Source organism: Pantoea sp. Fr-CA_6, assembly GCF_024520895.1.
GTDB classification, from domain to species: domain Bacteria; phylum Pseudomonadota; class Gammaproteobacteria; order Enterobacterales; family Enterobacteriaceae; genus Pantoea; species Pantoea agglomerans.
In genome coordinates, this window is the sequence record NZ_JALNPO010000002.1 from 112,871 (window position 1) to 168,083 (window position 55,213).

Annotated in this window: 56 protein-coding genes, 1 tRNA gene and 2 pseudogenes (1 of these 59 only partly in view); 37 read left to right on the forward strand and 22 right to left on the reverse strand. The window is 55.5% G+C overall.

The annotated features are described in order from the left end of the window. Positions 1-44 precede the first annotated feature (44 nt). On the reverse strand, positions 45-671 hold the full coding sequence (gene tesA, locus NR201_RS03610) for a multifunctional acyl-CoA thioesterase I/protease I/lysophospholipase L1 (protein WP_010671236.1): 627 nt from the start codon (positions 669-671) through the stop codon (positions 45-47). Here tesA and ybbA point away from each other — a divergent pair. Both ybbA and ybbP read left to right on the forward strand, forming a co-directional pair. Further along, positions 639-1,325 carry a putative ABC transporter ATP-binding protein YbbA gene (gene ybbA / locus NR201_RS03615; protein ID WP_033756810.1) on the forward strand — a complete coding sequence of 229 codons (687 nt, stop codon included), beginning with the start codon at positions 639-641 and terminating at the stop codon, positions 1,323-1,325. The two genes, tesA and ybbA, sit on opposite strands and share 33 nt — an antisense overlap. Next, positions 1,322-3,739 (forward strand): putative ABC transporter permease subunit YbbP, encoded by a 2,418-nt coding sequence (gene ybbP, locus NR201_RS03620; RefSeq protein ID WP_256844783.1) that lies wholly within the window; start codon positions 1,322-1,324, stop codon positions 3,737-3,739. The genes ybbA and ybbP overlap by 4 nt, the downstream gene beginning before the upstream one ends. Positions 3,740-4,015: 276 nt before the next feature. Here the strand turns inward: ybbP and purK are convergent, their stop codons facing one another. From purK to ppiB, 4 genes are all read right to left on the reverse strand, one after another. Continuing rightward, positions 4,016-5,080: a 5-(carboxyamino)imidazole ribonucleotide synthase gene (gene purK, locus NR201_RS03625; RefSeq protein ID WP_256849382.1), complete on the reverse strand. Its 1,065-nt coding sequence runs from the start codon at positions 5,078-5,080 to the stop codon at positions 4,016-4,018. Next, positions 5,077-5,583, reverse strand: coding sequence for a 5-(carboxyamino)imidazole ribonucleotide mutase (gene purE / locus NR201_RS03630; protein WP_010259054.1), 507 nt, complete (start codon positions 5,581-5,583; stop codon positions 5,077-5,079). Before purE ends, purK begins: the two co-directional genes overlap by 4 nt. A gap of 131 nt (positions 5,584-5,714) precedes the next feature. Next, complete coding sequence (gene lpxH, locus NR201_RS03635; protein ID WP_033766656.1) at positions 5,715-6,431, reverse strand: UDP-2,3-diacylglucosamine diphosphatase; 717 nt, start codon at positions 6,429-6,431, stop codon at positions 5,715-5,717. Next, positions 6,431-6,925 (reverse strand): peptidylprolyl isomerase B, encoded by a 495-nt coding sequence (ppiB, locus tag NR201_RS03640; protein ID WP_010259052.1) that lies wholly within the window; start codon positions 6,923-6,925, stop codon positions 6,431-6,433. The genes lpxH and ppiB overlap by 1 nt, the downstream gene beginning before the upstream one ends. A 212-nt stretch (positions 6,926-7,137) precedes the next feature. Here ppiB and cysS point away from each other — a divergent pair, with 212 nt between their 5' ends. Both cysS and NR201_RS03650 read left to right on the forward strand, forming a co-directional pair. After that, the gene (gene cysS / locus NR201_RS03645; protein ID WP_010259051.1) at positions 7,138-8,523 is read left to right on the forward strand and encodes a cysteine--tRNA ligase; all 1,386 of its coding nucleotides are present in this window, start codon (positions 7,138-7,140) and stop codon (positions 8,521-8,523) included. A gap of 33 nt (positions 8,524-8,556) precedes the next feature. Beyond that, positions 8,557-9,663, forward strand: a complete 1,107-nt coding sequence (locus NR201_RS03650; RefSeq protein ID WP_033779632.1) for an AAA family ATPase — start codon at positions 8,557-8,559, stop codon at positions 9,661-9,663. A 27-nt stretch (positions 9,664-9,690) separates the two neighbouring features. Here the strand turns inward: NR201_RS03650 and ybcJ are convergent, their stop codons facing one another. Together ybcJ and folD are read right to left on the reverse strand one after the other, a co-directional pair. Further along, positions 9,691-9,903, reverse strand: a complete 213-nt coding sequence (ybcJ, locus tag NR201_RS03655; RefSeq protein ID WP_003849455.1) for a ribosome-associated protein YbcJ — start codon at positions 9,901-9,903, stop codon at positions 9,691-9,693. Next, complete coding sequence (gene folD, locus NR201_RS03660; protein WP_010671240.1) at positions 9,904-10,770, reverse strand: bifunctional methylenetetrahydrofolate dehydrogenase/methenyltetrahydrofolate cyclohydrolase FolD; 867 nt, start codon at positions 10,768-10,770, stop codon at positions 9,904-9,906. A gap of 173 nt (positions 10,771-10,943) precedes the next feature. On the opposite strand from folD, the gene NR201_RS03665 reads away from it, so the two are divergent. Then, the gene (locus NR201_RS03665) at positions 10,944-11,447 is read left to right on the forward strand and encodes a DUF1198 family protein (protein ID WP_187510943.1); all 504 of its coding nucleotides are present in this window, start codon (positions 10,944-10,946) and stop codon (positions 11,445-11,447) included. A 94-nt stretch (positions 11,448-11,541) separates the two neighbouring features. After that, a tRNA-Arg gene (locus tag NR201_RS03670) sits at positions 11,542-11,618 on the forward strand. Between the two features lie 15 nt (positions 11,619-11,633). Here NR201_RS03670 and NR201_RS03675 read toward each other — a convergent pair. Next, positions 11,634-12,337 (reverse strand): annotated as a pseudogene (locus tag NR201_RS03675) (site-specific integrase); the annotation flags it as partial. 143 nt (positions 12,338-12,480) lie between these two features. Between NR201_RS03675 and NR201_RS03680 the strand changes: the two are divergent. Then, the gene (locus NR201_RS03680; RefSeq protein WP_033766659.1) at positions 12,481-12,774 is read left to right on the forward strand and encodes a DUF2542 family protein; all 294 of its coding nucleotides are present in this window, start codon (positions 12,481-12,483) and stop codon (positions 12,772-12,774) included. A 1,370-nt stretch (positions 12,775-14,144) separates the two neighbouring features. Here the strand turns inward: NR201_RS03680 and NR201_RS03685 are convergent. Beyond that, the gene (locus tag NR201_RS03685; RefSeq protein ID WP_071997996.1) at positions 14,145-14,372 is read right to left on the reverse strand and encodes a DUF333 domain-containing protein; all 228 of its coding nucleotides are present in this window, start codon (positions 14,370-14,372) and stop codon (positions 14,145-14,147) included. A gap of 497 nt (positions 14,373-14,869) precedes the next feature. On the opposite strand from NR201_RS03685, the gene NR201_RS03690 reads away from it, so the two are divergent. Then, positions 14,870-15,193 carry a hypothetical protein gene (locus NR201_RS03690; RefSeq protein WP_256849383.1) on the forward strand — a complete coding sequence of 108 codons (324 nt, stop codon included), beginning with the start codon at positions 14,870-14,872 and terminating at the stop codon, positions 15,191-15,193. Positions 15,194-15,510: 317 nt separating this feature from the next. On the opposite strand, the gene NR201_RS03695 is transcribed toward NR201_RS03690, so the two are convergent. Next, positions 15,511-15,837, reverse strand: coding sequence for a SymE family type I addiction module toxin (locus NR201_RS03695; protein ID WP_256849384.1), 327 nt, complete (start codon positions 15,835-15,837; stop codon positions 15,511-15,513). Positions 15,838-16,139: 302 nt separating this feature from the next. Further along, on the reverse strand, positions 16,140-17,039 hold the full coding sequence (locus NR201_RS03700) for a LysR substrate-binding domain-containing protein (protein ID WP_256849385.1): 900 nt from the start codon (positions 17,037-17,039) through the stop codon (positions 16,140-16,142). Positions 17,040-17,180: 141 nt separating this feature from the next. Here NR201_RS03700 and NR201_RS03705 point away from each other — a divergent pair, with 141 nt between their 5' ends. The 4 genes from NR201_RS03705 to NR201_RS03720 all read left to right on the forward strand — a co-directional run bounded on the left by NR201_RS03705 (position 17,181) and on the right by NR201_RS03720 (position 19,922). Continuing rightward, a complete protein-coding gene (locus NR201_RS03705; protein ID WP_245115402.1) occupies positions 17,181-17,504 on the forward strand; it encodes a superoxide dismutase in 324 nt (107 codons plus the stop codon). Positions 17,505-17,720: 216 nt separating this feature from the next. Further along, the gene (locus NR201_RS03710; RefSeq protein ID WP_052272109.1) at positions 17,721-18,284 is read left to right on the forward strand and encodes an NAD(P)H-dependent oxidoreductase; all 564 of its coding nucleotides are present in this window, start codon (positions 17,721-17,723) and stop codon (positions 18,282-18,284) included. An 80-nt stretch (positions 18,285-18,364) separates the two neighbouring features. After that, positions 18,365-19,093 carry an antibiotic biosynthesis monooxygenase gene (locus NR201_RS03715; RefSeq protein ID WP_256849386.1) on the forward strand — a complete coding sequence of 243 codons (729 nt, stop codon included), beginning with the start codon at positions 18,365-18,367 and terminating at the stop codon, positions 19,091-19,093. A gap of 25 nt (positions 19,094-19,118) precedes the next feature. Beyond that, on the forward strand, positions 19,119-19,922 hold the full coding sequence (locus tag NR201_RS03720) for a carboxymuconolactone decarboxylase family protein (RefSeq protein WP_010259029.1): 804 nt from the start codon (positions 19,119-19,121) through the stop codon (positions 19,920-19,922). A 346-nt stretch (positions 19,923-20,268) separates the two neighbouring features. Here the strand turns inward: NR201_RS03720 and NR201_RS03725 are convergent, their stop codons facing one another. After that, positions 20,269-20,505, reverse strand: a complete 237-nt coding sequence (locus NR201_RS03725) for a DUF2171 domain-containing protein (RefSeq protein ID WP_003854080.1) — start codon at positions 20,503-20,505, stop codon at positions 20,269-20,271. A 354-nt stretch (positions 20,506-20,859) separates the two neighbouring features. Between NR201_RS03725 and NR201_RS03730 the strand changes: the two genes are divergently transcribed. The 6 genes from NR201_RS03730 (at position 20,860) to NR201_RS03755 (ending at position 25,242) form a co-directional block, all read left to right on the forward strand. After that, a complete protein-coding gene (locus NR201_RS03730) occupies positions 20,860-21,456 on the forward strand; it encodes a DUF1349 domain-containing protein (protein WP_256849387.1) in 597 nt (198 codons plus the stop codon). Positions 21,457-21,560: 104 nt separating this feature from the next. Continuing rightward, positions 21,561-22,580 (forward strand): DUF481 domain-containing protein, encoded by a 1,020-nt coding sequence (locus tag NR201_RS03735; protein WP_010259026.1) that lies wholly within the window; start codon positions 21,561-21,563, stop codon positions 22,578-22,580. Between the two features lie 103 nt (positions 22,581-22,683). Then, positions 22,684-23,649, forward strand: coding sequence for a magnesium and cobalt transport protein CorA (locus NR201_RS03740; protein ID WP_010259025.1), 966 nt, complete (start codon positions 22,684-22,686; stop codon positions 23,647-23,649). A gap of 131 nt (positions 23,650-23,780) precedes the next feature. After that, on the forward strand, positions 23,781-24,290 hold the full coding sequence (locus NR201_RS03745) for a hypothetical protein (RefSeq protein ID WP_228379703.1): 510 nt from the start codon (positions 23,781-23,783) through the stop codon (positions 24,288-24,290). Between the two features lie 12 nt (positions 24,291-24,302). Next, positions 24,303-24,758: a DUF421 domain-containing protein gene (locus NR201_RS03750; protein WP_010671255.1), complete on the forward strand. Its 456-nt coding sequence runs from the start codon at positions 24,303-24,305 to the stop codon at positions 24,756-24,758. Positions 24,759-25,008: 250 nt separating this feature from the next. Then, positions 25,009-25,242: a hypothetical protein gene (locus NR201_RS03755; protein ID WP_061901683.1), complete on the forward strand. Its 234-nt coding sequence runs from the start codon at positions 25,009-25,011 to the stop codon at positions 25,240-25,242. A gap of 36 nt (positions 25,243-25,278) precedes the next feature. On the opposite strand, the gene NR201_RS03760 is transcribed toward NR201_RS03755, so the two are convergent. Continuing rightward, positions 25,279-26,175 carry a lipid kinase gene (locus NR201_RS03760; RefSeq protein WP_010259020.1) on the reverse strand — a complete coding sequence of 299 codons (897 nt, stop codon included), beginning with the start codon at positions 26,173-26,175 and terminating at the stop codon, positions 25,279-25,281. Between the two features lie 171 nt (positions 26,176-26,346). Between NR201_RS03760 and NR201_RS03765 the strand changes: the two genes are divergently transcribed. From NR201_RS03765 to NR201_RS03775, 3 genes are all read left to right on the forward strand, one after another. After that, positions 26,347-26,619: a cupin domain-containing protein gene (locus NR201_RS03765; RefSeq protein ID WP_010259018.1), complete on the forward strand. Its 273-nt coding sequence runs from the start codon at positions 26,347-26,349 to the stop codon at positions 26,617-26,619. A gap of 12 nt (positions 26,620-26,631) precedes the next feature. After that, positions 26,632-27,057 carry a DUF4186 domain-containing protein gene (locus NR201_RS03770; RefSeq protein WP_061901682.1) on the forward strand — a complete coding sequence of 142 codons (426 nt, stop codon included), beginning with the start codon at positions 26,632-26,634 and terminating at the stop codon, positions 27,055-27,057. A gap of 138 nt (positions 27,058-27,195) precedes the next feature. Continuing rightward, positions 27,196-27,513, forward strand: a complete 318-nt coding sequence (locus NR201_RS03775) for a hypothetical protein (RefSeq protein WP_010259015.1) — start codon at positions 27,196-27,198, stop codon at positions 27,511-27,513. Positions 27,514-27,857: 344 nt separating this feature from the next. Here the strand turns inward: NR201_RS03775 and NR201_RS03780 are convergent, their stop codons facing one another. Continuing rightward, positions 27,858-29,081 carry an AI-2E family transporter gene (locus NR201_RS03780; protein ID WP_033756854.1) on the reverse strand — a complete coding sequence of 408 codons (1,224 nt, stop codon included), beginning with the start codon at positions 29,079-29,081 and terminating at the stop codon, positions 27,858-27,860. A 351-nt stretch (positions 29,082-29,432) separates the two neighbouring features. Between NR201_RS03780 and NR201_RS03785 the strand changes: the two genes are divergently transcribed. Beyond that, a complete protein-coding gene (locus NR201_RS03785; RefSeq protein WP_045140688.1) occupies positions 29,433-29,762 on the forward strand; it encodes a hypothetical protein in 330 nt (109 codons plus the stop codon). 13 nt (positions 29,763-29,775) lie between these two features. Here the strand turns inward: NR201_RS03785 and NR201_RS03790 are convergent. After that, positions 29,776-33,537 (reverse strand): annotated as a pseudogene (locus NR201_RS03790) (NAD(P)-binding protein). A gap of 600 nt (positions 33,538-34,137) precedes the next feature. Here NR201_RS03790 and NR201_RS03795 point away from each other — a divergent pair. Next, on the forward strand, positions 34,138-34,830 hold the full coding sequence (locus NR201_RS03795) for a DUF421 domain-containing protein (RefSeq protein ID WP_010259010.1): 693 nt from the start codon (positions 34,138-34,140) through the stop codon (positions 34,828-34,830). On the opposite strand, the gene NR201_RS03800 is transcribed toward NR201_RS03795, so the two are convergent. Further along, the gene (locus tag NR201_RS03800; protein WP_010671262.1) at positions 34,827-35,579 is read right to left on the reverse strand and encodes a GNAT family N-acetyltransferase; all 753 of its coding nucleotides are present in this window, start codon (positions 35,577-35,579) and stop codon (positions 34,827-34,829) included. The genes NR201_RS03795 and NR201_RS03800 overlap by 4 nt on opposite strands. A gap of 188 nt (positions 35,580-35,767) precedes the next feature. Here NR201_RS03800 and NR201_RS03805 point away from each other — a divergent pair, with 188 nt between their 5' ends. Continuing rightward, complete coding sequence (locus NR201_RS03805; RefSeq protein ID WP_122889111.1) at positions 35,768-35,974, forward strand: hypothetical protein; 207 nt, start codon at positions 35,768-35,770, stop codon at positions 35,972-35,974. Positions 35,975-36,039: 65 nt separating this feature from the next. On the opposite strand, the gene NR201_RS03810 is transcribed toward NR201_RS03805, so the two are convergent. Together NR201_RS03810 and NR201_RS03815 are read right to left on the reverse strand one after the other, a co-directional pair. Continuing rightward, on the reverse strand, positions 36,040-37,233 hold the full coding sequence (locus tag NR201_RS03810) for a zinc-dependent alcohol dehydrogenase (RefSeq protein WP_045140685.1): 1,194 nt from the start codon (positions 37,231-37,233) through the stop codon (positions 36,040-36,042). Positions 37,234-37,382: 149 nt separating this feature from the next. Beyond that, entirely contained in the window at positions 37,383-37,973 is a 591-nt protein-coding gene (locus tag NR201_RS03815; protein ID WP_033771112.1) for a hypothetical protein, read from the reverse strand. A gap of 364 nt (positions 37,974-38,337) precedes the next feature. Between NR201_RS03815 and NR201_RS03820 the strand changes: the two genes are divergently transcribed. From NR201_RS03820 to NR201_RS03835, 4 genes are all read left to right on the forward strand, one after another. Beyond that, positions 38,338-39,624, forward strand: coding sequence for an HAAAP family serine/threonine permease (locus NR201_RS03820; protein WP_256849388.1), 1,287 nt, complete (start codon positions 38,338-38,340; stop codon positions 39,622-39,624). 241 nt (positions 39,625-39,865) lie between these two features. Beyond that, the gene (locus tag NR201_RS03825) at positions 39,866-40,963 is read left to right on the forward strand and encodes an ABC transporter substrate-binding protein (RefSeq protein ID WP_033756865.1); all 1,098 of its coding nucleotides are present in this window, start codon (positions 39,866-39,868) and stop codon (positions 40,961-40,963) included. A gap of 278 nt (positions 40,964-41,241) precedes the next feature. Further along, positions 41,242-41,706, forward strand: coding sequence for an RcnB family protein (locus NR201_RS03830; protein ID WP_010671265.1), 465 nt, complete (start codon positions 41,242-41,244; stop codon positions 41,704-41,706). A gap of 102 nt (positions 41,707-41,808) precedes the next feature. Continuing rightward, entirely contained in the window at positions 41,809-42,645 is an 837-nt protein-coding gene (locus tag NR201_RS03835) for a Cof-type HAD-IIB family hydrolase (RefSeq protein ID WP_256849389.1), read from the forward strand. A gap of 165 nt (positions 42,646-42,810) precedes the next feature. Here the strand turns inward: NR201_RS03835 and NR201_RS03840 are convergent, their stop codons facing one another. Next, positions 42,811-43,959, reverse strand: a complete 1,149-nt coding sequence (locus NR201_RS03840; RefSeq protein ID WP_033756949.1) for an iron-containing alcohol dehydrogenase — start codon at positions 43,957-43,959, stop codon at positions 42,811-42,813. Between the two features lie 291 nt (positions 43,960-44,250). Between NR201_RS03840 and gntT the strand changes: the two genes are divergently transcribed. Further along, positions 44,251-45,567, forward strand: coding sequence for a gluconate transporter (gntT, locus tag NR201_RS03845; RefSeq protein WP_010258995.1), 1,317 nt, complete (start codon positions 44,251-44,253; stop codon positions 45,565-45,567). A gap of 190 nt (positions 45,568-45,757) precedes the next feature. Here the strand turns inward: gntT and NR201_RS03850 are convergent, their stop codons facing one another. Beyond that, positions 45,758-46,003, reverse strand: coding sequence for a hypothetical protein (locus NR201_RS03850; RefSeq protein WP_256849390.1), 246 nt, complete (start codon positions 46,001-46,003; stop codon positions 45,758-45,760). Positions 46,004-47,300: 1,297 nt separating this feature from the next. Between NR201_RS03850 and cspE the strand changes: the two genes are divergently transcribed. Next, positions 47,301-47,510 carry a transcription antiterminator/RNA stability regulator CspE gene (gene cspE, locus NR201_RS03855; protein ID WP_006118399.1) on the forward strand — a complete coding sequence of 70 codons (210 nt, stop codon included), beginning with the start codon at positions 47,301-47,303 and terminating at the stop codon, positions 47,508-47,510. A gap of 226 nt (positions 47,511-47,736) precedes the next feature. Next, entirely contained in the window at positions 47,737-48,168 is a 432-nt protein-coding gene (locus NR201_RS03860; protein WP_010258992.1) for a GNAT family N-acetyltransferase, read from the forward strand. Here NR201_RS03860 and NR201_RS03865 read toward each other — a convergent pair. Next, positions 48,146-49,501 (reverse strand): PLP-dependent aminotransferase family protein, encoded by a 1,356-nt coding sequence (locus NR201_RS03865; RefSeq protein WP_033771120.1) that lies wholly within the window; start codon positions 49,499-49,501, stop codon positions 48,146-48,148. The two genes, NR201_RS03860 and NR201_RS03865, sit on opposite strands and share 23 nt — an antisense overlap. A gap of 120 nt (positions 49,502-49,621) precedes the next feature. On the opposite strand from NR201_RS03865, the gene NR201_RS03870 reads away from it, so the two are divergent. The 6 genes from NR201_RS03870 to tatE all read left to right on the forward strand — a co-directional run bounded on the left by NR201_RS03870 (position 49,622) and on the right by tatE (position 54,292). Then, complete coding sequence (locus NR201_RS03870) at positions 49,622-50,590, forward strand: ABC transporter substrate-binding protein (protein ID WP_010258988.1); 969 nt, start codon at positions 49,622-49,624, stop codon at positions 50,588-50,590. Beyond that, the gene (locus tag NR201_RS03875; protein ID WP_256849491.1) at positions 50,590-51,378 is read left to right on the forward strand and encodes a deaminated glutathione amidase; all 789 of its coding nucleotides are present in this window, start codon (positions 50,590-50,592) and stop codon (positions 51,376-51,378) included. The genes NR201_RS03870 and NR201_RS03875 overlap by 1 nt, the downstream gene beginning before the upstream one ends. Positions 51,379-51,400: 22 nt before the next feature. Then, on the forward strand, positions 51,401-52,288 hold the full coding sequence (locus NR201_RS03880) for an ABC transporter substrate-binding protein (protein WP_010671270.1): 888 nt from the start codon (positions 51,401-51,403) through the stop codon (positions 52,286-52,288). Beyond that, positions 52,285-53,229, forward strand: a complete 945-nt coding sequence (locus NR201_RS03885; RefSeq protein WP_159227176.1) for an amino acid ABC transporter permease — start codon at positions 52,285-52,287, stop codon at positions 53,227-53,229. The genes NR201_RS03880 and NR201_RS03885 overlap by 4 nt, the downstream gene beginning before the upstream one ends. Next, positions 53,226-53,996 carry an amino acid ABC transporter ATP-binding protein gene (locus NR201_RS03890; protein ID WP_010258981.1) on the forward strand — a complete coding sequence of 257 codons (771 nt, stop codon included), beginning with the start codon at positions 53,226-53,228 and terminating at the stop codon, positions 53,994-53,996. The genes NR201_RS03885 and NR201_RS03890 overlap by 4 nt, the downstream gene beginning before the upstream one ends. Positions 53,997-54,088: 92 nt before the next feature. Next, entirely contained in the window at positions 54,089-54,292 is a 204-nt protein-coding gene (gene tatE / locus NR201_RS03895) for a twin-arginine translocase subunit TatE (RefSeq protein ID WP_010671272.1), read from the forward strand. A gap of 113 nt (positions 54,293-54,405) precedes the next feature. Here the strand turns inward: tatE and lipA are convergent, their stop codons facing one another. Continuing rightward, positions 54,406-55,213, reverse strand: the 3' portion of a protein-coding gene (gene lipA / locus NR201_RS03900; RefSeq protein ID WP_010258979.1) for a lipoyl synthase. The gene runs 158 nt beyond the window's last position; the window shows 808 of its 966 coding nt (coding positions 159-966); the start codon falls outside the window, past its right edge; its stop codon occupies positions 54,406-54,408.

Here is a 55,213-nt window from a genome sequence, read left to right on the forward strand (position 1 = left end):
TAGTGCTTTTTCATTTCTTTACCCTTTTTGCGCATCCCGGCGCGCTACGGCTGCTTAACTAAGGGGGCCAGGTCTTTCGCCATTAACTGGGCGATAAAAGGCTGGGCATCAGGATTAGGATGAATGCCATCCTGCTGCATCCACTCGGGTTTCAGATAAACCTGCTCCATGAAAAAGGGCACCAGAGGAATGTTATGCTGCTGCGCTAATCCGGGATAGATGCCGCTGAACGCTTCGGTGTAGCGGCGGCCATAGTTGGCAGGCAGACGAATCTGCATCAGCAGCGGCTTCGCATTGGCGGCTTTAACATCGTCGATAACTTTACTCAGATTCTGCGCGATAGCGTCGGGCGGGAAACCGCGCAAACCATCGTTACCGCCCAATTCGATTAACACCCATTGCGGCTGATGCTGTTTTAATAGTGCGGGCAGGCGCGCCAGCCCCTGTGCAGCCGTATCACCGCTGATACTGGCGTTGATCACTTTAGGTTTTTGCTGCCACTGCTTATCGAGCAGGCTGGGCCAGGCCGCAGTGGCAGACATGCGATAGCCCGCACTCAGGCTGTCGCCCAGCACCATCAGCGTATCTGCAGCAGCAAGACGCGACACCAGCAGAAGAATCAATAACAGGAAGGGATAATGCCAGCGGAAAACATTGTTGAAGTTCATCATCTTACTAAGTCCGTCGGTCAGGGAGAGCATCAGTTAACCATCCTTACCGGAGTTGAGTTGGTTGTCAAACCAGCTGAGACCATTGCGCTGATTGGCGAGTCCGGTTCCGGCAAGTCAACCCTGCTCGGAATTCTGGCCGGGCTGGACGATGGCAGCAGCGGCGAAGTCCATCTGCTGGGGCAGCCGCTGCACCAGATGAACGAAGAGCAGCGTGCGGCCCTGCGTGCCCGGCAGGTCGGCTTTGTATTCCAGTCATTTATGCTGGTGCCAACCCTGAATGCCCAGGAGAACGTGCAGCTTCCTTCGCTGCTGCGCGGCGACAGCGACCGTCAGAGCCGTGAACAGGCGAAAGAGCTTCTGACGCTGCTCGGACTGGGCGAACGTCTGCATCATCTGCCCGCCCAGCTTTCAGGCGGCGAGCAGCAGCGCGTGGCGCTGGCCCGCGCCTTCAGTGGCCGTCCTGGTCTGCTGTTTGCCGATGAGCCTACCGGCAATCTCGATCGTAAAACCGGTGACCGCATCGCCGATCTGCTGTTTTCCCTTAACCGCGATTTTGCCACCACGCTGATTCTGGTGACGCATGACGAGCAACTGGCGGCGCGCTGCGATCGTCGCCTGCGGCTGCGCGACGGTAAATTGTGGGAGGAGCAATGATCTGGCGCTGGTTCTGGCGCGAGTGGCGTTCGCCCTCGCTGCTGATTGTCTGGCTGGCCCTGACGCTGGCGGTCGCCTGCGTGCTGGCGCTGGGGTCGATCAGCGATCGCATGGAAAAAGGGCTGAATCAGCAGAGCCGTGATTTTATGGCCGGCGACCGTACGCTGCGCAGCAGTGATGCAGCGCCAGAAGCCTGGCTGGCAAAAGCGGCTGAAAGCGGTCTGACGGTGAGCCGTCAGCTGACCTTTATGACCATGACCTTTGCCGATCAGTCACCGCAGCTTGCCTCAGTAAAAGCGGTGGACGATCGCTACCCGATGTTTGGCACGTTGCAGACGCAGCCGCCAGGGCTGAGGCCGCAGGCGGGTACCGCGCTGGCGGCACCGCGCCTGATGGCGCTGCTGAACCTGAAAGTGGGCGACACGCTGGAAGTGGGTGACACCCAGCTGCGCATCAGCGGGGAGGTGATCCAGGAGCCGGATGGCGGCTTTAACCCGTTTGAGATGGCGCCGCGTCTGCTGATCAATCTGGCGGATGCCGCCAAAACCGGTGCGATTCAGCCAGGCAGCCGCATCGCCTGGCGCTATAAGTTTTCCGGTAATCCCGATCAGCTGGCCAGCTATGACCGCTGGATTGAACCGCAACTGAAGGCGGACCAGCGCTGGATCAGCGTGGAGAACTCGGAAGATGCACTGGGCCGTTCGATGCAGCGGGCACAGCAGTTCCTGCTGCTCTCGGCCTTGCTGACGCTGATGCTGGCGATTGCGGCCGTGGCGGTCGCCATGAGCCACTATTGCCGCAGCCGCTACGATCTGGTGGCGGTGCTGAAAACCCTGGGTGCGACGCACGGCGCGTTGCAGCGGCTGATCATCGGTCAGTGGCTGGCGGTGCTGCTGCTGGCGGCGATTGCCGGTGGTCTGGTGGGGCAGGGCGTTGAAGCGATCCTGATGGCGATGCTGAAACCCGTGCTGCCTGCCAGCTTACCGGCGGCCAGCGTCTGGCCATGGATCTGGGCGGTGGGATCGTTGTTTGTGATTTCGCTGCTGGTGGGTCTGCGTCCCTATCGTCTGCTGCTGGCGACACAGCCGCTGCGGGTGTTGCGGCGCGATGCGGTGGCGAACCTCTGGCCGCTGAAGATCTATATTCCGGTGATGATCGCGGTGGTGGTGACGCTGTTAGCGCTGCTGGTTGGCGGCAGTAAAATGCTCTGGGCGCTGCTGGCGGGTGTGGTGGTGCTGGCCGGATTGCTGGCACTACTCGGCTGGGGAACCCTGCTGCTGCTGCGTCGGCTGGTAGTGCGCAATCTGGCGTTACGACTGGCGATCAACCGGCTGCTGCGCCAGCCCGGCATGACGCTGAGCCAGCTCGCGGCCTTTTCGCTGTCGTTCATGCTGCTGGCGCTGTTGCTGGTAATGCGTGGCGATCTGCTGGATCGCTGGCAGCAGCAGTTACCGGCGGATAGCCCGAACTTCTTCCTGCTGAATATGACGGCAGATCAGGTGCCGCAGGTGCGTGATTTCCTGCAGTCGCATCAGATCACGCCCGGGACCTTTTACCCGATTGCGCGGGTGCGGCTCAGTGAACTCAACGGCAAACCGGCCGATCCGAAGCTGGATAACGCCCTGAACCGTGAGCTCAACCTGACGGAACTGGCCAATCGCCCGGATCACAATCCGCTGGTGGCAGGCAACTGGCCACCTAAAGCGGGTGAAGTGTCGATGGAAGTGGAACTGGCGGATCGGCTGGGGCTGAAGCTCGGCGATACCCTGACGTTCGATGGCGATACGCAGACCTTCAGCGCGCGCATTACCAGTTTGCGTAAAGTGGACTGGGAAAGCCTGAAGCCGAACTTCTTCTTTATCTTCCCGCCGGGCGCGCTCGACAGCCAGCCGCAGACCTGGCTCACCAGCTTCCGCATGGAGGCGAATCCTGTTCTGCTGGCGCAGCTTAACCGTGCTTTTCCGGCGCTGAGTCTGCTGGATATCGGCAGCATAATGCGGCAGATCGGTCAGGTGCTGGCGCAGGTCAGCCAGGCGCTGGAGATCATGGTGGTGCTGGTGACCGCCTGTGGTGTGTTACTACTATTGGCGCAGATTCAGGTCGGTATGCGCCAGCGGCGTCAGGAGCTGGTGGTCTATCGCACGCTGGGTGCCGGTAAACGCCTGCTGCGTACGACGCTGTGGTGTGAGTTTGCCCTGCTCGGCGTGGTCTCCGGCGTGGCGGCGGCGATGGGGGCAGAAGCGGCGCTGTGGGGATTACAGACTAAGATTTTCGACTTCCCGTGGCAGCCTGACTGGACCCTATGGCTGGCGCTGCCGTTGTGTGGCGCGCTGCTGTTATCGCTGTGCGGTGGCTGGCTGGGGATCCGATTACTCAAAGGGAAAGCGTTGTTCAGGAAGTTTGATGCGACGTGAGTTAGCACCCGTAGCGCTCGACGGTAAGGTGCTGGCTCAGGGAGCATACGCCCTCCGCAAAGACGCAAAAACGCCATCCATGGCAGGCTCAGCGCGGGCGATTACGCTCCTCATCCCTGAGGTGCGCCCGTAGCCGGGCCAACGCTTTGCTTTGTTCAAAAACGCTCCCGGCGTTTTTAGCCGGGCGGCCCGATGCTTTGCTCACCGGCGTATGCTCCCATCGCATTAAGCTTCTGAGCTGCCTGGTAAAGCCATCATCAGACTCAGGTGCGGGGATTACAGTTTTTCAACCGCCCAGGCGATGCCGCTGGCGTACGCTTCCGGTAGCTGCGGCACCAGCGCGTTAAGGGCAGCACTGAGCCGTTCTGTATCGCTGTCGGTCAGATTCAGATGGCCCACTTTACGACCCGGACGCACCTCTTTGTCATACCAGTGCAGATGCACCAGCGGCTGCTGCAGCCAGCTGAGATTCACGTCAGTGCCAATCAGATTGACCATCGCCGACGGCGCAAACACCACCGGCTGCGGTAATGCCAGGCCAAGAATGGCGCGCAGATGCAGCTCAAACTGGCTGATCGACGCACCATTCTGCGTCCAGTGCCCGCTGTTATGGACGCGCGGCGCCAGCTCATTGATCAGCAATCCGTCTGGCGTAACGAAACACTCCATCGCCATTACGCCGACGTAGTTCAGTTCCTGCATGATCGCACTCAGCATCGCTTCGGCCTGCTGCTGCTGTGCCTGATCCGCCTGCGGCAGCGCAACGCTGGTGCGCAGAATGCCATCCTGATGCAGGTTGTGCGTCAGCGGATAGAACACCATCTGGCCATCGTGACCGCGCGCCCCCACCAGTGAGACTTCACCGGAAAAGTTGATGCCCTGCTCAACGATGCATTCGCCATAGCACGCTTCCGGCAGGGTGTGAGTCTCATCGGCACGCAGACGCCACTGACCCCGGCCGTCGTAACCGCCGGTGCGGCTTTTCACAATCGCTAACTCGCCCAGCGAGTCGAACACCGCTGGCCATTCGCTTTTGTCCGCCAGCAACTGCCACGGCGCGGTGGCCAGTCCCAGCTGATCCAGCAGCTGTTTCTGCGTCAGACGATCCGCCAGACGCGGAAAGATATCGCGATTAACAAAGGCTGGATGGCTGGCCAGTTCACGCGTCAGCGCCGTCTCCGGCCAGCGTTCGATTTCGGCGGTGATCACGCTGTCGGCGATAGGGAGCGCGGTGGGATCGGCGTCTAAACCCACCGGATACACCGCGATGCCCAGCGGTTCACCCGCCTGACGCAGCATACGACCTAACTGGCCGTTGCCCAGTACGCAAACCGGCTTCATGCATCCACCCGCGGATCGGGATGGTTCAGCACCTCATCGGTCTGGCTCTGACGCCAGGTGGTCAGGCGTAACGCCAGCGCACTGTCATGCAGCGCCAGAATCTGCGCCGCCAGCAGCGCGGCATTGGCTGCGCCCGCCTTGCCAATCGCCAGCGTACCAACCGGAATACCGCGCGGCATCTGCACAATCGAATAGAGGCTATCGACGCCGCTCAGTGCTGCGCTCTGCACCGGCACACCCAGTACCGGCACCAGCGTTTTTGCCGCCAGCATACCCGGCAGATGTGCCGCGCCACCTGCGCCAGCAATAATCACCTGAAGACCCTTGTCGGCTGCCGTTTCGGCGAAGCTGAACAGTTTATCCGGGGTGCGGTGCGCAGAGACCACTTCAACATCAAAAGGGACGTCCAGGCTGGAGAGGATTTCAGCGGCGAACTGCATGGTGGCCCAGTCACTTCTGGAACCCATAACAATGGCGATGCGGGCCGGGGCGTTGGATGACATGGGGTCAACTCCTGTGAATGAACAAACAGACCTGGCCGGGCGGACAGGTTTTGAAGGGCACCGAGAATAGCATGAGAAGCACGCAAGGAAAACGGTTGCGTCGGGCTTAAGGTCGTGGATTTAACCGCAGATTAAAAGTCGAAATGGATAAGCTGAATGCCACTGGCGTCGAGCTGGATCATGGAACCCCGGCTGTGCCAGGCACCCAGAACCGCGCGTTGCGCCGTTTCACCCTGGAGGCTCAGCGTATGAATCGCCGGGCGATGAGTGTGACCGTGGATTAACAGTGGCACCTGCTGGCGCAGCATAGTGGCGACGACCGCTTCCTGATTCACATCCATGATGGTCTGGGATTTATGCTGGTTGGCCTGTTTACTGTCGGCGCGCATCCGGGCGGCAATGCGTTTACGTATCCACAACGGCAACGCGAGAAACAGCCGCTGGATCCAGGGATTATGCACTTTGGCCCGAAAACGCAGGTAACCCGCATCGTCGGTACAGAGCGTATCGCCGTGCATGATCAGCAACCGATGGCCGTAGAGCGTCAGCACCTGCTCTTCCGGCAGCAGCGTCATGCCGCAGGCCTGCGCAAAGCGTCGGCCAATCAGGAAGTCGCGATTGCCATGGATAAAGTAAACCGGAACCGGCAGGGCGCGCAGGGCGCGGGCAACCTGCTGATGCAGCGGATTGGGATCGTCGTCGCCAATCCAGGCTTCAAACAGATCGCCGAGAATATAGAGCGCGTCGCAGTGGGGTGCTTCGCGCTGTAAAAAATGCAGAAAACCGGCGGTAATCGCCGGTTCTTCCTGACACAGATGGAGATCTGCGATAAACAGCGTGCGCGACATTACTCGCTGACGGTCACTTTCTGGATAACGACGTCGTCTTTTGGCACATCCTGGTGCATGCCGCTGCGGCCGGTAGAGACCGCTTTGATCTTCTCGACCACATCCATACCTTCAACCACTTCAGCGAATACGCAGTAGCCCCAGCCCTGAACGCTTTCGTCACGGAAGTTCAGGAAGTCGTTGTCAGCTACGTTGATGAAAAACTGTGCGGTCGCAGAGTGCGGCGCAGAGGTACGTGCCATTGCCAGCGTACCTTTGGTGTTTTTCAGGCCATTGCTGGCTTCGTTCTGAATTTCGGCTTTGGTTTCTTTCTGCTTCATGCCCGGCTCGAAGCCGCCGCCCTGAATCATAAAGCCGTTGATTACGCGGTGGAAAATGGTGTTGTCGTAAAAACCTTCACGGCAGTAATCCAGGAAGTTCTGTACGGTTGCCGGCGCTTTATCATCGAAAGTTTTGATTACGATATCGCCATGGTTCGTCTGGAAAGTTACCATTTTTGTCGTCCTGTAAAGGTTGTCATCAGTTGCTGAGGTCGCTCTGTCGATGGGCGTCCCCCTTTTTGTCGACCGTTCTTATATCATAATTTCCAATGACGCGTCAGCAGCGCGGCGCAGTTGGCTTGCTTTGCGTCGCGCGAGCGATAAAAATACGGCACAATGTCTGGATACTTAAAAGTGCCAACCACACGCGAAAACGGAACCGTTCAATGCTTAAGATTTATAACACCCTGAGTCGACAGAAAGAGGAATTCAAACCCATTCATGCCGGTAAAATCGGGATGTATGTTTGCGGCATCACGGTGTATGACCTCTGTCACATTGGTCATGGGCGGACGTTCGTGGCGTTTGACGTGGTGGCGCGCTACCTGCGTTACCTCGGTTATCAGCTTAATTATGTACGTAACATCACCGACATTGATGACAAAATCATCAGGCGCGCCAACGAAAACGGCGAGAGCATCGAAACCCTGACTAACCGCATGATTGGCGAGATGCACAACGACTTCGCCGCGCTGGGGATTCTGCCGCCCGATGAGGAGCCGCGCGCTACCCGTCACATCGCTGAGATTATCGAGCTGGTGGAAACACTGATCGCTCGCGGTCACGCTTATGTGGCGGATAACGGCGACGTGATGTTTGATGTCCTCAGCGACACCGATTACGGCGCACTGTCGCGTCAGGATCTGGAGCAGTTGCAGGCGGGCGCGCGTGTTGAAGTCGCCGACGTGAAGCGCAACCCGATGGACTTCGTGCTGTGGAAAATGTCCAAAGCGGATGAGCCAGCCTGGTCATCGCCTTGGGGCAACGGTCGTCCCGGCTGGCACATCGAGTGCTCGGCAATGAACTGCAAACAGCTGGGCACCCATTTCGATATCCACGGGGGCGGCTCAGACCTGATGTTCCCGCACCATGAAAACGAAATCGCCCAGTCGAGCTGCGCCCATGACGGTCCTTACGTCAACTACTGGATGCACTCCGGCATGGTGATGGTTGATCGCGAGAAGATGTCCAAATCGCTCGGTAACTTCTTCACCGTGCGTGACGTGCTGCAACATTATGATGCGGAGACGGTGCGTTACTTCCTGATGTCCGGTCACTATCGCAGCCAGCTTAACTACGGCGAAGATAACCTGAATCAGGCGCGTGCGGCGCTGGAGCGTCTCTATACGGCACTGCGTCACACCGACAGCAGCGTGCCTGCCCACGGCGGCGAAGCGTTTGAAGCGCGGTTCCGCAGCGCAATGGATGATGATTTCAACACCCCGGAAGCCTATTCGGTGCTGTTCGACATGGCGCGTGAAGTGAACCGCCTGAAAAGTGAAGATGGCGCTTCAGCGCACGGGCTGGCGTCGAAGCTGCGCGAGATGGCCAACGTGCTGGGCATCCTGCAGCAGGATCCTGAGCTGTTCCTGCAAAGCGGCGCGCAGGTCAATGACGAAGAGGTTGCCGAGATTGAGCACTGGGTGAAAGCCCGTGCCGATGCGCGTGCCGCCAAAGCCTGGGCGGAAGCGGACATCGCGCGCGACAAGCTTAACGCGCTGGGTGTCATCGTCGAGGATGGGCCGCAGGGCTCCAGCTGGCGTCGAAAATAAACCGGAGAGGGCGAGCAATCGCCCTTTTTTATTATGGCGATTGAACAGATTCAGATCCGCGGCTTCCGCTCGATACGTAACCTGACGCTGTCGCTGCAGCAGCTGAATGTGGTGAGCGGTCCCAACGGCTGCGGTAAATCTAACCTCTACAAAGCGGTGCGGCTGCTGCATGAGGCGGCCAGCGGTCGCCTTGCACTGGCGCTGGCTGAAGAAGGCGGCATTCAGAAAGCGATGTGGGCGGGCGGCTTACGCCGGGGCGATCGCCGACACGATCCAAAGCGGCTGGAGCTGGCCGTGGTGATGGATGACATGGATTACCAGTTGGAGATTGGCTTTCCCGAGCCGCTGGTGACCAGCCTGTTCAATCTCGATCCGCTGGTGAAGCAGGAGCGACTCTGGCTAAGCGGTCAGCAGCGCCGTCCTTCCGCCTGTATTATGCAGCGCGAAAATCAGACTGCCTTTCTGCACAACGTTGAGGGCGAGCGCGTCGCCTATCCGGCGGTGCTGCATCCCGAAGAGTCGCTGTTTGGTCAGCTTGGCGAACCGCATCGCTATCCGGAGCTTTCGCAGCTGCGCGAACGTCTGCAGCAGTGGCGCTTTTACCATGAGTTTGCGGTCTGGCCTGGCTCACCGATACGGGCACCGCAGATTGGCGTGCGTGCGCCGGTGCTGAGCCATGATGGCAGCAATCTGGCGGCGGCCTGGGCGACCATTGTTGAGCGCGGTCATTCCGAACTCCTGTCTGAGGTGATGGAACAGGCGTTTCCCGACAGCCAGTTTGATGTCGATGTGCAGAATGGCCGTTTCCAGATGCTGATGTCGCGCCAGGGCATTCTGCGTCCGCTGGAGAGCGCGGAGTTTTCTGATGGGACGCTGAGGTTTCTCTGTCTGGTTGTCGCACTGCTCAGCCCGCGTCCGCCCGCCTTTATGGCACTGAATGAGCCGGAAAACAGCCTGCATGAAGATCTGTTGCCTGCGCTGGCGCGCTTAATCGCCGAAGCCAGCGAGTTCAGTCAGCTCTGGATCACCAGCCATTCACCCCTGCTCGCGACGTTGATAGCGCAGCATACGGCGGTGAATCATATTGCACTGGAACAGCGGGAAGGGGAGACGTGCGTGAAGGGGGATGAGCGGGTGTAACAGCGTCCCCGCAGGGACGCCCGGAAATCACTCGACCACAGTAATGCGGAAACCCGCGAATTCTACGGTCTGACCGGCTACTATTTTGCAGCGCTTGCGGGTTTCTACCGCACCGTTGACCTTCACTTCACCCTCGGCAATCACGACTTTCGCCTGTGCGCCGCTCTGAACCCATCCTTCCAGTTTCAGCAGGTCACACAGATCGACGTGCGGGAATTTACCCAGTGAAAAACTTGTCATTTAAACCACCTCTTTATCATGAAACTCTTCGCACGCCTGCAGCGTGTTTTGAATCAGTGTTGCTACTGTCATTGGGCCCACACCGCCCGGCACCGGGGTAATGTAGGAGGCGCGCTCGGATGCACTGTCAAAATCAACATCGCCCACCACTTTGCCGCTCTCCAGCCGGTTAATGCCCACGTCGATGACGATGGCGCCCGGTTTGATCCAGTCACCCGGAATAAACCCTGGCTTACCCACTGCAACGACCAGCAGATCGGCATGCTCAACGTGATGGCGCAGATCTTTGGTAAAGCGATGGGTGACGGTCGTGGTGCAGCCCGCCAGCAGCAGTTCCATGCTCATCGGACGACCAACAATGTTGGATGCGCCAACCACCACGGCATTCAGGCCGTAGGTGTCAATGTTGTAGCGCTCCAGCAGCGTCACGATACCGCGTGGCGTGCAGGGACGCAGGGTTGGCGCACGCTGACACAGGCGACCGACGTTATAAGGGTGGAATCCATCGACATCTTTATCAGGCGTGATGCGCTCCAGCACTTTGACATTATCAATGCCGGCTGGCAGTGGCAGCTGCACCAGGATGCCATCGATTTCGTCGTCCTGATTGAGCGCATCAATCAGCTCCAGCAGCTCAGCTTCGCGGGTCGTGGCAGGCAAATCGTAAGAGCGGGAGTGGAAACCGACTTCTTCACAGGCGCGGCGTTTGCTGGCCACGTAGATCTGTGATGCCGGGTTTTCACCAACCAGAACCACTGCCAGACCCGGCGCGCGTTTTCCGGCGGCCAGACGCTGCTTCACTTTTTCCGCAACCTCAACGCGCACCTGCTGCGCAATCGTTTTACCGTCAATAATTTTTGCTGCCATCAGAGAGGAAATCCACTGTGTTGTGTTGAATCGGGGAAGGGGGGTATTTTGTCAGAAGCGCGGCGCGCTGTCAGTTACAGTTTCAGCCGCGTATGTGCTTTCCGGCTTTTTCGTCGCGACGAGTGCCAGCCTGCATGCGTATGATATCTGCAGGACAATCCGGGGACGATGTAATGATTTGGATAATGCTTGCTACTCTGGCGGTGGTGTTTGTCGCTGGATTTCAGCTGCTCACCGCTGGCTCACGCCATGCCGCTCAGCGGCTCAGCAAACGGCTGCAGCTGCCACCGGTACAGGTGGAATCAATGATCTCTATGATGGGGAAAGAGGCGGCGAAAGAGTTTACCGACTATCTCAGCAAGGATAATGAAACGCACCTGCATAATGGCGCAGCGGTACTGCTGATCTGGCAGGTGTTCATTGTTGACGGCAGCGAGGAGAACAGCCAGCGCTGGCATGCGATTCTCAGTCGAGCCGGTTTTCCACCGCTTATTAGCCGCCAGCAGCTGCTGCTCGCGCTGGGCTTTCTGCGCCAGCTGGAACCGGACATCCAGGCGCTGCATGCACTTCGTGAGCAATACAATGCGCGTTTCACATCACAAGGGATTGAGCTGGAAGGAGAATTTACCGACAACGGTAAACTCGTGTCGCTCAGCGAATGGCGCAGGCGTCACTGACGCCAATTGGTCATTACCGCAGCACTTCGCTGCGGAGAAACGGCAAAAACGTTGACGTACCCGCTTCCCGACGTATAATCCGTGCCATCTCCATGCGCCCTTAGCTCAGTTGGATAGAGCACCGGCCTTCTAAGCCGTAGGTCACAGGTTCGAATCCTGTAGGGCGTACCAAATAAAATCATCGGTTTACGCCAGCTTCAATCCTACCTGATTATCTTCTTGTGTCGTATTTGTGTCGCTCTCACCCAAAAGTGAGTCAATTTTGCGCGCATGTTCGGTCAGGTGGTTAGGTGCGAGGTGAGCATACCGACGCACCATTTCAATATTTTCCTATCCACCCATTTCCTGCAGCGCGGAAAGCGGAACACCAGACTGGATTAACCAGCTCGCCCACGTATGCCGTAAGTCATGAAAGCGGAAGTCTTCTATGCCTGGCGCTTTTAGACCGATATTCCACGCCGTGTTATCATCACTGCGCATTTTCCTGCCTGCCGGTGCCAGCGTTCCATCGCTGCGATGCTTCGCCTTGGTTTGTACGAACACCTAACGTGACTGCTTACCTATCTGCCCCTTCAGCACTTTGCATGTCGTATCATTCAGAGCCACGCCAATAGCCTTGCCCGCTTTGGCGTTCTCCGAATTAATCCAGGCGACCTTCCTTTGCATATCAACCTGCGTCCATTCCAGATCCAGAATGTTTGAAAGGCGAAGGCCGGTAGCCAGCGCAAATATGACCACTGGTTTTATGCTTTCCGGCATGCAATCAATCAGCCGGTTCGCTTCCTCTCGCGTTAACAGCGGATGCGCTAGCTGACAGGCTTCTTTGTTTTGATAACCGGCGCTGTCTTTATCCAGCCCCATTCATTTGCTGCTGCACGCAGCAGCGATTGCATAAGGGCTGCATGGATGAGGTTATTCAGGCATTCAATATGCAGACACTTTTGAGTGAGTGGCGAAATATTACGCCACCCTTACTGGAATCTTATATAGCTGTGTAATAATGAACCTAAAAAATTGGCTGGGATGAAAAATAATGGGATTTCAGTATTGGTTCACAGTATGTGCCGCCTTTATAGTTGGTCTAATAACGCTGGCTGAGTCTTTCATTTACATGCATCGGGGAATCTATACCAAAACCTTTAAGGGAACGAGTCGCAAGGAATTCATCTACAAGGATGCCAAACCTATTGAATATTGGATCAGCACTATTCTTCATTTTGGAATTAGCATCATGATGATTGGGATCGGCTTCTGGTTCTTACAGGAAATCCCCGCAGTTAACCATTGGTACAATGAAATCCGCACAATGCCAGCATTTTGGTTTTAGGTCTCGTTCGCAGTTCAACCTTTGCTTAGGAAAAACAACCTCATCGTTTACCCAATCTTAAACCTCTAACTTGCGGTTTTTTATTGCCCGGAGAAAGCTATGGGCATTCAAGTAAAAGGCATTCAACTGGCTCAGTAGAACCTCAACCCTCTGATTGGAGACATTTAGGGCTGAGCAGCGAGAAGTGTTTGAAAGGAATTAAAATTTGAATGGGTAATCCATATTTCGCATGATGGTTATAATCTTCAGGTAGCTATACCATTTTTGCTGCACACCTTTTAGGTGGCGATGATGAGATTCTTGTTAGTCTGGGGGAGCACTCAGGGAGTATTGGGCTCGAAGAGCCAGAATTTATGAAAAGACTAATGAAGTTGTTGCAACAAAGAATCGCTAGTGCCTTTCCATAAATTCATAAAGTGCATAATGGCATAGCCCACTCAGGTGGTTTTTTTGCTATCAGGTCTCAAGCATTGGGCAGATTGGGCCACTTCTTATAAGCGAAGATATAGAGTGTAAAGAAATGCAAGCCGGGGAATGATAGTAACAGAGCCATTTTCCATCCGAATCCCGCCTTTTGAGCCATACGAAAGCATGGAATAAACATAAAAAACCAGATTATGAACGTCATCGCTGCGAGTGGGTTTGGGTGTTCCATTGTGATTTCTCCGTGATTTGCGTTCTCTGGCTTATCGGCAGGCGCGCTATGACTTTTAGCAAAATTGATCATTTTCCACTTTTTTTCGACTACTCCATGCGAGGATTTATCCCGTCTATTATTTTGGGTATAGGGATATGAAGAAGCTGATTTTTGGTGCGGTTATTGCAACATTGCTTTCCGGCCGCGTCTACACAGGCACTAACTTCGACGAATCAAAGCTGAAGAAATGGATAAAGTAATTACCATTTCTCAAAACGGCTTAGCCGCTTTGTCTGACAACTACACCAACCTTGCGCGAATGAATGCTCAGGCTAAGCCCCTGAGGTCCTTCTGTTGGCCGTCGATGAACATCTTCTTGAATGTCGCTTCGTTATCGTTGGTTAGCTTTGCGATATAGCCAGACACCGATAAAGGCCAGCAGAACCGAAAGCACCGCCTTAAGTGCAATCACTGTGAATTCGAAACTATCCATAGCGCCTTCACCGTCACCGCTAATGTGGCCTTCTACCAGGGATCTGATGATCCCTTCAGGTATGAGAAACCAGGTTGCGGAGAAGATTCAAATAAATATCAGTATTTTCATCGCACTACACACTTTGTGAAATCAGGAACATCAATGCGGCCGTATGCTGGTAATCCTCCTTTCATAAAGCCACGTCCCATTCTTACGGCTCCTTGATCGCTGCCCTGATATGCCTTCCGACTAACGAGTCTATTGGTTATCCCTTCTGTACAGTGCCCACTCCTCGATGCGCTCTCCGCCTGGCAGAGTACAGTAACCTGATTCACCATCCGGGCCCTTAACTATGTCCAGCTTGCCGCCCCTCTTTTCACAATGCACAGAGGCTGGGTTAGCCATGCCCACAGCGTGTTGTCTGTCATTATGGGGTACACAGGCTGTGAGTAATAAAGTGGTCGCTGCGATTGTAATTGCTTTCATTTTTAACCTTATCTGAAGAGATTGAGGAGGGTTAATTGTTATATCCACGCTGCTTCATCTCGCGCTGGCTTTTCTGTTTAATTAACCGGCTATTGTGACCTTGGGTAGCCATTGAAATCAGATCATAACCTGGGCTTAATCCCGCCAGTTAGTGTGGATTTATACATACATCGTGTTCATTAGGTGCATCACCTCTATCCCTTACCTTTGGGATCGCATCTCATCAGGGTACAGCCAGAGCTGCGTTGGCCACACCAACCGGCTTTCAGCAGCTGCATTGCTGGCCGCTTATTCGTCAGCTGTAACAGGCGCATTGATAGAGCACTTAAGGAGGGCAGCCATCGCGGGATTAACGGGTTACACCACAGCAATGACAGTAGCCTAGACAATTTCATCGGGCGGTACCGGTGTCGGCTACGTAAAGAGGTGGGTTAGCATGGGCCGGGTTCACTGTGCTATATTTCGCTCGTATCGCAACGTCATTCAGGATGAATCAGATGAACGAATTTGAGAAAGAACTCTTTAATAATGGCTTCTCTGCTAAAGAGATCGGTAAACTCAAAAGTATTATAAAAAAAGACGAGTCAAAAAAAGATACACTTCAGAGCCTCGTGATTGATCTAAGTAAACGCTTCTGGGGCGGAGTTATTGCTCTTATTATTTTGATGCTTATTGGACTGGATGGCATTTTCAATGCAGATGCTTCAAATGCTATTCCATATATTGTTGTTCTGACGTTTGCATTTCTTGTGATCTATTTTGTTACACCTCTCAACCTAGCATGGAAATCATATAAATTTACCAGAGAATGTAAGCGCTAATTTTTATCCAAAGTTAGTTATCTGATTCCTGTTTCTGGCACTTATTTATAGTAGTACGATCCTTACAGGAACATAGTGTGTACATCGATAACCTGTATTTTGCGATAGCAATCTGATAATAAACATTTAATAATTCTTCAGAAATCATTCCAATCTATAGATTATCTGTAATCTCATTATAAAAGGCGATTAAAACGGGGGAGCGCTACGCTAGCGGGGCAAAAGATCCTTTAAATATAGAAACGCGGATAATTATTGCCAGCAATACTGATCTGCCGCTCCCCAACCAGAAGCGGCATCCTTTTACCTCAACGCCACTAACCCGCAACCACACCCGACAAAGCCAGAACCTGCTTCTGTTTTCTTGCAGGCAGCTTATTCAGCTGCGCTAACGCGTTAACCAGCTGCTCATCGACCGGCTCTGATGGTTTCACGGTCAGCACGATACGGCCCGCCGTGACTTTTACTTCTACTTCGGTGCCAGTGGTAAATCCGGCGGCAGCCAGCCACTGGCCTTTCATGATAATCGACGGAATACGCGCGTAACTGGGATACCGGCTGGCGTAACTCACCGTTAATTTGCGCTGGGAAACGGAAGGGGCTTCTGAATTTAAACCAACTGCATTACACTCTGACTCAGTCATGATCTCTATTCTCGCTAAATAGTGGTTGTGATTAGCGATACAGGGGTGCTCCAACACCTCTGTATCGCGCTAAATACCTGTACATATAATCAACTATTGCAGGAAAAGTCCAGCTGAAAATCGATGTAAATCAGTGACTTTAATCATCTGATAAACAGCGAATTTTACGATGACGATCTCAAAAAAATGCAATTAACTGAAAGCATTTTTTGTTCGGAATATAAGAAAAGTCACAGGTGATATCTCGTCATAAATATCTGCCATTAGCCGTATTCAGTAAGCCCGCTATCAGTAACAGGTGCTTAACCCGCAGTGTGCTTAAGCAGAAAGTCGATTAACGTTTTTACTCTTTTCGTTTTACCCGCGCTTTTAGGATAATAGAGATAAACCGGCGGATAAGTTTTCCAGTAACGCTCCATCACCGGAATAAATGCCTCTTTATCCGGCTGTAAATTATGAACCGGTTCAAACAGTCGCCCGATACCCAGCCCGTTGCGAATGCCATCAGCCATCACCTCAATATCATTACTCATCAACTGACCCGGCATCTCAACGGTCAGCTGTTCGCCATGATGATCCAGAATCAGCGGCAGAATACGATTATTGGTGATAAACCGGTAACCGATAAGCCGGTGCTGATGCAGGTCAGACGGAGACGCTGGAATGCCGAACGCTGCCAGGTAGGCAGAAGAGGCATACAAACCTTCGCGAAACGGCTTCATCAGCGGGCGTGCCACCACGCCACCTTCCAGAATATCGCCAAACCGGATCCCCAGATCAAAACGTTCATCAATGATGTTCACGGTGCCATCGTATACCGAAATTTCCAGCTGAATACCGGGATATTGCTGGCAGAAACCGGCCATTGCAGGTTTCAGCACCAGCAGATAGGCAAAGCGCGAGAGAGTGATCCTGACCAGTCCCGACGGTTCCTGATTCTGGTCGCGGATGCTTTCCAGCGATTTTTCCAGCGAGGCTACCGCTGCCGAAGTTTGTTCCAGCAGCTGCTGTCCGGCATCGGTCAGCTCAATCCTGCGCGTGGTTCGCACAAATAGCGGATGACCGATGTGCGCTTCAAGTAGCTTCAGCGCCTTACTGACCGAGGGGGGAGTAATCTCCAGTTTGCGCGCAGCCGATGAAATATTTCCTTCGCGGGCAATGCTCTGGAAGATGCGTATCTGATTATAGATGGCGTTGTTCACGGGATAATCCTGACACAATCGGGCTGCTTATTATTAGCCGCAGGCTAAATATCTTTGAGTCAATAGTGGCCTAATCTTCACTAAATCGCGAGCATATACTCCTTATCAGTTCCCCCTGGCCGTGAATCTCAGGAGATTGATATGCGAATTTTGTGTCTGGATAAACCCGCGCCCGATGCCACGCTGGAAAAGTATCACCCTCATCTGACTGCCGAAGCTTTCCATGCCTGGAGTCTGTATAAATCCGGTGCGCTACGCGATATTTACTACCGACAGGATCGACCCGGCGTTGCGATCTTCCTTGAATGCGACTCGGTGGAACAGGCCCAAAGCCTGCTGGCTGACTTTCCGCTGGCAAAAGCCGGTCTGCTGAGTTTTGACTGCATCCCGTTAGGTGCATTCACCAACTGGGAAAGCCTGTTCGCTGCAGAGTATAAGCCTCAGCAAGAGGGCGCCACCCAATGATCAGTCGCAAACCGCTACCGTGTGTTGTCACCAGTCATCCGACAGGTGTCAGGCAGGCCGCAGTAAAAACGCCGCGTGAAGCGCTGGCTGCAGGAATGGCGGAAGCCGTAGCGAGTGGATTTGATTAAACGGTGCCGGACGGCAAAAAGTACCCAGCGCGTGATGGCATCGCCAACGCCTTGCCATCTGTTAAAAAAAGATGATTAAAAACTGAAAATGAAAAATATATTAATTATTTCCGGTCATCCTGACCTGAGCCATTCGGTCGGTAATGCTACCATTCTTAATGAAGTCGCTTCTGCGCTGCCTGATGCTGAAATCCGTCGTCTGGATGCACTTTATCCGGACAACAACATCAATGTCAGCGCCGAACAGGATGCACTGCTGAAGGCAGATATTATCGTCTGGCAATTTCCCTTCTCATGGTATTCGCTGCCAGGGCTCATGAAGTTATGGCTGGATGACGTATTTGTTCATGGGTTTGCGCACGGATCGACGGCCAGACTCGGCGGTAAAAAACTGATCCTCTCCTTCACCACTGGCGCACCGCAGGCGTTATACGCGGCAGATGGCGTCTTTGGTCATCAGCTGGAGGATTATCTGATTCAGTTTGAAACCACCGCCCGGCTCTGCAATCTGGAGATGCAGAAACCGGTTTATACCTGCGGGATAAGCTATGCCAGTCGTAATGAAACTATTATCACGCAGCAAATTGCTGCAGCAAAGCAACACGCGTCGCGACTCATTGCTCAGCTCAATACGGAACTCACAACGGCTTAATAGCCAGATGAAACAGAAATCGCGCCGGTTAATACACCGAATGAATCGCAAATCACCTCATCCGATAATTAAGGCAGACCGTGAACAATATTACCGCTCTGACTCTGACTCTGACTCTGCTGATGGCCGGCCCGGCATCGGCAGCCGCTTTAACAGAACCCACAAATCGTGTCATTAATCTGCATGAAATGGAAATTAAGGCCGGGAAAAACGGACAGTACGATGAAGTTGCCAGAGATAATATTACCCGTTCGCTGGCAGAGCAACCAGGTACGCTGGCGATGTATTCACTGAAACATAAAGAAAATGCTCATCAGGCTTATATGATTGAAATTTATGCGAGTGAAGAGGCATACCAGCAACATCTCAGTTCAGAGCCGTACCGGTCTTTTATTACACGCGCACCTGATCTTATCGGCCAGAAAAAGAGCACTGTGCTGGAGCCGCAGTTTCTGGGTGATAAACCCTTCGTACAAAATAAAGAAACCATTAATAACCTGGTGATTGTTGACGTGAAACCGGCCGATCAGCAGGCATTCCGCGATATTGTGCTGCCTGAAATGGCGGAATCACTGAAGGTGGAACCGGGCGTACTGGCGATGTATGCCGCGACCGATACGAAAAACAGATATCGCTGGTTCTTCTATGAAATCTACGCGAGTGACGCCGCCTATCAGCAGCACCGCGAAACGCCCCATTTTCGCGACTATATCCGGCTGACAGCTGAGATGACCGACCGCAAAGAGACGATCCCCGTGGTGCCTGCTCTGCTGAAAAACCGCGGCGCTCTTAACTCTTTTGTTAACTGACCTTTACCAGGGAGCTGATCAGAGGATGAAAAAAGTGATTGCCGCCGCCGCGATCTCCATGATGCTGGCCGACCTGGCCGCTGCTGAACCCAAAAGAGGTGAAACTATGTTGAACGTCAATCCATCCAGCCTTTCGGTTGCCGACATTGAGTCCGTCTCTCCCGCACTGGCTCGTTTCGGACGTGAAGCGATAACCGACGATCTCTGGAAACGCGACGCACTTTCGATCCGTGACCGCAGTATCGTCACGCTTGCCATTCTCATCGCCCGCAACCAGCCTGCTGAGTTACAACATTACGCCGGTGTGGCGCTCGACAGTGGCGTGACGCCTGCTGAAGTCTCCGAAATAATCACTCACCTGGCGTTCTATTCCGGCTGGCCCAATGCGATGTCCGCAATTGCGGTGACCAAAAATGTGTTTCAGGCGCGAGGTATTGGTGCCGATCAACTGGCCGAAGCCTCTCCGGCACTGCTGCCACTAAATCAGGCAGCCGAACAGCAGCGTTCTGCAACGGTAGAGAAAAATGTGGGGCCGATCTCGCCCGGGCTGGTCAGATTCACCGCCGATCCGCTGTTTCTCAATCTGTGGCAGCGGCCAGCGCTACAACCTCGTGACAGAAGTCTGGTGACGGTCAGCGCACTGATTGCTTCGGGACAAAGTGCGCAAATTAGCTACCATCTCAACCGGGCGATGGACAACGGATTGACGGCTGAAGAAGCGGGCGAGATTATCACTCAGGCCGCGTTCTATGCTGGCTGGCCAAATGCCTTTTCAGCGGTTCCGGTGGTGGGGGAAGTGCTGCGGGATCGCGCAGCAAAACAGGAATAACCCGCAGCGGGTGAGGATCTCAGGTTTTACTTCACCCGCCGTTTCTTACGCCTGCCGGATACCGACAGAGATCCGGCAAAGTGCTGCGCCATTCTGGTGGTTTTTTCCCTCCCGGCGCAATGCCATGATGACCGCTCCAAACCTTCCACTTACGACCACCCGCCACCGGGCATAAAAACAGGGAGCACCGCGTCATGGAAAGTAAAAATCTGACAGATACTGCTGAAGACGTTTCAGGCGGTGTGAAATATAAAGCAGTAATAAATGAAGGATGGGCAGGGAAGGACGCAAGAGTTATTTAACAGAATAAATGAAATAAGCCGTGGCGGGCGCCACGGCTAATGTTTTATGCAGACTGCCACTCACTTTCAACATCCGCTTTGGCTTTAGAAAGGATGACTTTATTATCATCAACCTCTTTTACCCAGCTGAATGGAATAATGTGGTGTTTGCCGCCCGCTTCAGGATCGCTTTTCGCCAGCTTAATTTTGTCGTCGCCTTCGAAGTGGTCGACAATCCCGACATGTTCGCCATTCACATCAACAACCTGCGCGTGATCTAAAATCTCTGATTTATCTACCATGGTGGCTTAATCCTTATATTTAATGAGTTCAGTTGCCCTCAGACAAAACAAGCCTGGTTGTTAAATGCTGTTTTCGCCAGGGGATTAACAAAATGAAATAGTTCAGTGAACTGGACCTGGTCGCAGTTATTTATTTCCGGCAGGAGAATAAAAACATATAAGCGAAACCGCAAACAGAGCCGGAGTGTCTGCAGCCACGGGTCTGCTGACCTCACTGCCTGCCACATCGACACCATCAGATTTGCCGCAATCGTCTGCCGCCCGTTCACCAATCAACGCTATGATAATCAGGTCAATCGCCACGCCGCAGATCGGCCAGCACGCGGGCGGTTTAACTTACCCAAAGGAGTGCCTATGACAGCAGTCAGTTCAATTACCACTGAAGGTGGCGTCTGGATTAATCAGCCGCCGGTACACAGCCTGGATGGCGATACGCTGAGGTTCGAAACCGCGCTGAACAGCGATTTCTGGCAGCGTACCTGGTACGGCTTCGAACGGCACAGCGGCCACGCTTTCGGCTTCTGGGTGGAAAACGACTTTACCGTTCAGGTGCAGGTAAGGGCGGATTTCAGTCAGCTCTACGATCAGGCCGGGCTGTATATTCAGGATAACGAAACGCACTGGGTTAAGGCGGGCATTGAGTTTAACGATGACCAGCCCGCAATTGGCAGCGTGGTGACGCGCGAGTTTTCCGACTGGTCTACCGGTGTGTTTCCCGGCGATGCGCGCCAGTTCTGGCTGCGCGCCACCCTGGAAAATGCGGCCTTAAGAATTCAGTACTCTACCGACGGCGTGAGCTGGCCGTTGTTACGGCTCTGCCCGTGGCCCGGTCAGGGGCGGCGGTTTGTCGGAGTGATGGGCTGCTCGCCTGAACGTGAAGGGCTGGCGATGAGTTTTACGGACTTCGCTATTACTCCACCGCTCGGCAAAGCACTGCACGATCTCTCCTGAGCCAGGCGGCGCATTGCATATCGTTGCAGAATCGGCTTAATTGTCAGGTCAGAATTTGCGGTGACGCGTCGCCCGTGCAAGACGACGCCTTTACAGGGAAAGCTATGCGTTGCGCCACCTCGTTTATCCCGCTGCTGGTCATCAGTTGCTGCGCCGGATGGGCACAGCAGGCCACTGCCGATACCGTCTGGCTGAATAATGGCGATCGGCTGACCGGCACGATTCGTTATCTCAGCGACGGCAAGCTGGGGATAGAGACACACTACGCCGGTACCGTCACGCTGGACTGGAGTGCGGTCAGTACGCTCGCCAGCGAGAATCCGGTGAATGTCGAAAACAAAAAGACCGGCGAACATTATCAGGTGCGGCTCTCCTCATCCGATCCCGGCTATGTCTGGGTGGAACGCAACGAGCAGGAGCAGCAGGTTTCGCTGCGGCGCATTGATGAGTTTATGAAAGCCAAAGTCCGCAGCGATCAGCTCGCCTGGACCGGCAACATCGATGCGGGCGTGAAGGTCAAAAAAGCCTCGACCAAAACTGACGACTACAGCTTCGCGCTCAACACGAAACTGAATCAGGGAAAATGGCGTCACGATATCGGTGCGACCTACAATCGCGAGCAGGAAAACGAGAACATCAATACCGATAACTACAGCCTGCGCTACGCCTTTGACTATCTGGTCAGGGAGCAGTTCTTCTGGCAGACCCGCGCCACCTACAAGCGCGACTGGGTGGAAAATCTGTCACGTCAGGCGCTAATCGGCACCGGTCCGGGTTATCAGTTGTGGGATACCGAACTCAGCGCGTTCTCACTCTCGGTGCTGGGTGGTGCCTTTGAGTATGGCTACAGCGATGACCGGGAAGAGCGGCACTTTGGCGGCTCGCTGCGCTGGAACTATCAGCGCTATCTGCTGGGCAAGTCGGTCACACTTTACAGCAATGGCGATGTCGGCCATTCGCTGGATGATGACGGCGTATTTATGCTGGATGCCGAAGTCGGGCTGCGCTACAGCCTGACTTCGTGGTCAACGCTGCACGTTGGCTATCACCGTAATCTGGTCAGCGGCATACCCGATACCCTGAACGAAGGCATTTTCTCCACCGGATTAGGGCTGAAGTGGTAAGCCGCTGATCGAACAGCGCCGCAGCAAATCCTTACGGTTTTTATCCGGTTACAGGCGTGGGATTGGCTAAGCTGCATGTATTGTCACAACGGGAAAGCAGAAGATGATCGTAAGCAGCAGGGTGTATCGTCCGGGATGCGCGGGCGAAGAGGTCGAAGTCGATGATATCAGTGAAGTGATCAAAGAGCCGGAGGCGTTTATCTGGCTCGGGTTGTGGCAGCCAGACGCTGAGTTTATGGCGAAGATTAAAGAGGAGTTCGGCCTTCATGAACTGGCGGTTGAGGATGCACTCAATGCCCATCAGCGACCTAAAATCGAACACTATGGCGAATCGCTGTTTATCGTGGTGAAAACGGTGTGCGCTAAGGATGACAGCTGCGAACTGGGCGAAACGCATCTTTTTGTCGGAAAAAACTTCCTGATCAGCATCCGTCACGGCGCCTCTGAAAGCTACACCCCGGTGCGGCAGCGGGCGGCTGAAAACCCGGCGCTGCTGAAGTTTGGTCCCGCTTATCCGCTCTACTGCCTGCTCGATTTTATTGTTGATCGCTATGCCGAGCTCTCTACCTCGCTGAATGAACGGGTCGGACAGATGGAGAACGATCTCTTCACCAGTGAATTTGATCGCAAGTCGGTGCAGTCGGTCTACACCGTGCGGCGTCATCTGCTGAAACTGCGCAATGCGGCGCTGCCCGTGGAGGAGATCTGTAATCAGCTGATCCACCTGCATGAAGATCTGATCCCGCGTCCGCTGCGCGCCTACATCCGCGACGTGCAGGATCACGCCCGGCATGTCGTCACCGACGCGGAAGATATGCGCGAAATGCTGACCAGCGCCATGCAGGTCAATCTGGCGCTGGTGACGGTGCAGCAGAATGAAGTGGTGAAAAAGCTGGCAGGCTGGGGTGCGATCCTGGTGATCCCGACCGTAGTCTTCAGTATGTATGGCATGAACTTTGAGCATATGCCGGAGCTGAAATCGCTGTATGGCTATCCGCTGGCGGTGGGGCTGACCCTGCTGGCCTGCGGCGGGCTGTGGGCCAAACTGCGTCGCTCCGGCTGGCTGTAAACGGCAGGATGCGGTGCCAGATTGTCCCGGTGAAAAGGTCACGACCCGCCAGATAGCGAACCGATACTGTCTGGCTATGCTTAACGCAGCGTGCAGTTTTTGTTCCTGAGCCAACAGTGTGTGAGGTCACGGTGAAAAAAGAGGATAGCAGCGGCCAGGCAGTACCGATTCAGGAAAACCTCCGCTGGATACGTCGTGAATGGCTGATTCAGCGTATAGGTGAATACGTCCTGATTGCGCTGGTGATTCTGGGGGCATGCGGACTCTTTTCCAAAGGCGTGCTGAGTAACGGCAGCGCCCGCTCGCCGGATGGGACCATTCAGGTGGAGTATGAACGGTTTGGCCGGGTTGAGAGCAATATGGATATGCGCATTCGCTACAACGCACCGGTAACCGATCGCTTTACCGTTACGATTGGCGGTGGCGCCCTGGATAACCTGCAAATCCAGACGCTGCAGCCTCAACCGCTGGAGGCGGTGACGATTGGCAGCGATCTGCGGCTGACCTTTTCGGCCCGCAACACCGGACCGGATCACGCGATCTGGCTTGGCCTGCAGCCGCGCAATGCGGGCCGCATTCACGTCACTATTCATGGTGACGGCCATGCTCCGGCCCGTTTTACCCAATGGATTTATCCCTGACAGAGGCGCTTTATGGAAACGGTATTACGTGCCGCAGCGATCTACCTGGTGCTGATGGTCGTGTTCAAAATTGCCGGCAGACGCACTCTGTTGCAGATGACCTCTTTCGATCTGATTCTGCTATTGATCATCAGTGAAGCAACTCAGCAGGCGCTGCTGGGCGACGATTTTTCTGTTACCGGCGCTGCGCTGACTATTATCACGCTGGTAGCGATTGATATTGTGCTGGGCAAACTGAAAAGTCGCTTTCCGGTGGTGGAGCAGGTGATCGATGGCGGCCCGGTGATCCTGGTCGAGAATGGTAATCTGCTGACTGACCGCATGAAGATGACCGGCATCAGTCCTGATGATGTGCTGGAAGCGGCGCGCTCCGGGCAGGGTCTGGAGCGATTTGATCAGATTAAATATGCGGTGCTGGAGGTTAACGGGCATATCTCGATTATTCCCCGAGCCGATAAAGAGTCCTGAGGGGCGTTCGCCCTGACAGGAGAGCGCCCGTGCCGGAGCCGCGCAGGTTACACACGCCTGAAATATCCTCATCCCCTTGCTGCAGCAGGCCCTGAATGCATTACAGATCCTCATCGCGTCACGCTGCGCTTGTTATGCCGCTTCCCTTGTAATCCTGTCGATTTCGTTCAGACTGAGTATTCCACTCATGCTTTATCATCAGAGCTGGCCTGACTATCAATCAGCGTTATGCTTTTACAGTCAGGATTAAATGAATGAATTTACGCGATTTACCTTCTACCCGGTTACCGGCTGGCATATTGGTCCCCTGAACACTCATCAGGCACTGGTAGTGAAATTCGGTTATATCGATCCCGATGCCCCGCGTGAAAAGGGCCCGCAGGAGACCCTGTTTCTGGGTCTGACCCTCGACATGGCGAAAAAGCTGGTCGCCAATCTTTCCGAACACATCGACTACGCTGAAAAAAAGAGCACCCAGCACTAGTTTCTCACCGCGATCGGTACCGCGCCCACCGTCGGGCTATTTTGCTGCGCTGTCGCCCGGTGCATAAACCCGCAGTGCACTGGCGATCAGGCGAAAATGCGCGGGTGTCTGACCGATAATCTCACCATCTGCATTGATGTAATGGGGACGGCGCGTCTCAATCGTCAGCTCCGTGGCGCTGAATGCCCGCACGTTACGCCAGCGACCGTGAGTGCCGCGCCGCAGAAAGGGCAGCAGCGCAATGAGCTGCCAGCTATGCTGCAGCTCCAGACTATAGACATCCAGTAACCCATCGTCTGGTGCGGCACGCTGTTCCACTGTCATGCCGCCCCCATAAAAGCGTCCATTGCCCACCGACACCTGAACCGTTTTGATCGGCGTCCGATGGCCCTGATGCACCAGCGTAGCGCTGAAGGGACGGCTCTGCCGCAGCACCCGCAAAGCCGCCAGGGCATAACCGCCCACTCCCCAGCGTTTTTTCGATTCCGCCGTGAGGTTGCGCGCCAGTTCCACCGAAAAGCCGATGCTGGAGACGTTCAGAAACAGGTGCTGATTCACTTCACCCAGGTCTACTGCACGCAGCTGCCCGTCAGCGATAATCTTTATCGCGGACTCCAGGCTGGCAGGAATGCCCAGCGTGCGGGCAAAATCGTTGGCGGTGCCCAGCGGTAAAATGCCCAGCGGCAGGCCGGTCTGCATCAGTCCCGGCGCGGCCGCATTAAGCGTGCCGTCGCCACCGCCGACGATCACCGCATCAACGCGATGGGCATACGCCGCGATTAATTCGCTGTAGCTGCGGGTATCATCTCCGGCCGGTTGCAGCAGGGTGAACCCGGCCTGAGCCAGCAGCGACTGTGCGCGGCTGGCCTCGGCGCGTCCTTTGCGTGAGCGCTGATTAATCAGAAGCAGGGCAGTTTTCTCCTGTTGAGACATACTTTTGCGTTATCCCGATGTCAAAATGGCTGTAACGAGACGGCAAGTACAGCACTGGCCTGACCGGTGAACAACCCTGCTTGCGCTACTTTACGTAACCTGTTGAGTGCCATAAGCGGCGATAAAGATCGTCTACACTGCTAAGGGTCAGATCCACACTGAGGAGTTGCGATGACAGAACACGAATTCAGAAAATTGTTAGCCGAACAGGGTTTTGACGAGCCTCTGTTGATTGAGCGTGCAGCCGCCGCCCAGCTTGATAATCATGTACATCCCTTTGAAGCACTGGCACTGATTCTGAGTGGTGACATCACCATCAGTACCGAACAGGGCGATACCACCTATCATCCCGGTGAGACATTTCATCTGCAGCCCAATGAACTCCATCGTGAGGCGTTCGGGTCGCAGGGCGTACGCTATCTGGCGGGACGTAAATATGAGTGACTGGCAATCAGCATGAAGGTTTCTGACGATCTTTTTACCCGGCTGTCACGCTCGCCGTTCCGTCAGCGCTTTCGTCTGGGACGCGCGGAATATGATTATGCGAGCAGCAAAGGCGAGCCGGTATTGCGCCAGCACGCCGCTGAGTTTGTGGCACAGCGGCTGGCGCCTGCGCAGCCTGAAAATGATGGCAAGCAGACGCCGATGCGCGGCCACCCGGTGTTTATCGCTCAGCACGCCACCGCAACCTGCTGTCGTGGCTGTCTGAGTAAGTGGCACAACATCGGACAGCACCAGCCGCTGAGCGCGGAGCAGCAGACCTATATAGTGACGGTGTTGCTGCAGTGGATCACTCATCAGATGCAGCAGCCTGCACCGCCTGCTCGCATCAGCCGAAGCCAGCCGAAACCGGACGACGATCCGCAACTCGCACTTTGGTAATGGACGAAAAAGCTACAACCGGCGGCTTTTTCTGGTGAAAACTGGCCCTTTTTCATTCCTGGTTTATTCTTAAATCTTTCCTGGGAACACTATGCCAGGATTAAAACCTACACGGCAACGATTCATACAGAGGGAATTATGAAGAAATCAATTATTGCACTGTCTGCTATTTTGCTGGCCTCGCCGGTATTTGCTGCTACCACCACAGACAACACCGTTGCGGAAGCGCATAAAGGCGCCGATACCGCGAAGGAAAAACTGCATCAGACCCAGAACGAAGGCAAAGAGCTGAAGCTGAAGTCTGAGCATGCTGCTGAAGGCAAAAGCGATACCACCGGCAGTAAAATCACCGAAGGTACGCAGAAAGGCTGGCACAAAACCAAAGAAGGCACTGAGAAAGGCTGGGATAAAACCAAGCAGGGTGCTGAAGATCTGAAAAACAAAGCGACTAACTAATTCGCGGCTGTTCTCAGGTTAAAAAAAGAACCCACCGAAAGGTGGGTTTTTTTATGGGTGATAAAGCCGACGCGTAATGCCCCTGGCAGCAACGCATAAGCTCAACGCGCAGGGAACACGGTCAGAAGAGGAAAGCGTCCCGCGCCTGGGACAAAAACGCCGGGAGCGTTTTTGAACAACGCAAAGCGTTAGCCCGTTTACGGGCGCACCTCAGGGATGAGGTGCGTAATCGCGCGGGCCGAGCATGCCATGGATGGCGGGTTTTGCGCCTTTCCGATCTGACCGTGTTTCCTGAGCAGGCCTCGCTCTCACTGCGATACTAACCTGGGTTTGCCTGACGCGGATTACGCTTTCTTTTCCGCTGTTTCTTTCTCTGAGGCGGCTAACGCAGAGACTTTCCTTTCCGTCTCTGCAGCCGCATCGGCGGAGGCCGCCGCCGCTTCAGCCGCAGCCTCTGCCGCGGTATCGGACTGTTTCTTACCTTCTTCGATAAACTCTTCGTCGATGGCTTCGATGTTTTCGCGGTTATCGCGTCCGGAGAGCAGGTTCCAGCAGGCGATAAACAGAGCGGCAATCACCGGACCGATTACAAAACCGTTGATGCCGTAAATCTCCATGCCGCCCAGCGTGGCGATCAGAATCAGATAGTCAGGCATTTTGGTGTCTTTGCCGACCAGTAGCGGACGCAGGATGTTATCAACCAGTCCGACAATCACTACGAAGAAGCCCACCAGGAACAGCCCTTTCCACAGTGCACCAGTGGCGAAGAAGAAGATCGCCGCAGGCACCCAGATAATGGCGGAACCGACTGCCGGAATAAGAGAGAGGAAGGCCATCAGTGCGCCCCACAGCAGGCTGCCGTCTATACCGGTAAACCAGAATGCCAGCCCACCGAGAATACCCTGAACAATACCGACCACCACCGTGCCTTTCACCGTCGCGCGCGCCACGGCCGCAAACTTCACCATCAGGTGATGCTTCACGTAGGTTGAGAGCGGCAGCGCTTCCAGGATCAGATGCACCAGATAGGAGCCATCTTTCAGCAGGAAGAACAGCAGATAAAGCATCACGCCAAAGCCGACGGTGAAGCTGAACGTCCCTTTACCGATGATAAAGGCGCTGCCTGCCACATACTGACCGCCCTTAAGGGCAAACGAGGAGAGCTTCTGCTGAATCTGTTCGGCGTTATCCAGGTTATTTTCAGCCAGATAATGTTTTGCCCAGCGCGGCAGATGCTGCAACAGATCGGCGAAGACCGCCGGGAACTGCGCCGAATTGGTCTGCAGTTTGTGATAGACCGCGTTGGTTTCGACCACCAGCGATGAGGCGATAATAGCCAGCGGCGTGAACACAATCAGACAGATACAGAGCAGGGTAATCAACGCGGCCAGGCCATTGCGTTCGCCCATTCGGACCCGCAGATACGTTTTCAGCGGATGGAAAATCACCGCCAGAATCGCCGCCCATAAAATCGGCGAGAAATAGGGCGAAAGCACCTCGAAAAAACCGAGGGTGGCAATAGCCAGAATCAAAATGAAAAACCCGATGTTCAATCCTTTAAAACGCATGGAAAAACCTCATCTCGAACAACTCTGATAAACCCGACGCGCGAATTTTCTGTGTCTGGCTTTGCTTATGCGGCTGCCTCGTCACTGATTATCGGTCAGGCTTTGCTTTTTAAACGCTGCTGATGACAGCATCATGCTGGCTAACTCTTTGAAAGGTCTGGCAGAAGTGATGAACGGGCAATGTGCGTTCGCTGCGTGACTTCCTATAGGTAACACGCTGCAACTGACAGCAGCGCGCTGAATCCTACATTAGCGTAGCGGTTTCGACCATTATTGGTAGGTCAGAGACTCATGATCCCGGGGGATGCTGCCGATAACAGTATTAACTGGATAAAAAACAGGCAATGAAAAATGAGTAAACAGAGCGTCTTAATCGTGCTGCTGACGCTGGTATTAACCGGCTGCGCCACCAAGCAGTATCCGCAGGCATCCGCGGTCACCCCGGAAGAGACGGCGATGCTGAATTGCAGCGCGCTGGATCAGGAGCTGGTGAAAGCGCACAGCGTGCAGAGTGATATTGAGCAGACCGGCCAGTTCGATGCACTGACCGTGCTGGGCTTTGTCGGGGATTTCGGGCTGGGCAATGGCATTGCGAAATACAATGCCAGCCAGAAGGCGGAGCGGCGACTGACGCAGTTACAGTCGCTGAAAGCCGCGAAGTGCAGCCAGCGGCTTTCGTAGCGACTGCGCCGGGTCAGCCGAGCGTCCGTTCGCTGACATGCTGCAGCCGGACATTTTCGGCGGCGCGTTTACCGGCAAGGAAGGCGTGATCCGAGTTGTAATATTCCCACTCGCTGTAGCGGCCTGACAGATGAATGTCCTGGGTCAGCAGCCACTGGCGGATCAGCGCCACGTTATCGCTGCGCGCATGGTCATAGACCACGTAGGCGTAGGGCATATCGACCTCTGAGGCACAGAGCAGCGGATCGTCCGCGGTGATCATGCCAACTCTGATGCAATCCTGACGGCAGCGCTCAATCAGCGCATCCCCCGCCAGCGGCAGCGGATTGGCCGCGTTATAGGTGATTTCGCAGGTTAAGCCGAAACCGCCCGGCGGGTTGCAGTGCGGACTCGCATTGCCCTGCACAAAGATGCGGTGAAACAGCGTATCGCCAGGATAGTAAATCCAGTGCTTTTCGGTCAGGTCAGCGCGGCCAATTCCCAGATTAACGCAACGCACCGAGACAAACTGCAGCTGCTGCGCCGCCCGTTGCACACTCTCCGGCACTTCATCGCCCATCAGTTTAATCAGCTCCGGCAGCGGCATGGTGCTGATTAATTGCTCATAACGGTAGTGGCGACCATCCGCCAGCAGCGCGACGTGCGCCTGCGGGTAGAGGCGGGTCAGGGTGGCGTCCGTTTCCAGCGTACATTTCAGGTGCGGCAAAAAGCCGGACATCAGCGCCTGGAAGCCACCGCGCAGCGGATAGCCGAAACGGGCGTTGGGGCCAACCGGTTTCGCCAGCGGTTGCAGTGCGCCATCAATGATCTGCGCCAGATCGGGCAGCGGTACGCGTCCGCCCAGCCATGAAGTTTCCATGTCGGTCAGCGGCACCTTCCACAGTTCCTGGTTGTAGGGCAGGGCAAAGTGACGCGCGATGCCTTTGCCCCAGGTGCGCATAATGAAGTGCTGGAAATCCTCTTCGCCTTCCACCACGCCTGTGCTGCTGCCCTCATCGGGGATCGCGCCATCTGCGCAGCAGTCCCGCCGTGCCCGCGCCCGATCCAGTGGCACCGCGGCGGCGGCCGTTTCGCCATAACGCGCCTCGATAGCGCCCAGCACGCACTCTTTTACCACCTCGACCGGCAAGCCGTGCAGCGCGGACTGGAAGGGATAGCGGGTATAAACGCCGTCGCTGTAGACCCAGGCTTCACGCGCCTGCCAGTGCAGGTTGTCGCCCAGCAACATCTCATACAGCTGCAAGACGTACGGGTCCTGCGAGAACATAATGTGACCGGCATAGTCGAAGGTAAAACCCTGATCGTCAATCGAGCGGCACCAGCCGCCAGGCGTGGCATTTTTCTCCAGCAACACTGCGCCTTCGCCATAGTGATAACCTGCGCTCAGCCCGGTTGGCCCGGCTCCGATAATCAGGCAGGGCACGGCTTCACTCTCCAGCATCAATGGGGTTAACGGCGTGATATTCGCCTGCGCGCTGCCCTAGCTGACCGAACTTAGTGCGGGCTGACGCTGCATCAGCGCCTGCTGGATCAGTCCATGAATCTGTTCAGCGGTGCGATCCCATGAGGTGGCATCGACCTTTGCCTGCATCCGTCCCGCCAGCGCCAGCCGTTCTGCGGCACCAATCGCCATCGCCTGTTCACAGGCGGCAATAAATTCCGCGTGGCTCTCTGCCACCGCGACTTCCTCTGCGTAATGCCGCGCAACGTCAATAATCGCGGTACTGACAATCGGCAGCTGCGCCGCCATATACTCCAGCACCTTAGTCGGTGAGATGTAGCGCGTCGAGGCATTGATGGCAAACGGCATCAGACAGACATCCCAGCCCGCCAGAAACTGCGGCAGCGCCTGATAGGGCTGCTGGCCGAGCCAGTGAATATTGTCGCGCTGCGGCAGGCTGGCGGGATCAATTTTTACCACCGGCCCGACCATAATGATCTGCCATTCGGGGTGGCTGTCCGCCAGCGCCGCAATCAGCGGCAGGTCTATGCGCTCATCCAGCACGCCGTAATAGCCAAGACGCTGTGCCGGAATTGCATCCTGCATCGGATGTCGATTGCTGCGATCGCGCGCCTGCTCAAAATGAATAGCATCGACGCTGCTGGGAAAGCAGTAAACCTGAGCATGTTTGTCACGCTTCGCTTCATAGAGGCTGGTGCCGCCGGTAAAGACCAGATCGGCGCGGGTCATCAGCGCGGATTCGCGCTGCTGCAGCTGGCGCGGTGCATTCTGAAAAGCGGAAAGCTCATCCATGCAGTCGTAAATCACCAGTGACGGATCAAAAGGGGTCAGCAACGGCAGCGCCATCGGCGTATAGAACCAGATCAGCGGCTGTTCATCTTCCTCCAGCAGCGGCGTCAGCAGCAGCAGCAGCGAGGCGATCTGGCTGTCGTGGAAACCAGGCGCGTCGCTGTCGGTATGCGGCTGGATCACCGTGATGTTAGCGGCAGGCGAGCTCTGATGCAGACCCTGTGGCCCCGCCTGCCAGACCGGCTCTTCGACAAACAGCACGCGATAGTGCTGTGCCAGTCGTGTCAGTAGCTGCTGCGGACGCTGAAAAACAAATCCCCAGCGTAAATGGCTGAAAACAATGAGAACAGGTGGTTTCATAGTGTGCTCCTGACAGGGGTGTTTTGAGGAGTGGATGTGCTGCAAAAAGCGCTGCGCCTGACGTAATGCGTCGGCATAAGGCTGCTGTAGCTGGCGGGCATAGGGATCGGCCCCCAGCAGATCGAGATCCCACAAACCGCTGCGGGTCCAGAAAGTCGTCTCCTCCCATAAGGGACGATCGAGGATCGGATAGAGGCAGATGCCGTGCAGCTCAACGCCTGCCAGTTGCGCCTGCGCAACCTGCGCGGCGATCTCAAGGATCCAGCTTCCGCGTCCGCTGCCGACGTGGCTGGTTTCCGCCAGCAGCAGTGGCCGCTGATAACGCTGCCAGACCTGCTGCAGCATCCGATGCAGCGGCAGGCGTCGGCTGTCGCCCAGATGCCAGTAAAGCCGCCGGTTTGATCCCTGCTCCCACTGATTGTCGTGGTAGTAATTCACGCCAATCAGATCGAGATAGCGTGGGGCGCCGCCCAGTTCCGGGTTAAGCCTGCCGCTCAGCATGTCCCACGCCTGAAACTGGGTGTCACACATCTCACGTGCCAGCACATCGCTGGCCGGATCGGCGGGATCGGGCACGATATGGATCAGTGGATCACAGTGCAGCAGACGGGCTCGCGGATCGGCCAGCCAGATGGCATCACAGGCTGCCAGCGTAGCGCGCACCAGCTGCTGCTTGGCGGCATCCGCCCGATCCGCCTCAGCGATCGCCTCACAGGTGAACAGCCCTACCGAGATACCCCAGCTGACAAAGGAGATCTCATTCATCGGAGAGTAGACTGGCGCCTGCTGATACCAGGGGGCCAGGAAGCGGGCCAGTGCGCCACAGAAGGCGGCGAAACGGCTGACAAAGTCGTGGTCAAACAGGCTGACGCCAGCGGGCCAGCCGTAGTGGCAGATTGTCCAGCTCAGCTGAATGCCCTGCTGCTCTGCGGCCTGCATCCGGGCCGCGACCGTCGAGAAGTCATAGCGGCCATCGTGCTCACATAACCGCCAGCCGACGCTTTCGCGCACTGTGCGAATGGAAAAGGGGGCCAGCGCGGCATAATCTTCTGCTGCACGCGCCTGATGCTGGTTAAGATCGTTCATCGACAGCGCAAGGCCGGCAGGATTGATATGATCGGCACCTTCGTAGCCGGCCTGCCAGAAACTGGAAAAGGGCGTCATGGCATCTCCCGAAAAAAAGCAACACGCTTCCCGCTGACGAGCCGTCGTGAAACGGGTCAGGGCGTCAGGGTATGCATTGCAGACTGATCGATCTGACCACTCTGAACGGACGGGCGATCCATGCCATAAGCCACAGACACTGAGTTGCAGGCATCAGGGCCTGTCGCGGTGTGGACGAGTGAGATAGCAGGTATAGGCCAGTGACGCTATCGGCAGAAAAAGGCTGGCTTCTCTGGATGTTGAAAGGTTTTGCGGAAGCCTTACTGGAAAGTATAGGCAGTAAGGTTTGGTTCGCAATTTATTGAAGTAAAAGAAAAAAGCGCAGCGGTAAAAATTATCCAGCCAGAAACAGGAAGTTTTAGCATGCGGTTTTGCGAACGGCCCGATAAGCGCAGCGTGAATAGTGTCAGCGCCATTTTCAGCTTTGTTAACCTTTTCCTCAACATGCAGAGAGGTCAGACTCGCCCACTTTCGCGTTACAGCTTCGCTTGCCTTTTGGCGGGCTGGCGACAAGATTTACTTATCACTGGCCTGAATCTGCGGGTCATCAACGGGTGATGCGACGATGCGCGCCCCCTAAAACAGGATGTTTTACAGACTATGTTCTCATTCGACTGGCACCGTTTCTTACTTAACGATCAACCGGCCACCTTTTTGTTTGAGGTGGTGGTACGGGTCATGATCGCTTATCTGGTGGTGTTCACCTTTCTGAAAGTCTCAGGACGACGCGGCGTGCGCCAGCTGTCGTTGTTCGAGTTGGTGGTGATCCTGACGCTGGGTTCCGCGTCCGGTGATGTGACATTTTACGATGATGTGCCGGTGCTGCCGGTCATTATGGTGTTTGTAGTCCTGCTGGCGCTCTACCGCTTCACGACCTGGCTGACGGCGCACAGCCCGCGCTTTTCACGGCTTATTCAGGGCGACGTGATTACCCTGATTAAAGAGGGATTGTATGTGCTGGAGAGTCTGGATCGTCTGAATATTTCCGAAGATGAGTTTTATATGGAGTTACGGCAGAGTGGTGTGGAGCATCTGGGGCAGATCCGGCTGGCGCTGGTGGAGGTCGATGGTCAGCTCAGCCTCTATTTCTACGATGACGATGAGATGCGCGCCGGGTTAAGCGTACTGCCTCCTGAGCACCGGCAGGATTACAGCACTGTGCCGGTCAGCGCGCTCTATGCCTGCACCCATTGCGGCCAGACGCAGATCATTGAGGCTGAGCAGCAGGCTGTCTGCCCGCGCTGTCAGCGACAGCGCTGGTCCGCGGCACTGACCGTGCGTCGGCTGCATTAATCGCCAGCATCCGCTCCGCGTTCAGGACTTGTCGCGTTTGCATCAGCCGGGTTAACGTCGGCGAAGCAGGCGCTGAGCGGGCGCTTTTGCTGTCCCCCGGCAGCGAAATTATCCGCACTTAGCCAGGCACTCAGGGCGCGCTGAACATCTGGCCATTCACGGTCAATAATTGATAGCCAGTCGGTATCGCGATTACGCTGTTTACGCGTCATAACCTGACGAAAACGGCCCTCAAAGCGGAACCCCAGCCGTTCTGCTGCGCGTCGTGATGCGATATTGGTTGAATCACAGCGCCACGCCACTCGCCGATAGCCGAGCGAGAAAGCCTGTTGCAGCAGCAGATAAATCGCCTCGCTGCCGATGACACTGCGCTGCATCAGCGGCGACCAGGTGACGTGACCGATTTCAACAGTGCCGTGTCCCGGCTCAATGCTGGCGAAGCAGACCACGCCGCAGGGCTGCTGATTTGGCGAGCAGACCGTGAAGGACACCAGGGCCGCATCCGCCACTTTATCCGCAATCCAGTGCTGCATCTGCGGCAGAGAGGCGGGCCGCTCTGCGCTCAGCCAGGTCCAGTCGCGATCATCCGGTGCCAGCATAAATGCCTGCAATAGCGGTTCTGCATGATCGATGCTTAGCGGCAGGAGAAGGCAGTGCTGACCCGTGAGTGGCATACAGGGTGGTCTGGTGACCGGTTGCCAGTCGGGCAGAGCCTCACCGACCGGCTGATCAAACTGATTGAGGTTCAATAGCATTCTCCTGAAAGAAAACGGACGGTTAGCCGGGAAACTTATGATGCCGGGCTGACGGACTATCCTGAACCGCGGTTAAACCCGTCGCAGCTTGTTCCCGCTTACCACATAACTTTGCCTGTTACTGACAGAAAATGAAAACCCTTCGGGCAGCATAGCGGCACCATTACCAAAGAGGTGTGCGTATGAAAGTGAGGCTGGCCAGTGCATTACTGTTTTTGCTGTTATCGTTTGGCGCGTTTTCACAACAGGTTATCAGCGAAAGTCATCCCCATTCACGCAGTGCGCGATGGCTGGAGCAGAGCAGTCAGGTTGATACGGCGGATTCGCCGGATGAACATCTGCTGGAGAGGCGGGAGTGGCGAAGCAGCCTGCAACGCAAGCCGTTCTGAGATGAGATCCCCGGCGGAAAACAGCCGGGGAGCCAGGGGTTAAGCGTTTCAGACCCGTTGTGAAATTATATTGTGGCCTGTGTCGCTGCCATGCCAGGCACCAGAATCACCTTGCGGCACTCCTCTTCGCGTTTGGCGAAAATATCGTAGCCACGCGCAGCATCTTCCAGCGGCAGATGGTGGGTCACAATCTCTTCTGGCGTCAGATGACCCTGTTCGATCAGCTTCAGCAGGTCGGGCAGATAAGCGTGTACGTGGGTCTGTCCCATCTTAAAGGTCAGCCCTTTGTCAAAGGCGTCACCAAACAGGAAGCCGTGAATGAATCCGGCATAGACGCCCGGCACGCTGACGATACCGCCACGCCTTACTGCGGCAATACACTGACGCAACGCTTTACCGCTGCTGCCTTCCAGTTTGAGATTGGTGAGCACGGTTTCGGTCATGCTGCCTTTTGCCTCGAACCCTACTGCATCAATCACTGCATCCACACCGCGATTGCCGGTGCTGTGTTCGATAATCCAGCCGGCCGGGTCATCGATCTCATCGAAGTTAATCGGGATAACACCGTAGCGCTCACGGGCAAAGTTTAAGCGGTAGTTGTTGTGGTCGATCATGTAGATCTGTTCGGCACCCTGCTGTCGGGCGCAGGCGGCACTGAGCAGGCCAACCGGTCCGGCACCGAAAATCGCCAGGCTGGAGCCAGGTTTCACCTCGGCGTTTTTCACCGCCTGCCACGCGGTGGGCAGAATGTCTGACAGGAACAGCACTTTCTCATCCGACAGTACCGACGGCACTTTAAACGGGCCGGTATTGGCTTTTGGCACCCGGACATATTCCGCCTGTCCACCGGGCACACCGCCATAGAGTTTGCTGAAACCAAACAGGGCTGCGGGCGGCGTGATGTTTTTCCGGTTCAGGATGGCACCCCGTCCGCTGTTGGTATTTTCACAGGCAGCATACTGGCTCATCAGGCAGAAAAAACAGTCGCCACAGGCGATAACAAACGGGATCACCACCCGATCGCCTTTGGCCACGGCGGTCACTGCGCTGCCTGTCTCAACCACTTCGCCCATAAACTCATGACCAAAGATATCTCCGTGCCCGGTACCGGGGATTTTGCCGCGGTAAAGGTGCAGGTCTGAACCGCAAATAGCGGTGGCGGTCACACGCAGAATAATGTCATCTGCGGCTTCCAGACCGGGATCGGGAACGTTATCGACGCTGACTTTATGGGGGCCGTGATAAGTTAATGCTTTCATCTGTTCATCTCCTGATGATTAGGGGACGGCGGCCAGACCAGAAGGCGTGGCCACGCACGGAAAGACTCAGGAAACCTGAAATCGAAACCTGCCTGAAGTGTAGTAATCCTTTAAGGAGTAAGCAGAGCGGTGCAGCCGGCTGGTCAGTTTCAGCCGGGCTGACAGGGCGGCTGCACCTGCGTTGTGGCGACCGTCACGGCTCGGGTGTCGGGTTGCCAGAGAGCGAGGTCGGCAAACGCACGACGATAAACCGTGTCGATTTGTGCCGGAACCTGTTCGATGTAGTGCCAGGCATGCTCACGCGTTTCACCGGTGAGTTGCTGCAGATAGTGCCGCGCGTCGTCCAGCGTCGGGATCTGGCCTTCGACACCCGCCATGCGGGCAGGCAGACCGGTCCAGATCAGACCTTCTATGCCTTTGGTCTTAGCCCACTCTGCCAGTGGCCCTGCGGAGGTCGCTGTCACCGTCATCATCCCGATGCCATCGATGCGGCTGTCCGGAATGGCCTCACGCAGGCGCAATGCGCGGCAGGCGCTCTCAAGTGAGGCGGTATTCAGCCAGGCCCAGTACACCGGCACCGGGCTGGCGTTAAGGCAGATCGCGGTCGACAGCTCGCCGCCGTCAGCGATGCGCACAAACTCAATCGGTAGCTCAGGACCATCATGATGCCACTGACTGGCCACCGGCAGTGCGCCAGCTTTCCAGATTAACGATCCCCATCCGAGGCAGGCAATTTTCATTCTCTTCTCCTGTGCACCTGTCGGCGTGATCGCGACAGAATCTGTTTAAGCGTAGCCCGTTGCGCTGAACCGTTACAGGGATCACCTTTTTAGGGGCGGTAAAACCGCCACAAAGATGGCATGATCGCCGCGCAGTCACTTTGCACAACCTGACGATTTTTTCAGCAATCCATGCGTGTTTTTCTGCACGGCTTGAACTTTTATCGTCAGGTAGTGTAAAAAGTGGCGCACGCAATCGATTACCTATGCACGGACGGGTCAGCATCACGTTGACTGATCCGGTTGCAGCTGAGGCGCAGAGTGGGGCGGACATTTGCCTGCCTGACGGCTCAGGTTACTGGCGGCTTTTAAAACGGAAGATCTGATGAAAACCACGCAAACTGGCACGCTGGGCGCGCTTGAGAGTGACGTCGATACGGGATGGCGTAAAACCGACACCATGTGGATGCTGGGTTTATACGGCACGGCGATTGGGGCGGGTGTGCTGTTCCTGCCTATCAATGCTGGCGTCGGCGGGCTGATCCCGCTGATCATCATGGCGATACTGGCGTTTCCGCTGACTTTTTTTGCGCACCGCGCCCTGACCCGATTCGTTCTCTCCGGTAAAAATCCGGCCGGGGATATCACCGAGGTGGTCGAGGAGCATTTTGGCGTTGGTGCGGGCAAGCTGATTACGCTGCTCTATTTCTTCGCTATCTACCCGATTCTGCTGATGTACAGCGTAGCGATCACCAACACGGTTGAGAGCCTGATGGTGAATCAGCTCGGCCTGGTGCCGCCACCGCGTGTGCTGCTGTCGCTGCTGCTGATTGTCGGACTGATGACCATTGTGCGTTTCGGCGAGAAGATGATTGTCAAAGCGATGAGCGTGCTGGTTTATCCCTTTGTGGCGGTGCTGATGTTGATGGCCTGCTATCTGATCCCGCACTGGCACGGCGCTGTGCTTTCGACCCTGAACGTTCAGCCCGCGGGCAGCAGCCTGTGGATGACGCTGTGGCTGGCGATTCCGGTGATGGTCTTCTCCTTTAATCACTCGCCGATCATCTCTTCATTCGCGCTGGCAAAGCGGGAAGAGTATGGCGATGCCGCAGAGAAAAAGTGTTCGCGCATTCTGGCCTGCTCGCACCTGATGATGGTGGTGACGGTGATGTTCTTTGTCTTCAGCTGCGTGCTGAGCCTGTCGCCTGAAGATTTACACGCCGCCAAGGCGCAGAACATCACCATTCTTTCCTATCTGGCGAACCATTTTAAGGTGCCGATGATCGCCTGGCTGGGACCGCTGATTGCCATTGTGGCGATCACGAAATCGTTTCTCGGTCACTATCTTGGCGCGCGCGAAGGATTTAACGGCATGGTTAATAAGGCGCTGCGCAGTCGCGGCAAAACCATCGCGCCCGCCAGACTGAATCGCCTGACCGGACTCTTTATGCTGCTGACGACCTGGCTGGTGGCAACGCTGGACCCCAATATTCTCGGCATGATTGAGACGCTTGGCGGGCCGATCATTGCGATGATTCTGTTCCTGATGCCGATGTACGCTATCCAGAAGGTACCCGCGATGCGGAAGTACAGCGGTCATATCAGCAATCTGTTTGTCGTGCTGATCGGACTGATTGCCATCTCCGCAATCTTCTATTCGCTGGTGAAGTAACACTTAGCGCAACAGGCGCATCTCAATCCCCCTGGGATGCGCCTGCCATTCTGCCCGCCCTTCGCCATTCTCTCTATGCACCTCCACGTATTCAGCGATATCGCTCCCTGATTTGAGCCCGCTGCCGCGTTGTTAATGCCGCCTCTCAGACGCATCTGGTTAGCAATAGTTACATTTGGTACTTATCAGCATGGTAGAGTTAACGCGAATAATTATTATTCCCTAAAAGGACAGGAGAAAAATGAAAATCGGGATAGTTGCTGCCACCACACTTTTACTGTCAACCGCCTGTGCGGCTACCACCTATCCGGTCACGGTGACCGATATGGATGGTCAGAAAATTACGCTGCAAAAAGAGCCGCAGCATGTGATTTTACAGGATGGGCGTGACGTGATGGCGCTGGCATTACTGGATCGCCAGAACCCGTTTCAGCGTGTCGTTGCCTGGAACAACCTGCCGAAAAAGCAGGATACCCAGACCTGGGACCTGCTGAAGCAGCGCTGGCCGCAGGCGGCATCGATTGTTGATATGGGCTTTAACGATCAGGGGCAGGTCAATCTGGAGAGCGTGCTGGCGAAGCAGCCCGATCTGATGATTGCGCAACTGCGCGCCAAACCGGCCCTGACGCAGTCAGGCGTGCTCGCCACCCTGAAAAATCTCCATATCCCGGTGCTGTTCCTTGATGTTGAACTTCATCCGAAAGAGAACACCCTGAAGAGCGTGAAAGTGCTGGGCACCGTTCTGAATCGCGAAGCCGAGGCGAAAGCCTACGCCGATTTTTACCAGCAGCGCTGGCAGATGCTTCAGCAGAAGATTGCGCAGGTGCCCCACAAGCCAACCGTGTTTATTGAACCGATTGCCGGTAACAGCGACAACTGCTGCTTTACCCACGGTCATAACGGCTGGGGCGCGCTGGTGGAAGCGGTCGGTGGCAAGAATATCGGTTCTGCACTGCTGCCCGGCAGCTCAGGATTTGTGTCGCTGGAGAAGATTATCGCCATGAAGCCGGACGTCTATATCATGACCGGCTCTAAACGCCCGAACAGTAACGTGCTGCCGTTTGGTTACGGTGCCAGTCAGACCGACGTGACCGCCACCTTTAACCGCCTGCAGAGCCGCACCGGTCTGGAGCAGATCGAACCGGTGAAACAGAAACGGGTGTATGGCGTTTATCACCATTTCTATAATCACCCTTACAACATTATCGGCATGGAAATTCTGGCAAAAGATCTCTATCCGGAAGTGTTCCGCGATCTGGACCCGACGGCTGATTACCACCACATCGTGACGCACTTTACCGGGTTACCGGATGCGCCAGTGATCCTCAGCACGCCATAACCGCAAAAATGTCAGGGTGCGTTTCAGCATCCTGACTTTTCATCGGCCATCATCCGTCAACCAGAGCGTGATTTTCAGACAGCGCAGGTTGCCCGGTTAACCTCTGGATTGCGTCAGCAACGTTGTCATCGCATGTCCTGTGTTAAGAAAGCGCTAAGCAAGCGTAATAGTGTGTAAGTTACCGGATTTTAAGACTTTTACAGATGTCTCCCGCCACAATTATTGCCATGATGCCGATCAACGGTGCCTGAACAGCCGTTATTTTCGGAGGCAGTATCATGAAAAAAACAACATTAACGCTTATCGCTTCACTTTTGACATGCAGCACACTCTTTTCTCAGGCCTCACGGGCAGACGATCGTGATGACGCGCACCGCAAGCCTGTGCCGCATCAGAACGGTGACCATCGTGCTGACAATCGCGGTTCTGACCAGAATCAGGAGCGTGGCAACAACCGTCATGACAGCGTCAATCATCGCCCGGATCAGGACAACAACGGTCGGGGCAGAGAGGCACGTAATGATCGCGACCATTTCGCCTGGCAGGGGCACGACTTCCGTCGCGGGCATCCTGTCCCGCAGGCGTACCGCGGCGACCATTACCGCGTAGCCGACTGGCATGAGCGCGGTCTGCGTGAACCGCCACGCGGTTATCACTGGGCAAACATCGACGGCAACTATGTGTTGATTGCTGCTGCAACCGGGGTAATTACTGCGCTGGTGCTGAACAGCGCCCTGAACTGATCCCCAGGGGATGGCTGCGGCCATCCCTCTTTCTTTCCGTTTTGCTGCGCCAGCGGCTATCCTGACACTCTACGCTGAAAATTCCCTGTGTAAGGAGTCATGATGACGACGGTTAAGATGGTTGCGGTAGATATGGATGGCACCTTTCTGGACGATAACAAGCAGTACAATCGATCCCGCTTTCTCGACTGCTATCAGCAACTCACCGCCCGTGACATCAAATTTGTGGTGGCCAGCGGCAATCAGTATTACCAGCTCAAATCCTTCTTCCCGGAGATCGCCAGCGATATCGCCTTTGTAGCCGAAAACGGCGCATGGATTATCGATCGTGATGAGGAACTGTTTTGCGGTGCCTTTGAACGCCGCGATGTTGAAGCGGTAATCGATACCCTGCAAAACGGCGACTATCCGGGTCTGCGTTACCTGCTGTGTGGCCGGGAGAGCGCATGGTACTTCGACGGCATGGAAGAAAACTGGCTGAAGAAGATGCGCCATTACTGTCACCGGCTGAAGCCGATTCATCATCTGGATGAGGTGCAGCATGACCGGCTGTTTAAGTTCGCGCTGAATCTCTCTGATGACTATATCGAGCCACTGATGGCGGATATTGAACGTCTGCATCAGGGGCGTGTGGCAGCGACCTCAAGCGGTCACGGCTCGGTGGATTTGATCGTGCCGGGGAATCATAAAGCGCACGGTCTGGATCTGCTGGCACAACGCTGGGGGATCTCGCACGACCAGGTGCTGGCCTTTGGTGATGGCGGTAACGATCTGGAGATGCTCAGACAGTCTGGCTTCAGTTTTGCCATGGACAACGCGCCACAGCGGGTGAAACAGGCGGCACGCTATGCCGCGCCTTCTAACAACGAGCAGGGCGTGCTGCAGGTGATTGAGCAGATGCTGGCAGGTGAGGGGCCTTTTAGCGCCATGCAGGCTTAGCCGTCTGGCGCTGCGATTAAGCCAGGACGGTCAGCGCCGTGATTCAGCCAGCCGCCTGGCTCAGAGAGCGGGTGCAACAGGATAGCGCTGAGGAGCAGCAAAGCCGGGCGAGGCTGGCAGGCCCGGTTGTGCCTGGTCAGCGAATGCGGGCAACGCGGCTCCTGATCACGCCGTGATTTCCCAGGCCTGCGCGATCATCATCTGCATCTGTTCGCGGCTGTAATTCACCAGCGAATTTTTGCTGTTGGCTCGCGCCAGAATCCACTCCACCTCGGCGCGGCTCAGTGAAGGGCCATCCTGCCAGAATGGGGTGATCGCCTGCTGCTGCAGCCACTGTTTCAGAAACTGCGCCGGTGAGTCCGTAGTTTCGCTGAACAGCTGCGGGTGCAGTTCCGCCATCAGCTTACGCTGTAGTGGCTGTTCGCTGTCGGACAACAGATCCAGGAACGGAAACAGCAGACGTCCGCACACTTCACCGTGATGGAACGGCTTTATCGCGCCCAGTTCCCCCGCAATACCGTGGATCACCCCCAGACCCGCACTGCTGAGACTGACACCGCCCAGCCACGACGCCATCATCATCGCTTCCCGTGCCGCGTCGCCAGCAGCATCCTCACGATTAAGGGCAGGCCAGGCCTGAACAAACTGACGCAGGCCGGTCAGCGCCAGCTGTCGGGTAAAGAGGTTGCCTTTGCCGGAGAGATACGCTTCAAACAGGTGGGTAAACGCATCAATACCGCAGGTCGCCAGCACCCGGTCAGGCGCACCTTTCAGCAGATCGGCATCGAGAATCGCCACCTCCGGCACAAAGACCGGGTGGCGCAGTGACGCTTTTATCTGAATGTCACGCTGGTCAGTCACTACCGCATTTTGCGTCACTTCACTGCCGGTACCGGCGGTAGTCGGGATAGCAATCAGCGGCAACGTGATGGGCTGAACCGCGGTGTCACCGACTTTTTCCAGATAGCGGGCGGTTGGCAACGGGTGTTGTACCATCGCGCTAAATGCTTTCGCCGCATCCAGTACGCTCCCGCCGCCAATCGCGACGACCCGATCGACATGACCGCGCCAGCGCGCAACCCAGCCATCAATCTCGGCGGGTGAGGCTTCATGACTGACAATTTCATAGCCAATAATATGATCGTTGAGTCCGGCTTTTAGCCGGGCATATGCGGGGCCTTGCAGAAAAGATTGTCCACAAAACAGCAGAGTAGGCTGTGACCGGGCGGCCAGCAGCGGCACCAGTTTATCCAGGCTGCCCCGGCCAAAGAGGGTTCGTTGATTACTGTACAGCTCACTCAGGTTCTCACTCACCAGCGCATCCTTTTTACATTTCGCTAAAATCTGAGTGTAACGAAAAGCAAGGCGCCGGGACTGGCAAACTTTCTGATAACGCATTGGCAAAAAGTTGATCACCTTCGCAAAACAGAAATTCACCCCCGGCGGGGTGGTGCTTTCCTGCTGATGTTACCCTTAACATGTTATCGGTAACAGCGTTTGTCGGGATGTGTAAACATCTTACAGCGCACTGTTTTGTAGCCCTCAGGGGATCATGATAATAAACCGACACTGAATGATGTTCAGTGCACAAGGTGGAGAAAAGCTATGCCATTACTCTATGTGGCGATTGGCGTCGCGTTACTGCTGCTGCTGATGATTCGCTTTAAGCTTAATGGATTTATCGCGCTGATCCTGGTGGCGCTGGCGGTCGGTGTGATGCAGGGCATGCCGGTTAATAAAGTTATTACCTCAATCAAAGCGGGCGTGGGTGGCACACTGGGCAGCCTGGCGCTGATCATGGGCTTTGGTGCCATGCTCGGTAAATTGCTGGCCGACTGCGGCGGTGCGCAGCGTATTGCCACCACCCTGATTGAAAAATTCGGCACTAAGCATATTCAGTGGGCGCTGGTGCTGACCGGTTTTATCGTCGGATTTGCGCTGTTCTATGAAGTCGGCTTTGTACTGATGCTGCCACTAGTGTTCAGCGTTGCGGCGTCGGCACGTGTGCCGCTGCTCTATGTCGGGGTGCCGATGGCGGCTGCCCTGTCAGTGACGCACGGCTTTCTTCCGCCGCATCCTGGCCCGACCGCAATCGCGACGCTGTTTAACGCTGACATGGGTAAAACGCTGCTATTTGGTACGCTGCTGGGTATTCCTACGGTGATTCTGGCGGGGCCGGTCTATGCCCGCTTCCTGAAAGGCATCGACAAACCGATTCCTGAGGGGCTCTATAACCCGAAAACCTTTACCGAGGCGGAAATGCCTGGGTTTGGCGTCAGCGTCTGGACAGCACTGGTACCTGTGGTGCTGATGGCGCTGCGTGCGGTGGCAGAGATGCTGCTGCCTAAAGGCCATGTGCTGCTGCCCTATGCGGAGTTCTTTGGCGACCCGGTGATGGCGACACTGATTGCGGTGCTGATTGCAATCTTCACCTTTGGACTGAATCGCGGTCGTACGATGGAACAGGTCATGGATACCCTGACCGACTCGATCAAAATCATCGCCATGATGTTGTTGATCATCGGCGGTGGCGGTGCCTTCAAACAGGTGCTGGTGGATAGCGGCGTGGATAAATACATTGCCAGCATGATGCATTCTACTCAGCTGTCGCCAATCTTTATGGCCTGGTCGATTGCCGCGGTGCTGCGTATTGCTCTGGGTTCTGCCACGGTAGCGGCCATTACCGCCGGGGGAATTGTGGCACCGCTGATTGTTACCAGCGGCGCCAGCCCGGAACTGATGGTCATCGCCGTAGGGTCCGGCAGCGTGATCTTCTCGCACGTTAATGACCCGGGCTTCTGGCTGTTCAAAGAGTATTTCAACCTGACGATTGGCGAAACCATCCGCTCCTGGTCGGCGCTGGAAACCATTATTTCGGTCTGTGGTCTGGTGGGTTGCCTGCTGCTCTCCTGGGCGATTTAACCTCTGGCCGCTGGCAAGCCTGCCAGCGGCTCTCCGCTTTCGCGTCTCTCCCGCTGCCTCTTTGAGCTTTGAACATCCCGTCGCGCTTGCTGCCCCTGTTGCCGGTTAAACCGGGATGTGCGGGACAGACAGCATAAAAAAGGCCGCAAGGTGCGGCCTGACAGAGAAGATTCAGTCTGAATCTGCCACGTTAATGAGGCGGTTCAAAACCGGCTTTCACCATCTGTTCCCGCAGCGCGTGTGCAATGTCACGGTTGCCACTGGTAACGGGGTAGATAACGTTATTCACCACATCATCAAGGTAGTGCTCGTCAAACTCCTGCAGAGAGAGCTGCGTGCCGCCTTCATCGTTGATGGCGAAAGTCCCTTTGATGTGGTTACCGCTGTTTTTTGCCTTGAGGCTGTAGCGGCCCATGCTGGTATTAATCGTGCTCATAAGATCTCCTCGCGACTCATTTTCAATCTCATCACTCTTGAGGCCTGCCTTGACGCCTAAATTTTAGCCAGGAGTGTTCTGTAAAACGAAGAAAGAGAGCCGTTAAAAAGTGGTGTTGCGATCGTTATCTCAGAATTTAAATAAAGCTCAGGGTTGATGAACTTATGACCAGTTGAGCCTTAAGTGAAGCGGCAGGGCGCATTTTCCTGTCTATAATGCTTACAGGAAAAGTGTTTAATTGGTGAGGGGAAAGGAAATGAAAATTATTCTGTGGATTATTGCGATCATTTTTATCGTTGGCTTACTGACCCTGACAGGGGTGTTCAAACTGATTTTCTGATATCTGTTAACGCTTCAGCAACAGCGGGCACCTAATCAGGTGCCCGCAATGTTTTCTGGCTGGCCAACAGAGCGTCTGTAATGGGATCCATCGGCGTATTGGGCAGCAGATCCTGTGAGCCCAGAGGTTTCTTACAGTATGCGCAGCAGGCACCATGAAAGTTTCGCTGGCCCTCGCGGTAATCAGTAAAAACGAATCGGGCGCTTCCACATTGACCGCAACGTATCTTCATCACCATCCTGTGTCTCACCCTCCTTTTACTCAGCATTAACGGATGCCTGTGCCTGACAGGTTAAGCGGACTTTATCTATTGCGCGGCAATATTATTTCGCACTGCGATAAGAAAAGTAGTTTCTTATGCTTTTGATTGTTTGTTGCCAAATGCGCATTCGGCCACTAAAAAGCATTTCATTGATCCAGATCAGTGTTTATTAGTTGTTGGCTAAAATATCCGCGAATAGCCTGCCATGACTGATGATAATGGCACAGCCGACTCATTTTTTTTGGCGAGGGAGCGGGATCTGCGCCAGTGAATTTAAGATTTATCGTACAATAAATAGCCACTGGCAGGACGCAGGCCTGAAAAAGCAGAAAAACGGGTTTAAGGTCATGGGACTTACCGTCCGGATGATAGAAAAAAATTGACCTTTTACCGGCGTAAACGTCATTAAGAACAGGAATATATCTTAATCAGATTTTTCTTTTTAACGTCAGTAACGTAACCGCTTAAAATTAAAAAGGGTTTCGTTTCCAGCAGGTTAGCGACCGATACCTGCTCTGCGCCTGATACGCGTTGAGCGATGTTTCGCAAGTCGAAAAGCAGGAAAGTGTGATGGATGTACAGAATGTCGATATTTATCACTTTTTCATCAAATCATGCTGGACAAATCCCTCAGCAATTGCTGTACTAGACCCCGACACAGTTTAGTGTCCATTTTTCATGTAAAGGTAATATAGATGTCTAAGATCAAAGGTAACGTTAAGTGGTTTAATGAATCTAAAGGATTCGGTTTCATTACTCCTGAAGATGGCAGCAAAGATGTATTCGTACATTTCTCTGCAATCCAGAGCAACGGCTTCAAAACTCTGGCTGAAGGTCAGCGCGTAGAGTTTGAAATCACCGACGGCGCTAAAGGCCCATCTGCTGCTAACGTTATCAGTCTGTAAGTTAACAGTCAGAATTCTAAAAACCCGCCTTATGGCGGGTTTTTTTATGGCTGTAATCTGCGCTTCATCCCCCCTGTCGTACTCTCACTCTCGGCGTGTTGCCGCACAAACTGCGCGGCGGTTCACACTAAATAACCGTAACATATTTATAACAACCCGATATGCAGCTTTTTGGCTTGCGACGCTATATAACTGTGCGACAGAACCCGGTGAGTGAGGAGGCAGGATGAACATACGTCAGGCAGAGTTGAAAGACAGTTTTGCGTTGAGTGCATTACTGAGCGAGTTAGGCTACGGCGGCACTGAAAGCTTTATTGAACAGCGCCTGGCGCAGTTATGCAGCGATCCCAGTGAAGCGCTGTTGGTGGCTGAACATGGCAGTCAGGTGCTGGGGTTTCTCTCCTTACATTTTATTCCTCAGCTGGCGCTGGCCGGTGATTTCGCCCGCATCAGCTATTTCTGCATTGCAGAAGGTGAGCGCAGTAAAGGCGTCGGCCAGCAGCTGATTCAGCATGCTGAAATGCTGGCGGCTCGTCGTGGCTGCGATCGCATGGAGGTCCATTGCCATCAGTCACGTCTCAAGGCGAACCAGTTCTACGCCCGTGAAGGCTATGTTGAATCCCCCTGTTATCTCATCAAAGATCTGCAAGCGAGTTAAATTCCCGTCCGCTGGCGATTACCAGCGCCCCGGCAATCATCTCCCGCTGTTCATCCCTGAGGCTGGCGATACTGACGCGAATAAATTGGGTTGGGCCGAGCCGACAGCGCTCGCCTGGCACGACCGCAATACCGCGGGCAGCCAGCGTGATCATGGCAAACTGCTCTGAAGTCACCGGAATATAGAGGCTTAATCCGTCGCGAAGCGGCAGATCAAGCCCACGCTGTGCCAGCGCCGCGAGCAACGCTTCACGCCGTTGCCGGTAGGTCGCGCGTGCGGTGGCGATCTGCCGTTGCGTTTCCTCATCCTCCAGCAGCCACGCCACCGCATCCTGCAGAATGCGGCTGGTCCAGCTGACGCCAAAATTTCGCCATGACTGAATGCGCCTGACCATCTCCGAGGTGGCAGAGAGCACTGCCAGCCGCAGGTCTGGTCCATAGGCTTTGGAAAACGAACGGACGTGCAGCGTGCGCTCAGGAAAGATTGAACCCAGGCTCCAGCTCGCCTCCGCGGAGAGATCGCCAATACCATCATCCTCAACGATCAGTGTGTTGCTCTGTTGCAGAACCTGCGCCATTGCCTGACGTCGCGCCGGGCTGATGCTGTTCCCGGTGGCCGAGTGGGTGCGGGGCTGATAGATCAACATTACCGGTGCCTGCTCCAGCAGAAGAGAAAGAACCTCTGGCAGCGGGCCTTGATCATCACACGCCAGCGGCAGAATCTCTGCGCCGACGTTATCCAGTATATCGAGCAGCCGGGTCGCGGTCGGATCTTCAATAATCACGCGGTCTCCCGGCGAGACCAGGGTTTGCACCAGCAGATTCATCGCGTCAAAACCGCCATCTGTCGCCAGAAACGCCTCTGCAGCATAGGGCCAGCGCGGCGCGATCGCCTGAAGCAGCGGCGCGGAAATCGCCTCACGGGTGTAGCTGTTGAGCTGCGGTGAGTGCAGGGCCGCCTGCAGCGCACGCTGCAGGTCAGGCAGCAGGGCGGGGTCGGGCGCGGCGAGGGTCAGATCGGCGCGGATGTTATCGCCGTAGTTGCCGATCTTCTCAAAGCGAATCGGACGCGGCATCACCGTATTACTACTGACCCAGACACCACTGCGCCCCTTGCCCGCCAGCACTTTCTGCTTTCTGAGTTGCGCCCAGGCAGCAGAAACGGTTGCCGGGCTGACACCCAGCTGCTCCGCTATCTCCCGCACCGCAGGCATCTGCATACCTGTCGCGATCTGTCCGTCACGAATCAGCGCGGAGGCTGCCTGTGCAATGCCTTTCACTGAAGGCGATTTTATCTGGCTGCAAAACCAGTTGAGGTCGACGCTCTCTGTCATAAGAAAATACTTTGTTCAGTAACAAATTAATGATTGTTCAGGTAAGTATTCCGGATCTAGTATCAAATTCAAGCACTATTTTATGCCCCGTCCCGACGGTGCAGCGTAAACGGAGAGATCATGGCAAGGCTACTCATCAGACTGGCGGTACGCGACTGGGACTACTTCACCCCGCTGGCGCTGGGCGATATCAGACCAGAAGGTTTTGAACTGCAGATCGACCGCGTCGGCACGCTGGTGAATGATCTGGCGACCAGCCCCGACTATGACGCGGGCGAAGTCTCCTTCAGCCGCTATGCTCAGGGCCGGGCCAGAGGAGACGAAACGCTGCTTGGCCTGCCGCACTTCCTGATGCGCGGCTTCCGCCAGCGCTGCATTATCACCACCAGCAGCAGCCCCATCACCACGCCTGCGCAGCTGAAAGGTAAGAGAATCGGCGTCACCGGCTGGCAGGATTCGGGCAATACCTGGACACGCACGGTGCTGCGTGAAGCAGGCGTCGAAATTGATGATGTGTTCTGGTATGCCGGTCGTCTTACTGCCGATCATCCGATTGTCGATCGGCTGGCGGGATTTGGCCGCCCGGGCCGCATTGAACCCGCGCCTGACGAACGACCGCTGATAGAGATGCTGCAGGCGGGTGAGCTGGATGCCATCTTCACGCCATTTATGCCGGAGGGCTTTTTCCTGCCGGGTTCGGGATTACGTCAGCTGCAGACCGATTTTTATCAGGCGGAGCGGGACTACTTTAATCGTGTCGGCTATGTGCCGGGCATCCACATTCTGGCGCTGAAACCGGCACTGGCGGCGGAGCATCCGTGGCTGCCTGCGGCGTTAAGTGAGGTCATCGATCGCTCTTACCGGCTGTGGATGCAGAAAAGAGAGAAATATGCCGACACCACGCCGTGGCTGCTGGACGATTTGCGACGCACTGCGCAGGAATTGCCCGCTGACTGGAATCAGAATGGTTTTAGCGTTAACAGAAAGATGATTGCGGACTTTGGTCGCGAGCTCTATGAGCAAGGGCTGACTCACCAGGTACTGACGCCGGAAGCAATGTTTCCGGCCGCTGCGGGAGAAGAGAAATGATGAAAGTAGCACTGGGACAATTTGCGGTGAGCCGCGAATGGCAGGAGAACGCCCGTATCTGTCTGGACTTAATGCAGCGGGCGACAGAAGGTGGCGCCGATCTGCTGGTACTGCCGGAAGGGGTGCTGGCACGTGATATAGCCGACCCCGATTTAGTGCTGAAGGCGGCGCAGCCGCTGGATGGCCCTTTTCTGAGCCAGCTGCTGGCCGCCAGCAAGCAGAATGCACTGACCACCATGATGAGCATTCACGTTCCCACCGGCGAGCAAAAAGCGCTCAACGTGCTGGTAGCGATCCGCAACGGTGAGATCATCGCCGCCTATGAAAAGCTGCATCTGTACGATGCCTTTGCGATGCAGGAGTCGCAGCGGGTCAATCCCGGCCACGTCATTCCGCCGCTGATTGAGGTTGCGGGTATGAAAATCGGATTAATGACCTGCTATGACGTGCGCTTCCCGGAGCTGGCGCGTCGGCTGGTGCTGGATGGTGCAGAGGTGCTGGTGCTGCCTGCCGCCTGGGTTAAAGGTCCGCTGAAAGAGATGCACTGGGAACTGCTTACCCGTGCCCGCGCGCTGGAGAACACCTGCTATATGGTGGCGGTGGGGGAGTGTGGCCCGCGCAATATCGGCAACAGCCTGGTGGTCGATCCGCTGGGCGTAGCGGTGGCGAATGCGGCGGAATCGCCGGCGCTGCTGTTTGCCGATCTCGATCCTGAGCGCGTCGCCTATGCCCGCCGGGTTCTGCCGGTACTGGAAAACCGGCGCTTTGCCCGTCCCGAACTCAACTGATCCGCTGAACCAGGAATCCATTATGACGAAGAGAGCAACCGCCTTAATCGTGGCGCTGGGGCTGACTGCATCCCTGGCGCAGGCTGCCGACGCTATTCCGGTGCAAAAAGTTGACCAGGCCCTGCATGACAGGCTGCCGGATGAGATCAAAAAATCGGGCAAAATGATTTCAGTGAATAACGGTTCATTTCCGCCCTATGAAATTGTGAATGGCCCGCACTCAATGGAGGGCGCGTCGGCCGAATTAACGACTGCACTGGCACAACTGCTGGGTGTGAAGATCGAGCATGCGACGGTGAGTGGTTTATCGGGCGTACTCACCGGCATCAATGCGGGTCGTTATCAGCTGGCAATTGGGCCGATTGGTGATTATCCGGACCGTCAGCAGAAAGTGGATTTCATCGATTTTGTGCAGGAGTTCGTGGTGTTCGGCGTGCAGAAGGGCAATCCGGCCAGAATCAATCAGCTGGACGACACCTGCGGCAAGCGCATTGCTGTCATGGCCGCTGGCTCTGCGGAACAGGTTATCCGTAAGCAGTCAGCCCGGTGTGTGGCCGACGGGAAACCGGCCGTGACGGTGCAGGCCTTTACCGATCAGCCTTCATCAATTCTGGCGGTACGCTCTAAACGCTCCGATGCGTTCTTCTCATCACAGGCGCCGCTGACTTACTTTGTTAATCAGGCGAAAGGGCAACTTGAGCTGGCGGGCAAAGGGCAGAAAAACGGCTTTGGCGATATTTTCCAGGGCACTGTGGTGCCGAAAGGCTCGCCGCTGGGTCAGGTGGTGCTGGATGCCTACAAAGAGCTGTATCAGAACGGGACGTATGCGGCCATCATGAAAAAGTGGCAGCTTGAGGGCAACATGACCACCGCACCCGGACTGAATCTGGCGAAAGAGGCCAGCAAATGAGCCCGCCGCGCCATCTGCACAGCGGTGACAGAGGCGAGGCACAGCTGCGTGACGTGGCGTTCGCTCGCAGCGCCCCCACTTACGGACGCTGGATCAGCTGGATTTTAGTGCTGGTGATCGGCACCAATCTGTTGTGGCTGGTGGCGACCAACCCTAACTTTGAATGGCAGGTGGTGCTTAAGTGGTTTACCGAAGGATCCGTGCTCAAAGGGTTGCAGGTCACTCTGGGGCTGACAGTGGTGTCGATGGTGCTCGGCACGCTGCTCGGTCTGCTGCTGGGCGTCTGGCGGCTCTCTGAGAACCGGTTGCTGCGCGGCGTTGCCGGACTCTATATCTGGTTCTTTCGTGGCACGCCGCTACTGGTACAGCTGATCTTCTGGTACAACCTTTCTACGCTGTTTCCGGCGCTGTCGCTGACGCTGCCGTGGACCGATATCACGCTGGCCAGCTGGAACACCAACGATCTGATCACCCCACTGACAGCCGCTATTGCCGGGCTGGCGCTGAATGAAGCGGCCTATATGGCGGAAATTATTCGCGCTGGTCTGCTGTCGGTGGATAACGGTCAGGTAGAGACTACCCAGGCCTTTGGTATGAGTCGTTCACGGGCGCTGCGGCGCATCATCATTCCTCAGGCGATGCGATCGATTATTCCACCCACCGGCAACCAGCTGATCAGCATGATCAAGGCGACGTCGCTGGTCAGCGTTATCGCAATGGGCGATCTGCTCTACTCGGTGCAGGCGATCTACAACCGTACCTTCGAGATCATCCCGATGCTGATGGTGGCGGTGATCTGGTATCTGCTGATCACCTCGATCCTCAATCTGGGCCAGTCCGCCATCGAGCGTTACTACGCGCGTGGCACTCGTCGGGTGGCCAGCGCCCCCAGACGCGCCGCCGTCGCGGCTAACGTGCAACCCCAGCAGGAGGAACAATGAGTCAGCGTGAACCCCTGGTCTGCGCCCGCAATGTGCAGAAGAATTACGGCGACAATCAGGTTCTGAAAGGGATCGATCTGGATGTCTGGCCCGGTGAAGTAGTGGTGATCCTCGGGCCATCTGGTTCCGGTAAATCCACGTTTCTGCGCTGCATCAATCATCTTGAAGAGATGAACGCCGGATCGATTCGGGTCGGCGATGAGCAGATCGGGTATGTACTTAAAGGGCATGTGCTGCACCGGTTGTCGCCACGCCAGATCGCCCGTCAGCGCCAGAAAATTGGCATGGTGTTTCAGCAGTTCAATCTCTACCCCCATATGACCGTGCTGCAGAACATCACTGAAGCGCCCATCGGCGTGCATAAATTCCCGCGTCAGGAGGCGATGGCCCATGCCCGATCGCTGCTGGCGACGGTGGGATTAAGCGATAAAGCGGACGCCTGGCCACGTCACCTCTCGGGCGGACAGCAACAGCGTGTGGCGATTGCGCGGGCGCTGGCGATTAAGCCGCAGCTGATGCTGTTTGATGAACCGACCTCCGCGCTCGATCCGGAGCTGGTGGGCGAAGTGCTGGCGACCATGCGTACCCTGGCCGACCAGGGATTAACGATGATTGTGGTGACTCATGAGATTAGCTTTGCGCGGGAAGCCGCCGATCGCGTGGTCTTTATGGATGGGGGTGTGGTGGTGGAGCAGGGCACGCCTGAAGAGGTGATCGCGAATCCACAGCATCCGCGCACCCAGGCGTTCCTGAGTCGCTTCATCTGAGATCTTACTCTGTTACAGATTCCAGTTGTCGCCGCAGGCAAACTGCGCGTAAATATCAGTCACCGTGATTCGATAAAGTTGAAAGGTTAAATATGGAAGGTATCAGTATTGCCAAGCTGCTGATTATCGGTGCGCTTATCGTACTGCTTTTTGGTACCAACAAGTTGCGCTCACTGGGTGGCGATCTGGGCTCCGCAATCAAGGGCTTTAAAAAAGCCATGAAAGATGAAGATACCAGCGCAACCCGAACTGCGGCTGAAGACGTGCCGGCAGAACGCGTCGTTCATAAAGATTAATCGGTTATTTGCTGCAAATAACTGTTACTTTTTATTTCAGGCACAGATAAAAAAAACCAGACTGTTTCCAGTCTGGTTTTTTGTTTTTCGGGCTTTCTAAAGTAAAAGCGTGCTTATTTCACTTCTTCGCCTTTGGCCTGCATATCCGCGTGATAGGAAGAGCGGACAAACGGACCGCACGCGGCATGGGTAAAGCCCATCGCCATCGCTTCTTCTTTCATCTCATCGAACTCAGCCGGGCTGACGTAGCGCTGAACCGGCAGGTGGTGGCGGCTCGGCTGCAGATACTGGCCCAGCGTCAGCATGGTGACACCGTGGCGACGCAAATCGCGCATCACCTCAACGATTTCGGCATTGGTTTCGCCCAGGCCCACCATCAGACCCGATTTTGTCGGGATGTGAGGATGCGCCTCTTTGAAACGTTCAAGCAGCTTCAGTGACCACTCGTAGTTCGCGCCCGGACGCACCTGGCGGTAGACGCGCGGTACGTTTTCCAGATTGTGGTTAAACACATCCGGTGGCGTCGCGGTGAGAATCTCCAGCGCGCGATCCATACGGCCACGGAAGTCCGGCACCAGCGTTTCGATTTTGATCGTCGGATTTTTTTCGCGAATCGCGCTGATGCAGTCGGCAAAGTGCTGTGCGCCACCATCACGCAAATCATCGCGGTCAACCGAGGTGATCACCACGTAGCGCAGGCCCATATCGGCAATCGTCTGCGCCAGTTTAGCGGGTTCGTTAGCGTCAGGGGCATTGGGGCGGCCATGTGCCACATCGCAGAACGGACAACGACGGGTACAGATTGCGCCAAGGATCATAAAGGTGGCGGTGCCGTGGTTGAAGCATTCGGCGAGGTTAGGGCAGGATGCCTCTTCACAGACTGAGTGCAGCCCGTTTTTGCGCATCGCGGCCTTAATGCCC

What these genes read in the sequence shown, in the direction of transcription:
- NR201_RS03665 (WP_187510943.1), top strand. Translation starts at nt 10,944, where the DNA reads ATGATTTGGATAATGCTTGCTACTCTGGCGGTGGTGTTTGTCGCTGGA.
- NR201_RS03770 (WP_061901682.1), top strand. Translation starts at nt 26,632, where the DNA reads ATGAAGGTTTCTGACGATCTTTTTACCCGGCTGTCACGCTCGCCGTTC.
- purK (WP_256849382.1), bottom strand. Translation starts at nt 5,080, where the DNA reads ATGAAGCCGGTTTGCGTACTGGGCAACGGCCAGTTAGGTCGTATGCTG.
- NR201_RS03890 (WP_010258981.1), top strand. Translation starts at nt 53,226, where the DNA reads ATGAGTCAGCGTGAACCCCTGGTCTGCGCCCGCAATGTGCAGAAGAAT.
- NR201_RS03865 (WP_033771120.1), bottom strand. Translation starts at nt 49,501, where the DNA reads ATGACAGAGAGCGTCGACCTCAACTGGTTTTGCAGCCAGATAAAATCG.
- NR201_RS03785 (WP_045140688.1), top strand. Translation starts at nt 29,433, where the DNA reads ATGAGTAAACAGAGCGTCTTAATCGTGCTGCTGACGCTGGTATTAACC.
- NR201_RS03820 (WP_256849388.1), top strand. Translation starts at nt 38,338, where the DNA reads ATGAAAACCACGCAAACTGGCACGCTGGGCGCGCTTGAGAGTGACGTC.
- NR201_RS03780 (WP_033756854.1), bottom strand. Translation starts at nt 29,081, where the DNA reads ATGCGTTTTAAAGGATTGAACATCGGGTTTTTCATTTTGATTCTGGCT.
- gntT (WP_010258995.1), top strand. Translation starts at nt 44,251, where the DNA reads ATGCCATTACTCTATGTGGCGATTGGCGTCGCGTTACTGCTGCTGCTG.
- NR201_RS03750 (WP_010671255.1), top strand. Translation starts at nt 24,303, where the DNA reads ATGGAAACGGTATTACGTGCCGCAGCGATCTACCTGGTGCTGATGGTC.
- NR201_RS03850 (WP_256849390.1), bottom strand. Translation starts at nt 46,003, where the DNA reads ATGAGCACGATTAATACCAGCATGGGCCGCTACAGCCTCAAGGCAAAA.
- NR201_RS03710 (WP_052272109.1), top strand. Translation starts at nt 17,721, where the DNA reads ATGAAAAATATATTAATTATTTCCGGTCATCCTGACCTGAGCCATTCG.
- ybbA (WP_033756810.1), top strand. Translation starts at nt 639, where the DNA reads ATGCCAGCGGAAAACATTGTTGAAGTTCATCATCTTACTAAGTCCGTC.
- lpxH (WP_033766656.1), bottom strand. Translation starts at nt 6,431, where the DNA reads ATGTCGCGCACGCTGTTTATCGCAGATCTCCATCTGTGTCAGGAAGAA.
- NR201_RS03860 (WP_010258992.1), top strand. Translation starts at nt 47,737, where the DNA reads ATGAACATACGTCAGGCAGAGTTGAAAGACAGTTTTGCGTTGAGTGCA.
- NR201_RS03795 (WP_010259010.1), top strand. Translation starts at nt 34,138, where the DNA reads ATGTTCTCATTCGACTGGCACCGTTTCTTACTTAACGATCAACCGGCC.
- NR201_RS03695 (WP_256849384.1), bottom strand. Translation starts at nt 15,837, where the DNA reads ATGACTGAGTCAGAGTGTAATGCAGTTGGTTTAAATTCAGAAGCCCCT.
- cysS (WP_010259051.1), top strand. Translation starts at nt 7,138, where the DNA reads ATGCTTAAGATTTATAACACCCTGAGTCGACAGAAAGAGGAATTCAAA.
- NR201_RS03880 (WP_010671270.1), top strand. Translation starts at nt 51,401, where the DNA reads ATGACGAAGAGAGCAACCGCCTTAATCGTGGCGCTGGGGCTGACTGCA.
- purE (WP_010259054.1), bottom strand. Translation starts at nt 5,583, where the DNA reads ATGTCATCCAACGCCCCGGCCCGCATCGCCATTGTTATGGGTTCCAGA.
- NR201_RS03805 (WP_122889111.1), top strand. Translation starts at nt 35,768, where the DNA reads ATGAAAGTGAGGCTGGCCAGTGCATTACTGTTTTTGCTGTTATCGTTT.
- NR201_RS03685 (WP_071997996.1), bottom strand. Translation starts at nt 14,372, where the DNA reads ATGAAAGCAATTACAATCGCAGCGACCACTTTATTACTCACAGCCTGT.
- NR201_RS03740 (WP_010259025.1), top strand. Translation starts at nt 22,684, where the DNA reads ATGATCGTAAGCAGCAGGGTGTATCGTCCGGGATGCGCGGGCGAAGAG.
- NR201_RS03680 (WP_033766659.1), top strand. Translation starts at nt 12,481, where the DNA reads ATGGGATTTCAGTATTGGTTCACAGTATGTGCCGCCTTTATAGTTGGT.
- tatE (WP_010671272.1), top strand. Translation starts at nt 54,089, where the DNA reads ATGGAAGGTATCAGTATTGCCAAGCTGCTGATTATCGGTGCGCTTATC.
- ybbP (WP_256844783.1), top strand. Translation starts at nt 1,322, where the DNA reads ATGATCTGGCGCTGGTTCTGGCGCGAGTGGCGTTCGCCCTCGCTGCTG.
- NR201_RS03765 (WP_010259018.1), top strand. Translation starts at nt 26,347, where the DNA reads ATGACAGAACACGAATTCAGAAAATTGTTAGCCGAACAGGGTTTTGAC.
- NR201_RS03825 (WP_033756865.1), top strand. Translation starts at nt 39,866, where the DNA reads ATGAAAATCGGGATAGTTGCTGCCACCACACTTTTACTGTCAACCGCC.
- NR201_RS03730 (WP_256849387.1), top strand. Translation starts at nt 20,860, where the DNA reads ATGACAGCAGTCAGTTCAATTACCACTGAAGGTGGCGTCTGGATTAAT.
- NR201_RS03720 (WP_010259029.1), top strand. Translation starts at nt 19,119, where the DNA reads ATGAAAAAAGTGATTGCCGCCGCCGCGATCTCCATGATGCTGGCCGAC.
- NR201_RS03810 (WP_045140685.1), bottom strand. Translation starts at nt 37,233, where the DNA reads ATGAAAGCATTAACTTATCACGGCCCCCATAAAGTCAGCGTCGATAAC.
- NR201_RS03690 (WP_256849383.1), top strand. Translation starts at nt 14,870, where the DNA reads ATGAACGAATTTGAGAAAGAACTCTTTAATAATGGCTTCTCTGCTAAA.
- NR201_RS03835 (WP_256849389.1), top strand. Translation starts at nt 41,809, where the DNA reads ATGACGACGGTTAAGATGGTTGCGGTAGATATGGATGGCACCTTTCTG.
- ybcJ (WP_003849455.1), bottom strand. Translation starts at nt 9,903, where the DNA reads ATGACAAGTTTTTCACTGGGTAAATTCCCGCACGTCGATCTGTGTGAC.
- NR201_RS03875 (WP_256849491.1), top strand. Translation starts at nt 50,590, where the DNA reads ATGAAAGTAGCACTGGGACAATTTGCGGTGAGCCGCGAATGGCAGGAG.
- tesA (WP_010671236.1), bottom strand. Translation starts at nt 671, where the DNA reads ATGATGAACTTCAACAATGTTTTCCGCTGGCATTATCCCTTCCTGTTA.
- NR201_RS03775 (WP_010259015.1), top strand. Translation starts at nt 27,196, where the DNA reads ATGAAGAAATCAATTATTGCACTGTCTGCTATTTTGCTGGCCTCGCCG.
- NR201_RS03705 (WP_245115402.1), top strand. Translation starts at nt 17,181, where the DNA reads ATGCGAATTTTGTGTCTGGATAAACCCGCGCCCGATGCCACGCTGGAA.
- NR201_RS03815 (WP_033771112.1), bottom strand. Translation starts at nt 37,973, where the DNA reads ATGAAAATTGCCTGCCTCGGATGGGGATCGTTAATCTGGAAAGCTGGC.
- NR201_RS03830 (WP_010671265.1), top strand. Translation starts at nt 41,242, where the DNA reads ATGAAAAAAACAACATTAACGCTTATCGCTTCACTTTTGACATGCAGC.
- NR201_RS03885 (WP_159227176.1), top strand. Translation starts at nt 52,285, where the DNA reads ATGAGCCCGCCGCGCCATCTGCACAGCGGTGACAGAGGCGAGGCACAG.
- NR201_RS03755 (WP_061901683.1), top strand. Translation starts at nt 25,009, where the DNA reads ATGAATGAATTTACGCGATTTACCTTCTACCCGGTTACCGGCTGGCAT.
- ppiB (WP_010259052.1), bottom strand. Translation starts at nt 6,925, where the DNA reads ATGGTAACTTTCCAGACGAACCATGGCGATATCGTAATCAAAACTTTC.
- NR201_RS03735 (WP_010259026.1), top strand. Translation starts at nt 21,561, where the DNA reads ATGCGTTGCGCCACCTCGTTTATCCCGCTGCTGGTCATCAGTTGCTGC.
- cspE (WP_006118399.1), top strand. Translation starts at nt 47,301, where the DNA reads ATGTCTAAGATCAAAGGTAACGTTAAGTGGTTTAATGAATCTAAAGGA.
- NR201_RS03760 (WP_010259020.1), bottom strand. Translation starts at nt 26,175, where the DNA reads ATGTCTCAACAGGAGAAAACTGCCCTGCTTCTGATTAATCAGCGCTCA.
- NR201_RS03870 (WP_010258988.1), top strand. Translation starts at nt 49,622, where the DNA reads ATGGCAAGGCTACTCATCAGACTGGCGGTACGCGACTGGGACTACTTC.
- NR201_RS03725 (WP_003854080.1), bottom strand. Translation starts at nt 20,505, where the DNA reads ATGGTAGATAAATCAGAGATTTTAGATCACGCGCAGGTTGTTGATGTG.
- folD (WP_010671240.1), bottom strand. Translation starts at nt 10,770, where the DNA reads ATGGCAGCAAAAATTATTGACGGTAAAACGATTGCGCAGCAGGTGCGC.
- NR201_RS03650 (WP_033779632.1), top strand. Translation starts at nt 8,557, where the DNA reads ATGGCGATTGAACAGATTCAGATCCGCGGCTTCCGCTCGATACGTAAC.